The sequence below is a fragment of the Enterobacter sp. J49 genome (assembly GCF_002148625.1).
GTDB classification, from domain to species: Bacteria; Pseudomonadota; Gammaproteobacteria; order Enterobacterales; family Enterobacteriaceae; genus Enterobacter; species Enterobacter ludwigii.
On sequence record NZ_MWPY01000020.1, the window covers coordinates 113,877 to 170,653 of the forward strand.

55 protein-coding genes, 1 tRNA gene and 1 pseudogene (2 of these 57 cut by a window edge) are annotated in these 56,777 nt (G+C 54.5%); 21 read left to right on the forward strand and 36 right to left on the reverse strand.

Annotation, left to right across the window (positions count from 1 at the left end):
* The 3 genes and pseudogenes from BJP35_RS03770 to BJP35_RS24815 form a co-directional block, all read left to right on the forward strand.
* Positions 1–694 carry the 3' portion of an MBL fold metallo-hydrolase gene (locus tag BJP35_RS03770; protein WP_032679308.1) on the forward strand. 86 nt of this gene lie to the left of the window's left edge, so the window shows 694 of its 780 coding nt (coding positions 87–780); its start codon lies beyond the left edge, outside the window; it ends in the stop codon at positions 692–694.
* Positions 695–720: 26 nt separating this feature from the next.
* A complete protein-coding gene (locus BJP35_RS03775; protein ID WP_086462912.1) occupies positions 721–1,674 on the forward strand; it encodes a GlxA family transcriptional regulator in 954 nt (317 codons plus the stop codon).
* 5 nt (positions 1,675–1,679) lie between these two features.
* A pseudogene (locus tag BJP35_RS24815) lies at positions 1,680–1,934 on the forward strand (hypothetical protein); the annotation flags it as partial.
* 340 nt (positions 1,935–2,274) lie between these two features.
* Here the strand turns inward: BJP35_RS24815 and BJP35_RS03785 are convergent.
* From BJP35_RS03785 to BJP35_RS03800, 4 genes are all read right to left on the reverse strand, one after another.
* Positions 2,275–3,363: an AAA family ATPase gene (locus BJP35_RS03785; protein ID WP_047742737.1), complete on the reverse strand. Its 1,089-nt coding sequence runs from the start codon at positions 3,361–3,363 to the stop codon at positions 2,275–2,277.
* A gap of 148 nt (positions 3,364–3,511) precedes the next feature.
* Positions 3,512–4,471: a DUF523 and DUF1722 domain-containing protein gene (locus BJP35_RS03790; protein WP_020882705.1), complete on the reverse strand. Its 960-nt coding sequence runs from the start codon at positions 4,469–4,471 to the stop codon at positions 3,512–3,514.
* Positions 4,472–4,573: 102 nt separating this feature from the next.
* A complete protein-coding gene (uraH, locus tag BJP35_RS03795; RefSeq protein WP_014168029.1) occupies positions 4,574–4,984 on the reverse strand; it encodes a hydroxyisourate hydrolase in 411 nt (136 codons plus the stop codon).
* Positions 4,985–5,083: 99 nt separating this feature from the next.
* On the reverse strand, positions 5,084–5,809 hold the full coding sequence (locus BJP35_RS03800; protein ID WP_047742740.1) for a MerR family transcriptional regulator: 726 nt from the start codon (positions 5,807–5,809) through the stop codon (positions 5,084–5,086).
* A 117-nt stretch (positions 5,810–5,926) separates the two neighbouring features.
* On the opposite strand from BJP35_RS03800, the gene BJP35_RS03805 reads away from it, so the two are divergent.
* The gene (locus BJP35_RS03805; RefSeq protein ID WP_020882704.1) at positions 5,927–6,451 is read left to right on the forward strand and encodes a lipocalin family protein; all 525 of its coding nucleotides are present in this window, start codon (positions 5,927–5,929) and stop codon (positions 6,449–6,451) included.
* Between the two features lie 77 nt (positions 6,452–6,528).
* Positions 6,529–7,575: a hypothetical protein gene (locus BJP35_RS03810; RefSeq protein WP_086462913.1), complete on the forward strand. Its 1,047-nt coding sequence runs from the start codon at positions 6,529–6,531 to the stop codon at positions 7,573–7,575.
* A gap of 76 nt (positions 7,576–7,651) precedes the next feature.
* On the opposite strand, the gene BJP35_RS24415 is transcribed toward BJP35_RS03810, so the two are convergent.
* Entirely contained in the window at positions 7,652–7,807 is a 156-nt protein-coding gene (locus BJP35_RS24415; protein ID WP_153852750.1) for a hypothetical protein, read from the reverse strand.
* 62 nt (positions 7,808–7,869) lie between these two features.
* Here BJP35_RS24415 and BJP35_RS03815 point away from each other — a divergent pair, with 62 nt between their 5' ends.
* Positions 7,870–8,307: a GNAT family N-acetyltransferase gene (locus BJP35_RS03815; protein ID WP_032669531.1), complete on the forward strand. Its 438-nt coding sequence runs from the start codon at positions 7,870–7,872 to the stop codon at positions 8,305–8,307.
* Positions 8,308–8,629: 322 nt separating this feature from the next.
* Here BJP35_RS03815 and BJP35_RS03820 read toward each other — a convergent pair.
* Positions 8,630–8,724, reverse strand: a tRNA-Sec gene (locus BJP35_RS03820).
* Between the two features lie 287 nt (positions 8,725–9,011).
* Between BJP35_RS03820 and BJP35_RS03825 the strand changes: the two genes are divergently transcribed.
* Together BJP35_RS03825 and yicI are read left to right on the forward strand one after the other, a co-directional pair.
* Positions 9,012–10,403 carry a glycoside-pentoside-hexuronide family transporter gene (locus BJP35_RS03825; protein WP_020882700.1) on the forward strand — a complete coding sequence of 464 codons (1,392 nt, stop codon included), beginning with the start codon at positions 9,012–9,014 and terminating at the stop codon, positions 10,401–10,403.
* A gap of 12 nt (positions 10,404–10,415) precedes the next feature.
* Positions 10,416–12,734, forward strand: a complete 2,319-nt coding sequence (gene yicI, locus BJP35_RS03830; protein ID WP_047742742.1) for an alpha-xylosidase — start codon at positions 10,416–10,418, stop codon at positions 12,732–12,734.
* Between the two features lie 60 nt (positions 12,735–12,794).
* Here the strand turns inward: yicI and BJP35_RS03835 are convergent, their stop codons facing one another.
* Complete coding sequence (locus BJP35_RS03835) at positions 12,795–14,498, reverse strand: AsmA family protein (RefSeq protein WP_086462914.1); 1,704 nt, start codon at positions 14,496–14,498, stop codon at positions 12,795–12,797.
* Positions 14,499–14,617: 119 nt separating this feature from the next.
* Positions 14,618–16,009, reverse strand: coding sequence for a xanthine/proton symporter XanP (gene xanP / locus BJP35_RS03840; protein ID WP_047742746.1), 1,392 nt, complete (start codon positions 16,007–16,009; stop codon positions 14,618–14,620).
* Between the two features lie 225 nt (positions 16,010–16,234).
* Here xanP and gltS point away from each other — a divergent pair, with 225 nt between their 5' ends.
* Positions 16,235–17,437 (forward strand): sodium/glutamate symporter, encoded by a 1,203-nt coding sequence (gene gltS, locus BJP35_RS03845; protein WP_014168040.1) that lies wholly within the window; start codon positions 16,235–16,237, stop codon positions 17,435–17,437.
* Positions 17,438–17,439: 2 nt separating this feature from the next.
* Here gltS and recG read toward each other — a convergent pair whose 3' ends face one another.
* From recG to gmk, 5 genes are read right to left on the reverse strand one after another with little or no spacing between them, the layout of a single operon-like run.
* Positions 17,440–19,521, reverse strand: a complete 2,082-nt coding sequence (gene recG / locus BJP35_RS03850; protein WP_020882696.1) for an ATP-dependent DNA helicase RecG — start codon at positions 19,519–19,521, stop codon at positions 17,440–17,442.
* A 3-nt stretch (positions 19,522–19,524) separates the two neighbouring features.
* Positions 19,525–20,214, reverse strand: coding sequence for a tRNA (guanosine(18)-2'-O)-methyltransferase TrmH (gene trmH, locus BJP35_RS03855; RefSeq protein WP_014168042.1), 690 nt, complete (start codon positions 20,212–20,214; stop codon positions 19,525–19,527).
* Positions 20,215–20,218: 4 nt separating this feature from the next.
* A complete protein-coding gene (spoT, locus tag BJP35_RS03860) occupies positions 20,219–22,333 on the reverse strand; it encodes a bifunctional GTP diphosphokinase/guanosine-3',5'-bis pyrophosphate 3'-pyrophosphohydrolase (protein WP_014168043.1) in 2,115 nt (704 codons plus the stop codon).
* 19 nt (positions 22,334–22,352) lie between these two features.
* Entirely contained in the window at positions 22,353–22,628 is a 276-nt protein-coding gene (gene rpoZ, locus BJP35_RS03865) for a DNA-directed RNA polymerase subunit omega (RefSeq protein ID WP_000135058.1), read from the reverse strand.
* A 54-nt stretch (positions 22,629–22,682) separates the two neighbouring features.
* Positions 22,683–23,306, reverse strand: coding sequence for a guanylate kinase (gene gmk, locus BJP35_RS03870; protein ID WP_014168044.1), 624 nt, complete (start codon positions 23,304–23,306; stop codon positions 22,683–22,685).
* Positions 23,307–23,557: 251 nt separating this feature from the next.
* Between gmk and ligB the strand changes: the two genes are divergently transcribed.
* Positions 23,558–25,228 (forward strand): NAD-dependent DNA ligase LigB, encoded by a 1,671-nt coding sequence (gene ligB, locus BJP35_RS03875; RefSeq protein WP_086462915.1) that lies wholly within the window; start codon positions 23,558–23,560, stop codon positions 25,226–25,228.
* A 68-nt stretch (positions 25,229–25,296) separates the two neighbouring features.
* On the opposite strand, the gene BJP35_RS03880 is transcribed toward ligB, so the two are convergent.
* Together BJP35_RS03880 and BJP35_RS03885 are read right to left on the reverse strand one after the other, a co-directional pair.
* A complete protein-coding gene (locus BJP35_RS03880; RefSeq protein ID WP_020882694.1) occupies positions 25,297–25,914 on the reverse strand; it encodes a trimeric intracellular cation channel family protein in 618 nt (205 codons plus the stop codon).
* A 251-nt stretch (positions 25,915–26,165) separates the two neighbouring features.
* A complete protein-coding gene (locus tag BJP35_RS03885) occupies positions 26,166–27,029 on the reverse strand; it encodes a YicC/YloC family endoribonuclease (protein WP_047742751.1) in 864 nt (287 codons plus the stop codon).
* A 125-nt stretch (positions 27,030–27,154) separates the two neighbouring features.
* Between BJP35_RS03885 and rph the strand changes: the two genes are divergently transcribed.
* Positions 27,155–27,871: a ribonuclease PH gene (gene rph, locus BJP35_RS03895; RefSeq protein WP_013094888.1), complete on the forward strand. Its 717-nt coding sequence runs from the start codon at positions 27,155–27,157 to the stop codon at positions 27,869–27,871.
* Between the two features lie 68 nt (positions 27,872–27,939).
* Positions 27,940–28,581, forward strand: coding sequence for an orotate phosphoribosyltransferase (pyrE, locus tag BJP35_RS03900; RefSeq protein ID WP_014168048.1), 642 nt, complete (start codon positions 27,940–27,942; stop codon positions 28,579–28,581).
* Between the two features lie 39 nt (positions 28,582–28,620).
* Here pyrE and slmA read toward each other — a convergent pair whose 3' ends face one another.
* From slmA to coaBC, 3 genes are all read right to left on the reverse strand, one after another.
* Positions 28,621–29,217: a nucleoid occlusion factor SlmA gene (gene slmA, locus BJP35_RS03905; RefSeq protein ID WP_020882692.1), complete on the reverse strand. Its 597-nt coding sequence runs from the start codon at positions 29,215–29,217 to the stop codon at positions 28,621–28,623.
* A 120-nt stretch (positions 29,218–29,337) separates the two neighbouring features.
* A complete protein-coding gene (dut, locus tag BJP35_RS03910) occupies positions 29,338–29,796 on the reverse strand; it encodes a dUTP diphosphatase (RefSeq protein WP_014168052.1) in 459 nt (152 codons plus the stop codon).
* Positions 29,774–30,985 (reverse strand): bifunctional phosphopantothenoylcysteine decarboxylase/phosphopantothenate--cysteine ligase CoaBC, encoded by a 1,212-nt coding sequence (gene coaBC / locus BJP35_RS03915; protein WP_086462925.1) that lies wholly within the window; start codon positions 30,983–30,985, stop codon positions 29,774–29,776. The genes dut and coaBC overlap by 23 nt, the downstream gene beginning before the upstream one ends.
* Positions 30,986–31,157: 172 nt before the next feature.
* Here coaBC and radC point away from each other — a divergent pair, with 172 nt between their 5' ends.
* From radC to mutM, 4 genes are all read left to right on the forward strand, one after another.
* Complete coding sequence (radC, locus tag BJP35_RS03920) at positions 31,158–31,823, forward strand: DNA repair protein RadC (RefSeq protein ID WP_020882690.1); 666 nt, start codon at positions 31,158–31,160, stop codon at positions 31,821–31,823.
* A gap of 217 nt (positions 31,824–32,040) precedes the next feature.
* Complete coding sequence (rpmB, locus tag BJP35_RS03925) at positions 32,041–32,277, forward strand: 50S ribosomal protein L28 (protein ID WP_002436699.1); 237 nt, start codon at positions 32,041–32,043, stop codon at positions 32,275–32,277.
* 22 nt (positions 32,278–32,299) lie between these two features.
* Positions 32,300–32,467: a 50S ribosomal protein L33 gene (rpmG, locus tag BJP35_RS03930; protein ID WP_003024094.1), complete on the forward strand. Its 168-nt coding sequence runs from the start codon at positions 32,300–32,302 to the stop codon at positions 32,465–32,467.
* Between the two features lie 74 nt (positions 32,468–32,541).
* On the forward strand, positions 32,542–33,351 hold the full coding sequence (mutM, locus tag BJP35_RS03935) for a bifunctional DNA-formamidopyrimidine glycosylase/DNA-(apurinic or apyrimidinic site) lyase (protein WP_032679319.1): 810 nt from the start codon (positions 32,542–32,544) through the stop codon (positions 33,349–33,351).
* Between the two features lie 2 nt (positions 33,352–33,353).
* On the opposite strand, the gene coaD is transcribed toward mutM, so the two are convergent.
* The 7 genes from coaD to rfaQ all read right to left on the reverse strand — a co-directional run bounded on the left by coaD (position 33,354) and on the right by rfaQ (position 40,245).
* Positions 33,354–33,833 carry a pantetheine-phosphate adenylyltransferase gene (gene coaD, locus BJP35_RS03940; RefSeq protein ID WP_014168056.1) on the reverse strand — a complete coding sequence of 160 codons (480 nt, stop codon included), beginning with the start codon at positions 33,831–33,833 and terminating at the stop codon, positions 33,354–33,356.
* A gap of 3 nt (positions 33,834–33,836) precedes the next feature.
* Positions 33,837–34,607 carry a glycosyltransferase family 2 protein gene (locus tag BJP35_RS03945; RefSeq protein WP_047742755.1) on the reverse strand — a complete coding sequence of 257 codons (771 nt, stop codon included), beginning with the start codon at positions 34,605–34,607 and terminating at the stop codon, positions 33,837–33,839.
* Positions 34,607–35,881 (reverse strand): lipid IV(A) 3-deoxy-D-manno-octulosonic acid transferase, encoded by a 1,275-nt coding sequence (gene waaA / locus BJP35_RS03950; RefSeq protein ID WP_014168058.1) that lies wholly within the window; start codon positions 35,879–35,881, stop codon positions 34,607–34,609. Before waaA ends, BJP35_RS03945 begins: the two co-directional genes overlap by 1 nt.
* A 65-nt stretch (positions 35,882–35,946) precedes the next feature.
* Positions 35,947–36,936, reverse strand: coding sequence for a glycosyltransferase (locus BJP35_RS03955; protein WP_020882686.1), 990 nt, complete (start codon positions 36,934–36,936; stop codon positions 35,947–35,949).
* Between the two features lie 14 nt (positions 36,937–36,950).
* Complete coding sequence (locus tag BJP35_RS03960) at positions 36,951–38,048, reverse strand: glycosyltransferase (RefSeq protein WP_032679322.1); 1,098 nt, start codon at positions 38,046–38,048, stop codon at positions 36,951–36,953.
* A 2-nt stretch (positions 38,049–38,050) separates the two neighbouring features.
* Positions 38,051–39,178 (reverse strand): glycosyltransferase family 4 protein, encoded by a 1,128-nt coding sequence (locus BJP35_RS03965; RefSeq protein WP_047742758.1) that lies wholly within the window; start codon positions 39,176–39,178, stop codon positions 38,051–38,053.
* On the reverse strand, positions 39,178–40,245 hold the full coding sequence (gene rfaQ / locus BJP35_RS03970) for a putative lipopolysaccharide heptosyltransferase III (protein ID WP_073970974.1): 1,068 nt from the start codon (positions 40,243–40,245) through the stop codon (positions 39,178–39,180). The genes BJP35_RS03965 and rfaQ overlap by 1 nt, the downstream gene beginning before the upstream one ends.
* Positions 40,246–40,395: 150 nt before the next feature.
* Between rfaQ and BJP35_RS03975 the strand changes: the two genes are divergently transcribed.
* Complete coding sequence (locus BJP35_RS03975; RefSeq protein WP_047742760.1) at positions 40,396–41,358, forward strand: polysaccharide deacetylase family protein; 963 nt, start codon at positions 40,396–40,398, stop codon at positions 41,356–41,358.
* Positions 41,359–41,372: 14 nt separating this feature from the next.
* On the opposite strand, the gene BJP35_RS03980 is transcribed toward BJP35_RS03975, so the two are convergent.
* The 6 genes from BJP35_RS03980 to rfaD are packed head-to-tail and all read right to left on the reverse strand — an operon-like array spanning position 41,373 to position 47,496.
* Positions 41,373–42,536 carry an O-antigen ligase gene (locus tag BJP35_RS03980; RefSeq protein ID WP_047742763.1) on the reverse strand — a complete coding sequence of 388 codons (1,164 nt, stop codon included), beginning with the start codon at positions 42,534–42,536 and terminating at the stop codon, positions 41,373–41,375.
* Entirely contained in the window at positions 42,523–43,428 is a 906-nt protein-coding gene (locus BJP35_RS03985) for a sugar glycosyltransferase (RefSeq protein WP_047742765.1), read from the reverse strand. The genes BJP35_RS03980 and BJP35_RS03985 overlap by 14 nt, the downstream gene beginning before the upstream one ends.
* Before the next feature lies 1 nt (position 43,429).
* Entirely contained in the window at positions 43,430–44,524 is a 1,095-nt protein-coding gene (locus BJP35_RS03990) for a glycosyltransferase family 9 protein (protein ID WP_047742767.1), read from the reverse strand.
* 3 nt (positions 44,525–44,527) lie between these two features.
* Entirely contained in the window at positions 44,528–45,511 is a 984-nt protein-coding gene (gene rfaC / locus BJP35_RS03995; protein WP_086462916.1) for a lipopolysaccharide heptosyltransferase RfaC, read from the reverse strand.
* Between the two features lie 3 nt (positions 45,512–45,514).
* Positions 45,515–46,561 carry an ADP-heptose--LPS heptosyltransferase RfaF gene (gene rfaF / locus BJP35_RS04000; protein WP_086462917.1) on the reverse strand — a complete coding sequence of 349 codons (1,047 nt, stop codon included), beginning with the start codon at positions 46,559–46,561 and terminating at the stop codon, positions 45,515–45,517.
* 2 nt (positions 46,562–46,563) lie between these two features.
* The gene (gene rfaD / locus BJP35_RS04005; RefSeq protein ID WP_008502707.1) at positions 46,564–47,496 is read right to left on the reverse strand and encodes an ADP-glyceromanno-heptose 6-epimerase; all 933 of its coding nucleotides are present in this window, start codon (positions 47,494–47,496) and stop codon (positions 46,564–46,566) included.
* 215 nt (positions 47,497–47,711) lie between these two features.
* On the opposite strand from rfaD, the gene kbl reads away from it, so the two are divergent.
* Both kbl and tdh read left to right on the forward strand, forming a co-directional pair.
* Positions 47,712–48,908 carry a glycine C-acetyltransferase gene (kbl, locus tag BJP35_RS04010; RefSeq protein ID WP_020882676.1) on the forward strand — a complete coding sequence of 399 codons (1,197 nt, stop codon included), beginning with the start codon at positions 47,712–47,714 and terminating at the stop codon, positions 48,906–48,908.
* 9 nt (positions 48,909–48,917) lie between these two features.
* A complete protein-coding gene (gene tdh, locus BJP35_RS04015) occupies positions 48,918–49,943 on the forward strand; it encodes an L-threonine 3-dehydrogenase (protein ID WP_020882675.1) in 1,026 nt (341 codons plus the stop codon).
* Positions 49,944–49,973: 30 nt separating this feature from the next.
* On the opposite strand, the gene BJP35_RS04020 is transcribed toward tdh, so the two are convergent.
* From BJP35_RS04020 to gpmM, 5 genes are read right to left on the reverse strand one after another with little or no spacing between them, the layout of a single operon-like run.
* Positions 49,974–50,888, reverse strand: a complete 915-nt coding sequence (locus BJP35_RS04020; RefSeq protein ID WP_020882674.1) for a hypothetical protein — start codon at positions 50,886–50,888, stop codon at positions 49,974–49,976.
* 15 nt (positions 50,889–50,903) lie between these two features.
* Positions 50,904–52,109, reverse strand: a complete 1,206-nt coding sequence (locus BJP35_RS04025; RefSeq protein ID WP_086462918.1) for a glycosyltransferase — start codon at positions 52,107–52,109, stop codon at positions 50,904–50,906.
* Between the two features lie 9 nt (positions 52,110–52,118).
* Entirely contained in the window at positions 52,119–53,072 is a 954-nt protein-coding gene (locus tag BJP35_RS04030; protein ID WP_086462919.1) for a divergent polysaccharide deacetylase family protein, read from the reverse strand.
* 3 nt (positions 53,073–53,075) lie between these two features.
* Positions 53,076–54,335, reverse strand: coding sequence for a murein hydrolase activator EnvC (gene envC / locus BJP35_RS04035; RefSeq protein ID WP_025206449.1), 1,260 nt, complete (start codon positions 54,333–54,335; stop codon positions 53,076–53,078).
* Between the two features lie 33 nt (positions 54,336–54,368).
* Positions 54,369–55,913 (reverse strand): 2,3-bisphosphoglycerate-independent phosphoglycerate mutase, encoded by a 1,545-nt coding sequence (gene gpmM / locus BJP35_RS04040; protein WP_047742777.1) that lies wholly within the window; start codon positions 55,911–55,913, stop codon positions 54,369–54,371.
* A 246-nt stretch (positions 55,914–56,159) separates the two neighbouring features.
* Between gpmM and BJP35_RS04045 the strand changes: the two genes are divergently transcribed.
* Positions 56,160–56,591, forward strand: coding sequence for a rhodanese-like domain-containing protein (locus BJP35_RS04045; RefSeq protein ID WP_014168077.1), 432 nt, complete (start codon positions 56,160–56,162; stop codon positions 56,589–56,591).
* Between the two features lie 11 nt (positions 56,592–56,602).
* Positions 56,603–56,777, forward strand: partial view of a glutaredoxin 3 gene (gene grxC, locus BJP35_RS04050; RefSeq protein ID WP_014168078.1) — the 5' portion only. 77 nt of this gene lie beyond the right edge of the window; 175 of the gene's 252 nt are visible here — the first part of the coding sequence; the start codon lies at positions 56,603–56,605; its stop codon lies off the right edge, out of view.

Genomic DNA, 56,777 nt, shown 5'->3' on the forward strand with positions numbered 1-56,777 from the left:
GGGCGCTTATCCGGGCTTCCCCGGCACGGCGCATGCGGAAATCCGCAACCCGATGGTTGAGCTACCCGTTGACGTCAACACGTTGCTGGAGGCGGATGCGGTGATCGTCACCCATACCCATGACGATCACTGGGATCGCGCCGCAGTGGAACTGATCGGCAAAGATAAACCTGTCTTTGTGCAGAACGACAGCGACGCCGCGCTGCTGCGCAGCCAGGGATTTACCCACCTGACGGTAATGACCGAGGAGACGGCGTTTGGCGATATCCGGATCGCGAAAACCCGCGGCGGCCAGCACGGTACCGATCGTGCTTACGCCGTGCCGGAGCTGGCGGAACGGCTGGGTGAAGCCTGTGGCGTGGTTTTACGTCATCCTGATGAGAAGACGCTCTACATTGTCGGGGATACCATCTGGCGTGATGAAGTGGCAGCCGATCTGCAAAAACATCAGCCGGATGTGGTGGTGCTTAACGCGGGCTATGCTCACGTCATCGGGTTTGGGCCGATTATCATGGGCCAGGAAGATGTGCTCAACGTCCACTTCCTGCTGCCGCAGGCGAAAATTGTGGCGACCCATATGGAGGCCATCAACCACTGCCTGTTGACCCGCCATGCGCTGCGTGAGTACGTTGACGCGAACCTGATTGGGGATGCGGTGAGCATTCCCGAGGATGGTGAAACCGTTATATTCTGAGCATCACCAGGGGAGAGGAGAGATACATGGCGCTAATCAACGTCGCGATTGTTGCGGTAGACGGGTTCAGCCCGTTCCACTACTCCGTTCCCTGCATTTTGTTTGGTGATACGGTATCCGGCGAAAAGCGCTTTAGTGTGTTGATCTGCGCCGAAAAACCGGGATTACTGACATCCACAGACGGGTTTGCGCTTAACGCGACTCACGATTTCTCCGCCATCGGCCAGGCAGATATCGTCGTGGTGCCTTACTGGCAGCATGTCCAGCAACGCCCGCCCCAGACGCTTCTCGACAGCCTGGTCCAGGCCAGAGACAACGGGGCGGAGATCGTCGGGCTTTGTCTGGGGTCGTTTGTGCTGGGTTATGCGGGCATTCTCGACGGTAAACGCGCGGCCACGCACTGGGAATTTGAACATCAGTTTCAGACGCTTTTCCCGGACGTAAAGCTGGATATCAATGCGCTCTACGTCGATGACGGCAATATCATCACCTCTGCGGGTACTGCTGCCGCGCTTGACTGCTGCCTGTACATCATCCGCCAGCGCTTTGGCAGCGTGGTCACTAACCAGATTGCCCGCCGTATGATCGTGCCGCCACACCGCGAGGGGGGGCAGGCACAGTTTATTGCCCAGCCGGTACCAAAAGATACCCGTGACGGACGAATCAACTCCCTGATTGACTATCTCCAGCAGCACATTGCCGAACCGCATAATCTGGACTCGCTGGCAGAGGTGGTATCGATGAGCCGCCGCACGCTTACCCGCCATTTTGTAAAAGCCACCGGAATGAGCGTGGCTGACTGGCTGACCACCGAGCGCCTGCGGCGCAGCCAGATATTGTTAGAAGCCGGGAATATGCCCATTGAAAGCGTGGCAGAGCTGGTAGGGTTTAACTCTGCGGTGACCTGGCGCCAGCAATTTAAGGCGCGTTTTGGCGTGAGTCCGGCAGAGTGGCGTAAGACTTTTCGGCTTCGTCATTAATTTATTACGGCTTCCTCGGCGATGCGGCGTTCGATACCCGCTATGTTTCCAACGTGGTGCTCGACCAGACCGATAACCGCTACCTGAACGGTATCGGCTCCGATCTGGATCGGATGCGCTATCTGATGGATAACGCCGCGGCGGCGCAGCAGTCGCTGGGCCTGCAGTTTGGCGTCTCGCTGACTGAGGATCAGATTGCTGCGCTCGACCACAGCTTACTGTGGTGGGAGAAGGCCACCGTCAACGGCGAAACGGTTCTGGAGTCATTGAGTTCTGAATATTTCGGAAGCAAAGGACAGGCTGCCACTGAGGCTATACAAAACAAATTAAGCGAGAAAAATAATGTTAACTACGAGGATAAAATTATTCCTATTGCTGGTAGCTGTTTGGATCGCTGGCATTTTTGCCACGCTTTTGTGCGGCCGTTTGCTGATAGCCTTTGTTACCTATTTTTTCATCGGGCAATTTGATTTTCCAATGAGTGATCTTGTTGAAGCTGTTAACCTTTCCATTAGTGGTGGGGTAATCATTGGAGGAATACAATGCTTTATGTCGAAAGAAAAGAATCCACCCCGGTGAGTAGGAGATGAGGATATAGAGTTACTCCAGCCTCTCCACCCTCGTCTCTCCCTCCGCCATCGACAGCTCATACAATGAAAACGACCGCTGCTTCTCAATCAACTTCGCCAGTTCCGGCGAGTGGCTGGTGAGCCAAATTTGTGAGTAGCGGCTGGCCTCGGCGATTAAGCTCGCCAGCGCGGGCAGCATCTGCGGGTGCAGGCTGTTTTCCGGTTCGTTCAACGCGATAAAGGCCGGCGGGCGCGGGCTTAACAGCGCTACCGCCAGGCACAGGAAGCGCAGCGTGCCGTCGGAAAACTCCGCCGGTTCCAGCGGCCTGCTCAGCCCCTCGCGCTGCATCATCATGCGAAAGCGGCCGCCGGTGTTGTCGCTGTAAAACTCGCAGCCGGGGAAGGCCTGGTCGAGAATGCGCATCAGCAACATTTCATCACCAATCTCGACAATGGTCTGAAATGCGGCCGCCAGGTTGGCGCCGTCGCTGGCCAGTACCGGGGAGCGGAAACCGACCTGCGGGGCACGCATCGCCGAGCCGGACGAGACGGAAAATTCATGATAAAAGCGCCAGTTACGCAGGGACTCACGCATCTGCGACACTTCCGGGTAGAGATGCGGTTCACCGAGCTGCCCGAACACCGATTCGTTTTCATACAGCGTGCCGCTGTGAGTCACTTTTTCGTGGTGCACGTTGTTGAGAAATACCGCCTGATTCCTGCGCTTCATCAGCTGTGATGAAGGGCGACGGCGCTGACCGGTAAGCCAGATGGACTCTTCTTTAATGACCGGATCGAGCTGAAACTGGGAGGGATAGGGCAGTTGCTCGACAAAGCCCACCTGCAGCTCGTACTCGTAAGTGTCCGTTTCCACCGCGAGGTTCATCCGCCGGAGCTGGTCGCTACGGGTCTTACCTGCCCAGAACACCTTCAGAATACCGCCTTCATTTGCCAGCGCCTGGGAGAACTGCCCCTGCGCCGCGCTGTGCATCAGGTGTATCGCCTTGTAGATATTCGATTTCCCGGTACCGTTGGGGCCGAAGACGATATTGAGCGTTTCCAGCTCCAGCGACATGTCGCGAATCGAGCGGTAGTTTTGGATATGCAGGCTTTTGATCACAGGCAGGCTCCTTTTTCGCACTGTAGGCCTGTATATAATTACAGTCTTTAAGGTTAAATGCAAAAAAAGAGACGACAGTGAGGGTGTCGTCTAAACGGGGTACTGCTTTGGGCCTCTGAGGGTCAATGGGGCCTTCGCATTTTTATGATCACTTGACTGCCAGACGCAGACCCAAATCATCAGGATAGGGATCAAAGTAGTTTTGCGTCATCAGATACCGGTCAGGGTATTCGGCCAGGTAGTGCTTCAGCAGCGTGATCGGCGCGAGGATGGGCAATTGCCCGTTACGGTAGTGCAGGATCACGTCGCGAAGTTCGCCGCGCTGACGGCTGTTGAGCTGGTTACGGAAATACCCCTGAATATGCATCAGCACGTTGGTGTGATTTTTCCGCGAGGCAGGTTTCTTCAGGATGGTCATCAGCTTTTCGCGGTACGCCACAAAGAAGGCGTCCAAATCTTCCCACTCGTGCAGCGTGGCAACGAACGGGCCGATTTCACGATAACCCGCCTGATGGTGCGCCAGCAGCTGAAGTTTGTAGCGGCTGTGGAAATCTAATAGCGCACGGCGCGTCAGACCCTGGGCGCGCAGTGTGTTCAGTTCATGAAGCGCGAAAACACGCTCAACAAAGTTTTCCCGCAGCACCGGATCGTGCAGGCGGCCATCTTCTTCCACGGGTAACCACGGCAGGGTTTCAAGGAGGGTGGCAGTGAACAGCCCGACACCCTCCTTGCGGCCCCGGTTGCCGTTTTCATCATACAGCCGCACGCGTTCCATGCCGCAGCTGGGGGATTTTGCACAGACGATAAAGCCTGCCAGATCGCCGATTTTAGGCAGATAATCTGCCGTAAAGTCAGCCATCTTTTGCGTAACGTCTTCGTGCGGGGCGTGGCTAAAACGCATCTGGGTTTCACCGCTGTCCGTCACGATAAGACGCAGTGCAGGGCGTGGCGTCGGCAAGCCGATGGCCATCTCAGGGCAGACGGGCCTGAAATTCACCCACTGGGCCAGTTCGTCCATGACAAAGCCCATACGCTTATGTCCGCCGTCGAAGCGAACGGCGGAACCGGTCAAACATCCGCTAATACCGATTACAGGTTTCATTGTCATGGTGTGTGTCTCCAGTTCGTATATCTAAAACTTACACAACATGAGTAATTTGTCCAAGTATTGGCGGAGTTATTTTTTATTATCCTTTAAAATCAATGCGACTTAACTGCCCTTGTAGGTCGAGTAGCCGTACTGGCTCAGCAGAAGCGGGATGTGAAGTTTCTCGTTGGTTCGGGTCACGGTAAATAGCACTGGGATCTCCGGGAAGAAGGTGTCCAGCTTTTTGCCGTGGAAGTAATCAGCGGTTTTAAAGGTCACTTTATACACGCCTGGCTGCATGTCCTGATCCTGCGGATAGAGTGATTTGATACGTCCGTCGTGGTCGGTTTTGCCGCTGGCAATCTGGGTCCATGTGTTCTGCTGCTGCTTCTCCAGCGTGACGGTAACGTCAGATGGTGGCATCCCGGTTTGCTGGTCGAGAATATGTACGCTCAGGGTGCCGGCAGGGGCGCTAAACGCGGCAGGGGTAAAGGCCATGGCGGCCAGCATCAGCAGAGGGGTTGTTTTTTTCATTGTGTTTTCCTGTGGGGTTGTCAGTCACAGGAAAACGTTAGCATTTGCGGGACGGAAAAATATTCAACTTTTCGTGAAGTTTACCGCAGGAGAAAATAATCAGAGGATAATCACTTCAAGGGATACCTGCTGCTGCCACTGTGCCACCTGCTTTTTCCGTGCGGCGGTCAGTTTACCGCTGGTCACCAGAAGCCATTTGCGCTCGGGGAAAATCTCAGGCGCCAGTGACGTGGAGGGGGTAGGCAAAATATCGATACGGTGACCTTGTCCGGTACGCATCAGGGCCTCGAGCCAGATTTCACACGGGTCATTCAGGTACCAGCCACTAAGCAGGATGTTATCACCCGGCGCTTTTTTGTCGCCCTCAAGGCAGAACGAGGCATAGGCGATGATAATGCCGTCGAGGATCTCGCGCAGGGTCATGGCGGCAGGGATGTTGGCTGACATCTGGCTGCGCAACGGACGCAGCACATTTGCAACCAGCTCTGGCCTGGGGTATTCGCGGCCGGCGTCGTAAATCATCTGGCGCAGGGACTCAATTTTCCCGTCCTGCAGGCGTTGCAGCATGGTCTCAAGCAACGTTTGCCAGTTGTTGGTCCTGCGCGGGACGGGGCGTTCCAGTAGCGGTTTGACCTGGCCGATGGGCACACCTTTTTTCACCCAGTCGAGGATTTTCAGTGCCTGCTGGACGTCCTCATCACTGTACTGGCGATGGCCGCCCTCCGTGCGCTGTGGCTTGAGTAAACCATAGCGACGTTGCCATGCCCGCAGCGTCGTGGCGGTGATCCCGCTGAGTCTGGCGAATTCGCCGATGGAGTAAGCCATGTCCGTGTCCAGAGTGGAGGAATACTCTCAATATACTACGAATTTTCCCTCACGGGATGAAGCGCCGTAACGGTGCACTACACTTTACTTCCAACCGTGCAAATGAAAGGAATTCTCATGAAACTATGGCCTGTTGTGACGGGTGTCGCCATTGCCCTGACTCTGGTGGCCTGCAAATCCCCTACGCCACCGAAAGGCGTAAAGCCCATTTCAAATTTTGAAGCCAGCCGCTATCTCGGCAAGTGGTATGAAGTTGCCCGCCTGGAAAACCGCTTCGAACGCGGGCTGGAGCAGGTGACCGCCACCTACGGCGAGCGCAGCGACGGTGGCATCAGCGTGCTTAACCGGGGTTTCGACCCGGTTAAAAACAAGTGGAATGAGAGTGAAGGAAAAGCGTACTTTACCGGCGAACCGACGACGGCAGCGCTGAAGGTGTCGTTCTTCGGCCCCTTCTACGGCGGCTATAACGTGATCAAGCTGGACGATAAGTACCAGTATGCGCTGGTGAGCGGGCCGAATCGCGACTATCTGTGGATCCTGTCTCGTACGCCGACGATTCCGGATGCCGTGAAACAGGACTACCTGAATACCGCACGCAGTCTGGGCTTCAAGGTTGATCAGCTGGTGTGGGTTAAGCAGTGAAGATCGTGCTTTCTTCGTAGGGTTTTACTGGCTCGCCTGGATAGACTTCCGTTAAAAGCTCAACGGGAGACGACGACATGAACTGGCAGCCTTTTCGCGGCGACGCACCGGAAAATATGACCATTTTCAGTGCGTCATTTCCGGATATTAGCGACCAGTGGCCGATGAAGGACGACACTGCCCGTGAGATCAATTCGATTAACCGGGCGCTGAAAGCCGACCCGGCGCTTCGTCCTCCGCTGATTGAATACGAAGAGGGGGGACAGGCCGTGCTTGTCCCACAGAACCGTTATTCCGGGCAAGCCTACCGCAATCGTCCGGCGCTCACCGCGTGGCGTACCCGGCTGGTTCCCTCCGCGCTGGCGCTTTTTGTGGTGCAAAACCCGCTGGAGGAGCGTCTGCCAGACGGAACCCGAATGGACAGCGACAGCCGCCAGTGGTTTATCCATGCGAACGATGCCATTGGTGTGCGCTCCCGTGCAAAAGTACTGGCTGCGATGGTGGATAAATACATCCGCAACGGGAACGATAACAATTGGGTGAGCCTGGCAAGCGGGGCTGCAATCCCCGTGCTGGAGGCGCTGCGCGAGGCGAAGCTCGACGGCCAGCAGGTGTATCTGACGCTGGTGGATAAAGACCTTGTGGCGCTCAGTTGGGCCGAAACCATGGCGGCGCAGGAAGGCATTATCGTGGGTGAACAGCTGACCCTGCTCAGGCGCAACTTGCTCCATACGCTGGTGCGTAACGAAGATTTACTGCATGAGCTGGGCGAGCATCAGGCCGAACTGGTGGATGCACTCGGGATTTTCGACTATTTCAACGATGCCGATGCGGTGATTTTTCTCCAGCGTGCGCTGCGGCTGATAAAGCCCGGCGGGGCGGTGATTGTCTCGAATATGCTGGCCAGCAGCCCACAAATCGATTTTATTTTGCGCTGTATCGGCTGGGAGGATATTTACCCGCGGACGCTCCGGCAGCTGCAGGATATTCATATCGCGGCAGGCGTGCCGGTGGAAAATGTCACCGTGGTGGTCCCGAAAGACGGGGTATATGCAGTGATGGAGATTAAGGTGGGGGATAACAAACCGCACGGTCAGTTCCCTCTCCCTGAGGGAGAGGGCTAGGGTGAGGGGGGACAGGGCGCTAGAATATTTACCGTTCCTCAGTTGTTCGGTTTACCCGAACAACTACCATGAAGGATTAGCTGGTTTCTTTATTCTCAATGTCTGTTGGGGATTCTTGCTTTTCATGCTCTATCTGTTGACCAGTCTCCTGAACCAACTTCCGGGCCATTTCCTTGATACGCTCTCGACTTTCACAGGTTCGAGAGTTTATTACTTCATTTAAGGTCTTCATTTTATTGCCTCCATGCTTCTGGATACTTGATTTAATCGCTGCGCTCTATAATGATCCCCCTCATGAAAATCGAAACCGCACACCCCTCACACTTCGAACGTCTCGTCACAGTCTGGGAGTCTTCCGTTCGTGCCACCCACCATTTTTTGCAGGAAAGTGATATTGCGACCCTGCGCCCGTTATTGCTCAATGCCTATCTGCCCAATCTCAAGGTTATGATTGCCCGCGATGAAGCGGGTGTTATTCATGGCTTTTTAGGCGTCGATGAAAACCGCATTGAAATGCTGTTTGTGGATGATGCGAGCCGGGGAAAAGGCGTAGGGAAATTGCTGCTGAACTATGCCATTGCGCATTTTGGTGCGAATGAAGTGGATGTAAACGAGCAAAACCCGCAGGGCGTTGCGTTTTATCAGCATATGGGGTTTGTGCAGGTCGGGCGCTCAGAACGCGACGGACAGGGGAATGCGTTTCCGTTGTTGCATATGCGGTTGGGTGAGTGAATGCTAACTTAACGCAGATATCCTACTCGTTAGATATGAAATGAAACGCGTTTTGCCGTTCAGGAATTATACCTTACGATTAAAGTTTGGCTATTATGATATCCGTAATATAACCGAACAAATCAATATCAACGTAATTAATTAGTTAAAACACATGGGTAAAGTTTAATGCCTGAATATTTGTGGGTGAGAAAACTAAAAAGGATGACTTAAGAATTACTGAAAAGCAGAAGAGTCACATAAAAAATTTTAGTGAATAGATTTAATTATTATTTGGGTTTAATGGTGGAACAAATATGAGAATAATCTCTTCAAAGAATTTTGGCGGAAGATCACAGGAGTCGAACCTGCCCGGGAACGCTGGCGTCCCCAACTGGATTTGAAGTCCAGCCACCTCACCGGAGATGACGATCTTCCGCGCCTGCATTGCTACATGGAGGCGGGGCGCATTATAGCTACTTTCAGGCATTTACCACATACCCCGGCACACTTTTTTCACCTCTCTTTTGACCTTAACACCCCTGTTTCAGTTAATTCCTAAGAAAATCCTCAGGTTAGCATTTCGTGCTCGTCAATATTTACCGCGATCACAAAAAACAAGAAACGTAACCAGCTAACCAGAAAACGCAATACCCGCTCCTGAAACAATGGTTTAAAAATCTGTAACCGGTCTCAGCGCCCCCTACAGCGTGAAGGATAAAAAAATGAGCGACGTATTGTCAGTAAAAGAGAAGATTGGCTACGGCATGGGTGACGCCGCCAGCCACATCATCTTCGATAACGTTATGTTGTACATGATGTTTTTCTATACCGATATCTTCGGCATTCCTGCCGGGTTTGTCGGCACGATGTTCCTGCTGGCACGTGCGCTGGATGCGATTTCGGACCCGTGCATGGGCCTGATCGCCGACCGTACCCGCAGCCGCTGGGGTAAATTCCGGCCGTGGATACTGTTCGGAGCTATCCCGTTCGGCATTGTCTGCGTGCTGGCCTACACCACACCGGACCTTAGCCTCAACGGCAAAATGATCTATGCCGCCATTACCTACACGCTGCTGACGCTGCTCTATACCGTGGTTAACATCCCTTATTGCGCCCTGGGCGGTGTGATCACCAACGACCCGACGCAGCGTATCTCCCTGCAGTCCTGGCGCTTTGTGCTGGCGACCGCGGGCGGCATGCTCTCGACGGTACTGATGATGCCGCTGGTTAACCTGATTGGTGGCGATGACAAAGCGTTCGGTTTCCAGGGCGGGATCGCCGTGCTGTCGGTGGTCGCGTTCCTGATGCTGGCGTTCTGCTTCTTCACCACCAAAGAGCGCATCCAGGTGCCGCCCAGCACCACTTCCATGCGCGAAGACCTGCGAGATATCTGGCACAACGACCAGTGGCGTATTGTTGGTGTGCTGACCATTCTTAATATCCTCGCCGTCTGCGTGCGTGGCGGCGCGATGATGTACTACTGCACCTGGATCATGGGCTCACCGGAAATCTTTGTCGCGTTCCTCACCACCTACTGTGTCGGCAACCTGATTGGCTCTGCGCTGGCGAAACCGCTCACCGACTGGAAATGCAAGGTCAGCATCTTCTGGTGGACCAACGCCGCCCTGGCGGTGGTCAGCGTGGCGATGTTCTTCGTTCCCATGCATGCCACGGTGGTGATGTTCACCTTCATCTTTGTGATTGGGGTGTTGCATCAGCTGGTGACGCCGATCCAGTGGGTCATGATGTCCGATACCGTCGACTACGGCGAATGGACCAACGGCAAGCGTCTTACCGGCATCAGCTTCGCGGGCACGCTGTTTGTGCTGAAACTCGGCCTGGCGCTGGGCGGGGCGATGATCGGCTGGATGCTGGCAGGGGGGGGTTATGACGCTGCAGCTAAAACCCAGAACAGCGCGACCATCAGCATCATTATCGGCCTGTTCACCCTGGCCCCGGCGGTCTGCTACGTGCTGAGCGCCATCATCGCCAAACGCTACTACACCCTGAAAACGCCCTTCCTGACCAAAATCATGAGCGAGCTGGCACACGGCGCGCGCCGCAATCAGCAGGAGTTTGACAACCTGCCGGTGAGTAAAGAATTACAGAACTAAGAGGACGAGAGTATGAAAATCAGTGATGGAAACTGGCTTATTCAACCGGGTCTGAACGTGACGTATCCGGTACAGGTGTTCGACGTGGAGCAGCAGGGCAATGACCTGGTGGTGTACGTGGCGCCGCGCGACGTGCGTGAGCGCACCTGGCAGCTCGATACCCTGATGTTCACCGTCCGTCTTTTCTCCCCGCAGGAAGGGATTGTCGGCGTGCGTATCGAGCACTTCCAGGGCGCGCTGAACAACGGTCCGCACTATCCTCTGAATGTCATCAAAGAGATGAACGTTGAGATTGAAAACAATGACGAATTTGCTGAGCTGAAAAGCGGTCACCTCAGCGTACGCGTCACCAAAGGCGAGTGCTGGGCGCTGGATTTTCTGCGCAACGGACAGCGTATTACCGGCAGTCAGCTGAAAAACAACGGTTACGTGCAGGATACCCGTACCGATCGTAATTATGTTTTTGAGCGTCTGGATCTGGGCGTAGGTGAAACGGTCTACGGCCTCGGCGAGCGCTTTACCGCGCTGGTGCGTAACGGCCAGACGGTCGAGACCTGGAACCGCGACGGCGGCACCAGTACCGAGCAGTCATACAAAAATATCCCGTTCTATCTGACCAACCGCGGCTACGGGGTACTGGTGAACCACCCGGAAAACGTGTCGTTTGAAATTGGCTCCGAGAAGGTCTCCAAAGTGCAGTTCAGCGTGGAAGGTGAATATCTCGAGTACTTTGTGATCGACGGCCCGACGCCAAAAGAGGTCCTGAACCGTTATACGCGCTTCACCGGGCGTCCGGCACTGCCCCCGGCATGGTCCTTCGGCCTGTGGCTCACGACTTCGTTTACCACTAACTACGATGAAGCCACGGTGAACAGCTTTATTGATGGCATGGCGGAGCGCGATCTGCCGCTGCATGTCTTCCACTTCGACTGCTTCTGGATGAAGGCCTTCCAGTGGTGTGATTTTGAGTGGGACCCGGTGACTTTCCCGGATCCGCAGGGGATGATCCGCCGCCTGAAGGAGAAAGGGCTGAAGGTTTGCGTGTGGATTAACCCGTACATCGGCCAGAAGTCGCCGGTATTTCGCGAACTGAAAGAGAAGGGCTACCTGCTCAAGCGTCCGGACGGTTCCCTGTGGCAGTGGGACAAATGGCAGCCCGGCCTGGCGATTTATGACTTCACTAACCCGGACGCGTGTCGGTGGTATGCCGACAAGCTGAAGGGCCTGGTGGATATTGGCGTCGACTGCTTTAAGACCGACTTTGGCGAGCGCATCCCGACGGACGTCCAGTGGTTTGACGGTTCCGATCCGCAGAAGATGCACAACCACTACGCATACCTATATAACGAACTGGTGTGGAACGTACTGAAAGAAACGGTGGGCGCGGATGAGGCGGTGCTGTTTGCCCGCTCGGCGTCGGTAGGTGCGCAACAGTTCCCGGTGCACTGGGGTGGCGACTGTTACGCCAACTACGAGTCGATGGCGGAAAGCCTGCGCGGCGGGCTGTCGATTGGTCTGTCCGGCTTTGGCTTCTGGAGCCATGACATCGGTGGATTTGAGAATACCGCGCCGGCACACGTCTACAAACGCTGGTGCGCGTTTGGGCTGTTATCCAGCCACAGCCGCCTGCATGGCAGCAAATCTTACCGCGTACCGTGGGCGTACGATGATGAGTCCTGTGATGTGGTGCGTCACTTCACTCAGCTGAAATGTCAGATGATGCCGTATCTCTATCGCCAGGCTGCCCTGGCTCGCGAGTATGGCACACCGATGCTGCGGGCGATGATGCTGGAGTTCCCGGACGATCCGGCATGCGATTACCTCGACCGTCAGTACATGCTGGGGGAGACGGTGATGGTAGCCCCGGTGTTTTCTGAGGCCGGTGACGTGCAGTTTTACCTGCCGGAAGGGCGCTGGACCCATCTCTGGCATAACGATGAAATCGAGGGGAGCCGCTGGCATAAACAGCAGCATGATTTCCGCAGCCTGCCGGTCTATGTGCGCGATAACACCCTTCTGGCGTTGGGCAACAATCAACAGAAACCGGACTACGCCTGGAACGAAGGGACAGCTTTCCAGCTGTTTAACCTGGGCGATGGCGCGATGGCGGTGAGCGAAGTGCCCGCGGCGGACGGTTCTGTGGCATTTACGCTGAAAGCCACACGCAGCGGCGACACCGTGACCATTACCGGCACAGGTGACGCACGAAACTGGTCGGTCTGCTTGCGCAACGTGCAGAAACTGAGTGGCGTAAAAGGCGGCTCAGAGGCCGGGAGCGAGTGGGGCGTGGTGGTGAAAGCGGAGGGTAATGAGGTGGTGGTACACCTTTAATTTTCCTCACCCTGACCTTCTCCCCAACGGGGGGAGGGAAGGGTTTGCTTCTTCTTCCTTTCAGGGAGAGGGCTGGGGCGAGGATAGTGTCGACACCTCTCCCACCGTCATCGTCTGTTGCACCTGCTGTTTATCCATATTTACCGCGTTCAGTTTCCCGTTAACCGTCGGCTTCAGCGGTGCGTTGGCCTGCACGCTGCCGCTGGCGGTTAGCTGGATATTGCCATCACCGCCAATGGGCAGCGCCGGCCAGCCCCACGCCTGCAGCACGTTGAGCGGCACGCCGCGTCCGTTCAGGCTGATTGTGGTCTGCCGTGGCGGAAGCTGTGAAACCGTCGCCGTGGCTTCCAGAATGCCTTTTTCGGTGAAAGCGCTCAGGTCGGTAATGTTTACCGTTGAGGCGTTAGCGTTCAGCGCCAGCGACGGACGACGCACGTCCACGCGGTTAAAGGTCGCCGCCGCGCCGTTCAGCGTTGCGCTGCCACCCCATACGCCCCACTGGCGATCTTTCGCCAGCTGCAGGTTCGCACCATAGCCATCAAGAGAGGTGATTTGCCACGGGAAGGCCGGGTCGATATCGATAACCAGGTTGCGGCTCAGGCCGAATTTTTTCAGTGTCAGGCTGTTCAGCCATTCCGGTAACGGCTCCATCCACAGCGTTTTCCAGTTCTGCGGCAGAGTGTATTCCAGCCCGGCGATGGCGACATCGTCCAGCACCAGCGCGTTACCCTCGCGCAGCCAGTTGCCGGAAGCACGTACCATGCCGCCCTCCCAGCGGGAGGTAAACTGGCGCAGCGCCACGCCTTGCGGGGAGAACTCCGCATTCATGATCGGGTCGAACAGATGCAGAGAGCCATAAATAAACTCGCTGGCGTTCATGGACAAACGCCCCTCCTGACTTTGCCAGTCGCCTTTGCTGAGTGTCAGGTTGCGCAGGCTTAAATCGAGATCGGTCACCGCCCAGTCCGGCCCCTGCAGGCGTGCGTCAGTCACTTCCAGACGGCCAATCTGCAGCGAGGGAATGGTGGTCAGAGGCGCGAAGAAATCCACCGGTGACTTATCGCTTTGCAGGCGGATCTCATTCAGACGCATGGTGTCGATAATCCAGCTGCCGTCAGCGTTGCGCAGGGCGGACCCGGTGAGCGAACCGCGCGCCATATCGGCACCAATGGTGTTCAGCACCACCTCTTTGCCGTTGAGTTGTCCCTGGATCAGCACGTTGGTGGCCGGCACGCCGTTCAGGGTAAGCGAGCCTGCGCTCACCTGGATCTGTGCGTTTTTACCCAGCACATTGCCTGCTTCTGGCTGCCACGGGCTGACGCCGCCCGTCACTTTCTGTGCGCTGAGATCCCATTCCGTATTGGGGCTGTTAAAGGCCATGTTATCCAACTGCAAACGGTCCGCCTGGAACGGGAGCGGTGCCGTCTGAGGAGAAAGATTAAGCGTGCCATCGAACAGGGTAATGGTGTCCATGTGCAGCGGATCGGTGACCTGTCGGCTACTCAGACCAATATCGACTTTCCTGGCCACCAGCGTGGCGGGTTTACCGTCGCGGCCAAACGTGACGTTTTCCAGAATGATGTGGGAAGGTGACGAAAAGCGGTGATCCATCAGGTCGAAATTGAGTTCGTAATCGGTATTCACCGTTATCCAGTTGCTGGCCTGAGATGCTCCCCAGCGGGTCTGGAGCAGAATATAGAGCGCCAGCACCACAATGAGCAGGGCCACCAGAAGATAGACGAGTACCTTTCCAATAAATTTCATGGTCTTCCATCCCGCGAAACGCACATAAGGGAGTTATGCACGATTTATGCGCAATGCTCAAGGCGGGAATGGTGTAAAGAGATGTCACGGCAGGCGTTGACAGCCTGCCGTGAGGGCGATCAATTTTTCTCAGGCGGGAAAACGAGGTTCAGAACAATCGCGGTGATACCGCCTGCCGCAATGCCGGAAGAGAGCAGGTTTTTCACCCAGTCCGGGGCAAACTGCAGGATCAGCGGTTGCTGTGAAACACCCAGACCCACGGCCAGCGACAGGGCAATGATCATGATGGCGCGGCGGTTCAGCGGTTCGCGAGAGACGATACGTACACCAGAAGCCGCGATGGTCCCGAACATCACCAGCGTTGCGCCGCCTAGCACCGGTTCAGGTATATGCTGCACAAAACCGCTTACCGCCGGGAACAGGCCGAGGACGATCAGCATCAGTGCCACCACAAAACCGACGTAGCGGCTGGCAACACCAGTCAGCTGGATCACGCCGTTGTTCTGGCCGAAGCAGGAGTTCGGGAAGGTGTTGAAGACCGCAGAGACAAACGAGTTCAGGCCGTTCGCCAGCACGCCGCCTTTCAGGCGTTTCATATACAGCGGGCCGGAGACCGGCTGCTCGGAGACATCAGACGTGGCGGTGATATCGCCAATCGTCTCCAGCGAGGTGATCATAAAGACCAGCATCAGCGGCAGCAGCAGACCCCAGTCTATGCCCAGGCCGTAGTACAGCGGCGTTGGAATGGTGATCAGCGCACTGTTGGTCTGCGGGGTGTTCTCCGGCAGCATACCCAGCGTCCAGGCCAGCAGATAACCGGCCGCCATGGCGATCACCAGCGATGCCACACGCAGATACGGGTTACGCTGACGGTTAAGCAGAATAATGATTGCCAGTACCACGCCGGCCAGTAGCAGGTTTTTCGGTGCACCAAAAGTGTGGTCGCTCATTGCCGCATAACCGCCACCGATGGAGGTCAGGCCAACCTGAATCAGCGACAGGCCAATGATCATCACCACCACGCCGGATACCAGCGGCGTGATCACGCGACGCGCCAGGTGCAGTACCCGGGAGATCACCATCTCGGTGCAGCTGGCCAGCATCAGCGTGCCAAACAGCGCCGCCATCATGGTCGGAACATCCGCGCCGCCGGTTTTGAGGGCTGTACCGCCCATGATCAGCGGTGCGACGAAGTTAAAACTGGTGCCCTGGATCGACAACAATCCAGACCCCACCGGCCCCCACGCTTTAATTTGAATAATGGACGCCACGCCGGAGGCAAAGAGGGACATACTGATGATGTGCTGTGTATCCTGAGCCGGTAAACCAAGCGCCTGGCAGATCAGCAGCGCCGGGGTGATCACCGCAACGAACATAGCCAGCAGGTGTTGGCAGGCGGCAAAGAGCGTCTGAGGAAGAGGCGGACGGTCTTCAAGGCGGTAAATCAGTTCGCTATTTTGCTTCTGCGCAATCGGTTGCGCATCGGGAGACTCAAGGGTGTTAACGGACATCGGCGGCAATCCCACGGTGGAAAAGCGGGCATTTTATCTGACCACCTGGTAAAAGCAAACGATTGCCAACAAAAAAAGACAAGAAAATCTGCCGCTGTGAGCAGGTTTTCTACAACCCATGGAGAAAAAAAATTACACTTTTTGCGCCGGCGGCTCATGACGAGCGCAAGCCGGCCCAGGATAACGCCGCGTGTGTATGGAACACGCGCATAACAGGAGCCTTTTATGATTCATCTCGATACGTTGTCGACCCTTGTTGCCGCAACGCTGGTCTTACTGCTTGGCCGTAAGCTCGTACACAGCGTTTCCCTTCTGAAGAAATACACCATTCCTGAACCTGTTGCCGGCGGACTGCTGGTGGCGCTGGCCCTGCTGGTGCTGAAGAAAAGCATGGGCTGGGAAATTGATTTTGATATGTCCCTGAAAGATCCGCTGATGCTGGCCTTCTTTGCCACCATTGGCCTGAATGCCAACCTTGCGAGCCTGCGGACGGGTGGCAAAGTGCTCGGCGTATTTCTGATCGTGGTGGTAGGGCTGCTAGTGATGCAAAACGCCATTGGTATCGGGATGGCTACGCTGCTGGGGCTGGATCCGCTGATGGGGCTGCTGGCCGGATCAATCACCCTCTCTGGTGGCCACGGTACCGGGGCGGCGTGGAGCAAGCTGTTTACTGAGCGCTACGGCTTTGAAAACGCCACCGAAGTGGCGATGGCTTGCGCCACCTTCGGTCTGGTGCTGGGCGGCCTGATCGGCGGGCCGGTGGCGCGGTATCTGGTGAAGCACTCTGGTACGCCAGACGGAAGACCGGACGATGAGCTGGTGCCCACTGCCTTTGAAAAACCCGACGTCGGACGCACCATCACTTCGCTGGTGTTGATTGAAACTATCGCGATGATTGCCATCTGCCTGACGGTGGGCAAAGTGGTTGCGCAATGGCTGGCAGGTTCAGCGTTCGAGCTCCCGACGTTTGTGTGCGTGCTGTTTGTTGGGGTGCTGCTGAGTAACGGTCTGGCGCTGATGGGCTTCTACCGCGTATTTGAACGTGCCGTATCGGTGCTTGGTAACGTCTGCCTGTCGCTGTTCCTGGCGATGGCCCTGATGAGCCTCAAGCTCTGGGAGCTGGCCTCACTGGCGCTGCCGATGGTGGCTATTCTGGCCGTTCAGGCGCTGTTTATGGCGTTCTACGCCATGTTTGTAACCTGGCGCATGATGGGCAAAAACTACGATGCAGCAGTGCTGGCGGCCGGGCATTGTGGGTTTGGTCTGGGGGCAACGCCGACGGCTATCGCCAACATGCAGGCGATCACCGAACGTTTTGGGCCTTCGCATATGGCGTTTCTGGTGGTCCCGATGGTCGGGGCGTTCTTCATTGATATCGTCAACGCGCTGGTGATCAAGCTTTACCTGATGCTGCCGATGTTTGCCTGAGATCAGGCGTTGGAATAGCGTTCGGTTTCCGGCATCCAGCGCTCAATTAATGCTGCCGCCTGTTCGGGGTAGCGCTCATGAATATGGCGTGCGAGGCGCTGCACTTCGGGGATCATGGCCTGATCGCGCAGTAAATCTGCTACTTTAAATTCGGCGTTACCCGTCTGACGCGTGCCCAGCAGTTCGCCTGGGCCGCGGATCTCCAGGTCTTTTTGTGCAATCACAAAACCGTCGTTACTGTCGCGCAGCACCTGCAAACGCATCTGTGCGGTTTTCGAGAGCGGTGCTTTGTAGAGCAGCACGCAGTGAGAGGCGACAGCACCGCGGCCAACGCGGCCGCGCAGCTGATGGAGTTGCGCAAGGCCAAGACGCTCCGGGTTTTCGATGATCATCAGGCTGGAATTGGGCACGTCTACGCCGACTTCAATCACCGTTGTGGCAACCAGCAAATGCAGTTCACCCTGTTTGAACGACTGCATCACCGCCTGTTTCTCAGTAGGCTTCATCCGCCCGTGAACCAGACCCACGTTCAGCTCGGGCAGCGCCAGCTTCAGCTCTTCCCACGTCGCTTCCGCAGCCTGCGCTTCAAGCAGTTCAGACTCTTCAATTAACGTGCAGACCCAGTAGGCCTGACGGCCTTCGTGAGTGCAGGCGTTGCGCACGCGGTCGATGATATCGCTGCGGCGTGTGTCCGGAATGGCGACCGTGGTGACCGGTGTACGGCCCGGCGGCAGTTCGTCGATGGTCGATGTATCGAGATCGGCGTAGGCGGTCATTGCCAGGGTGCGCGGGATAGGTGTGGCAGTCATGATCAGCTGATGCGGGTGGAAGCCCTGCTGCAGCCCTTTCTCCCACAGCGCCAGACGCTGGTGTACACCGAAGCGGTGTTGTTCGTCGATAATCACCAGGGCAAGACCATTAAACTGTACCTGCTCCTGGAAAATCGCGTGCGTGCCGACAATCATCTGTACCTGACCGCTGGCAATGGCGTCCTGTTGTGCCTGACGCGCTTTACCTTTTTGCTTCCCGGCAAGCCAGCCCACTTCAATCCCAAGCGGGGCAAACCACGCGCGGAAGTTATTAGCGTGCTGTTCAGCCAGCAGTTCGGTGGGGGCCATTAGCGCCACCTGCCTGCCGTGGGCAATTGCGCGCAGGGCAGCCAGGGCTGCAACCAGCGTTTTACCGGAACCCACATCCCCCTGAACCAGGCGCATCATGGGCACATCAAGCGCCATATCGCGTTCAATCTCGGCCGTGACGCGTGCCTGTGCACCGGTGGGTTTAAACGGCAGTGAGGCCAGCAGCTTATCTTTGAGTTCATCTCGCGGGCTTAAGGGCTGGGCATGAAAACGCTGCGCGCCCGCCCGTACCGCCAGCATGCTCAGGTTATGAGCCAGTAATTCCTCAAGGATAAGACGCCGTTGAGCGGGGTGTTTGCCGCTTTCCAGGTCGCTAAGCTGCAGGGTTGGCGGCGGGCGGTGCAGGGTGCGCAGCGCCTCGGGCAGACTCATCATGCCCTGAGCCAGCTCAGGCGGCAGTAGCTCGGTAATGGCGCAGGTATCCAGCAGTTCCAGTGCCTGGTCGGTGAGTTTACGCAGCGTTGCCTGCTTGATGCCTTCGGTCGTCGGATAAACCGGGGTCAGGGTCTCCTGCAGCTCCGGCGTGCTTAGATCTCCCTGAACGCGATACTCCGGGTGGATCATCTCTGCGCCGTATTTCCCGCGTTTGGCTTCACCATAGGCCAGCACCCTGCGACCGGTCGCAAGGCTGTTTTTCATGGCCGCATTGAAGTTGAAAAAGCGCATGGTGAGAATGCCGGTGCCGTCGCTGATCTGACAGGTCATCATCCGGCGTCCGCCAAAGGTGATATTGCAGTTCAGTACTTCGCCTTCAACGGTGGCGTAAATGGCAGGCAGCAGATCGCCAATCTTATAGAGTTGGGTGCGGTCTTCATAACGCAGGGGGAGATGGAGCAGGAGATCCTGCACGGTATGCAGGCCAATTTTTGCCAGTTTACTGCTTTGCGCCGCACCTACGCCCGTCAGGCTATTGAGCGGTATGGCATCCAGCAGACGGCCTTTCATCGGTTATCCTGCGTACTGCATGGTGGCCCACCACTCGGCATCGGCTTCAATTTCGCCCTGCGCGTTGACGTGGGGGTAAGGCAGTTTTTTCTGTTTCGCGACGCGAGCCAGCACCGGGTAACCACCTTCGAACAGCAGGCGCTGCTGCTCCTCTTCCGGCAGCATGCTGTTGCTGCGCTTGTACATGCCCGCGTTCTGACGCTGGCGCTGCGCTTCATAGAGAATGAGCGCAGAGGCCACGGAGACATTGAGAGACTGCACCATGCCGATCATGGGGATGATGATATCCTGATCCGCCAGATCCAGCGCTTCCTGGGTGATCCCGGTTTTCTCCTGACCCATCAAAATACAGGTCGGGCGGGTGTAGTCGATCTCACGAAAATCGACGGCTTTTGCGGACAGGTTAGTGGCCAGGACCTGCATACCGCGACCTTTCAGGTGCGATACGGCTTCGCCAATAGTCTGGTGGGTTTTGACGGACACCCAGCTGTTACTGCCTGCGGCAGTTGAAGCCATGGTTCGCATGCGGGCACCCGGCCAGACGGCGTGCACTTCATGCACGCCTACGGCGTCTGCGGTACGGACAATTGCAGAGACGTTATGAGGTTTGTGGACCTGCTCCATGCAGACCGTCAGGTCAGGCTGACGCCTGGCGAGCATTTCGCAGATACGCTCGTAACGTTTTGAATTCATAAGTCTAGTTTCGGTTACGGGTGACTTTAATCACGTCCGGCATCACGCGGATCTTGCGCATAATGTTCGCCAGATGCACGCGGTCACGGGCGGTCAGACGAATAAAGGCGCTGTAGACGCGGCCATCTTTCTCTTCCGTGTTCAGGCTCTGAATGTTGGAAGAGGCCGTATTGATTGCTGCCGTCAGGTTCGCCAGGGCACCCTGGTGGTTGAACATATCCACCTTAATTTCGGTGATAAATTCCTGTGCCGTCTCTTTATCCCACTCGACTGCCATGAACTTCTCCGCCTCTTTTTGATAGCCGCGGATGTTACGACAGGATTCGTGGTGGATAACCAGACCTTTACCCGGACTGACGTGCGCAATAATCGGGTCACCCGGGATAGGACGGCAACATTTCGCGAAGGTGATAAGTACGCCGTCCGCGCCTTTGATCGGCAGATGACCGTGGCTTTGCGTCGTCGTCGGGATCGCCGTGGTATCACCCTGCTGCAGGTTCTTCGCCACGACCACGCTCATGGCGTTGCCGAGGCCGATTTCTGCCAGCAGGTCATCAAGCGAGGCGAGCTTCATGCGCTCCAGCTCACGCTGAATGTTCTCTTTCGGGATCTCAGCCAGCTTACGGCTACCACCCAACGCATGGTTGAGCAGACGACGCCCCAGGCTGACAGAATCATCGCGCTTGAGGTTTTTCAGCAACTGGCGGATTTTGGCGCGAGCTTTGGAACTCACGACAAAGTTCAGCCAGGCCGCGTTCGGGCGTGCGCCCGGTGCGGTAATAATTTCCACCGTCTGGCCGCTGGAAAGCGGCTGAGAGAGCGGATAAGGCTGCCTGTCGACGCGCGCGCCCACGCAGGCGTGGCCGATATCGGTATGCACGGCGTAAGCAAAGTCGACCGGCGTAGCGCCTGCAGGTAGTTCGACAATGCGGCCTTCTGGGGTGAAAACGTAAATCTCATCCGGGAAGAGATCGGATTTAACGCTCTCGATAAATTCAAACGAGCTACCCGCACTCTGCTGCAGCTCCAGCAGGCTTTGCATCCAGCGCTGGGCGCGGATTTGTGCGGTTGTACTGCTTTCACCACCGTGCTCTTTATAAGCCCAGTGTGCAGCCACACCCATCTCCGCCATCTGGTCCATGTCTTCGGTGCGGATCTGCACTTCAACAGGCACGCCGTGTGGACCGATCATCGAGGTGTGCAAAGATTGATAGCCGTTCGCTTTTGGAATGGCGATGTAATCTTTCATGCGCCCTGGACGCGGTTTGTACAGGCTGTGCATCTGGCCCAGCACGCGATAGCAGGTATCAGAGTCGTGGACGATCACGCGGAACGCGTAGATATCCATGATCGAATGAAAACGCTGCTCTTTGAGCACCATTTTGCAGTAGATGGAGTACAGATGTTTTTCGCGACCGCTGACGCGGCACGGAATTCCCGCTTCCTGTAAACGACCTTCAATTTCAGAGAGGATCTTTTGAATCATCTCTTTACGGTTGCCGCGTGCGGCTTTCACCACCTCTTTAATCACGCGATAGCGGTTCGGGTACAACGCTTCAAAACCCAGCTCTTCCAGCTCGGTTTTAATGTGGTGGATACCTAAACGGTGCGCCAGCGGACTGTAGATTTCGAGGGTTTCACGGGCAATGCGGCGACGTTTGTCCGGGCGAAGTGAGCCCAGCGTGCGCATATTGTGGGTACGGTCAGCAAGTTTGATAAGAATGACGCGGATATCCTGCACCATCGCCATAATCATCTTGCGAAAGTTTTCGGCTTGCGCCTCTTTCTTGTCGCGGAATTTCAGCTTATCAAGCTTAGAGACCCCTTCCACCAGCTCGGCAACGCTTTTGCCAAACAGCTGTTCCATATCCTGGTAGGTGGCAGGGGTATCTTCGATCACATCATGCAGCAGGGCGGCCATCAGCGTTTCGTAGTCGAGTTTCATCTCGGCCAGAATACAGGCCACCGCTACCGGGTGCGTGATATAGGGTTCACCGCTTGAACGTGCCTGGCCCTCGTGAGCGTCACGTGCAACGAGATACGCCTGCTGAAGACGCTTAATCTGGTCTTCAGGCAGGTAAGTTTGAATCAGTTGATTCAGGCTTTCAAACAGATACAAGGGCGACCCGCAGGTTTAATTAACGACGACCTTCAGCAATGGCGGTTACGGCCTGCAGTTCTGCGGCTTCCTGCTCTTGCTGCTCCTGGCGCTCACGTACGTCGAGGATCTGATTGTTGATCAGACCTTCTTCGATTTCGCGAAGTGCAATAACGGTAGTTTTATCGTTTTCTTCCGGTACCAGCGGATCTTTACCGCCTACCTGCATCTGACGAGCGCGACGCGCGGCGACCAGCACCAGGTCAAAACGGTTACCAATTTTCTCTACAGCGTCCTGAACAGTTACGCGTGCCATACTTAAAATGCTCCACAGGTGAAGAAATGACTGGGCATGATACTGAAAGTGGGTTCAGTCTGCCAACAGTTTGGTGATTAATGCGTCATGTCGCTGCTTCTGGCGGCTCATACGCAAGCGTTCTGCGCGAAGAATGGTTTTGAGATCGCTCAGCGCGGCATCAAAATCATCATTCACAATAAGGTAATCATATTCCGCGTAATGGCTCATTTCTGCAACTGCCTGCTCCATACGCCGGGCGATCACTTCCTCGCTGTCCTGACCGCGGCCACGCAGTCGGCGATCCAGCTCATCTTTCGATGGCGGTAAAATAAAGATACTGCGTGAATCAGGCATTTTCTTGCGAATCTGCTGTGCGCCCTGCCAGTCGATATCCAGGAACACATTTACGCCCGTGGCCAGAACCTGCTCAATGGTTTCACGCGAAGTGCCGTAGTAGTTACCGAAAACTTCTGCGTGTTCAAGAAACGCGTCTCTGCCAATCATCGCTCTGAATTCATCGTGATCAACAAAGAAATAGTGTTCTCCGTGCACTTCACCCGGACGCGGTTTACGCGTGGTGTGAGAAACAGAAACCTGTGTGTCGTACAGCGGTTGGGTTTTTAACAGTGCCTGAATAAGGCTGGATTTACCCGCGCCACTAGGGGCAGAAACAATATAAAGCGTGCCTTGAGCCATGAGAGTCTTTTGTATGTGTTAACGAAGAAGTCCTACATACGGGCTTATTATACACGTCGCCGCTGTGTGACGTAGCCTTTGTCACACTTTTTCCCCTGCATTATTGAATTTTGCGCGCCGTTTTCAGGTTTTACAGCTGTTTTGCAGCAATAAAAATAAACGTCTGACAACGCCTCGCAGAGTGAAAGATTGCCATTAGCACGGTTTTCCGCGTCGGGTTATACCTCCACCAACGCAAAGGAGGGGTGGCGATGTGGCGATGGATGAGCGGATTAATGCTGTTGTGGTGCGGCTACGGTGCAGCGGTGTGTCCCGTGTGGTCTCAGGCAAAAGCAGAGAAAGAGATTGCGACATTGAGTGCGCAAGTTAAACGTTGGGATGACGCCTACTGGAAGCAGGGCGTGAGCGAGGTGAATGACGACGTCTATGACCAGCTCAATGGCCGTTTAAAGCAGTGGCAGCGCTGCTTCGGCGATATACCTTCTGAGGAGGCCTTACCGGTTCTAACGGGGAGCGTAAGACATCCTGTTGCCCATACGGGAGTGCATAAAGCGGCCAGTAAAGAAGAGCTACGCCAGTGGATGCGTGGTCGTGACACTCTCTGGATGCAGCCAAAAGTCGACGGGGTGGCAGTGACGCTGGTGTATCGCGACGGAAAGTTAACCCAGGCTATCAGTCGTGGTGATGGGCTTAAAGGTGAAGACTGGACTGCACAAGTGTATTTAATTCCCGCAGTGCCCAAAAAAGTGACCGGAGCGCTGGCCAACAGCGTCTTACAGGGGGAGCTTTTTTGGTTACGCGACAACCATCTTCAGCGACAGATGGGGGGAATGAACGCACGGGCAAAAGTGGCGGGCGCGATGATGCGGCAAAAGGACAGTCCGCTTCTGAGCCAGACAGGGATATTTATCTGGGCCTGGCCGGATGGGCCGAAAGTGATGTCGAGTGCGCTGTCTGAGTTATCTAAAGCCGGCTTTTCCCTGACGGCGCGTTATACCCTGCCTGTAAAGACTGTTGATGCTGTCGAGAAACAGCGCTCGACGTGGCACGACATGGCATTACCCTTTGCCACGGACGGCATTGTGGTGCGGTCCGCGGATGCTCCTCCCGGCGAAAACTGGTTGCCCGGAGAAGGCAGCTGGGTCGTCGCATGGAAATACCCCCCGGTCGCACAGATCGCCGAAGTAAGAGATATTCATTTTGCCGTGGGGCGCACGGGAAAAATCTCGGTCGTGGCGGCGCTGGTCCCTGTCCTGCTGGATGATAAGCAGGTACAACGGGTCAGTCTCGGGTCCGTTGAACGCTGGCAAAGGCTGGATATTGCGACGGGTGATCAGATACAGGTCAGTCTGGCCGGGCAGGGTATCCCGCGGTTCGATAAGGTGGTCTGGCGGGGGGAAGAGAGACAAAAGCCCACACCCCCGGCCTCGCATTATCATGCGCAGAGCTGTTTTTACGCCTCGCCGGCGTGTATGGAGCAGTTCTTTGCTCGCCTGACGTGGCTTGGTTCAAAGCACGTGCTGAATATTGAAGGAGTCGGTGAGTCAGGCTGGCGGGCGCTGCATCAGGCGCATCATTTTGAACATATCTTCTCATGGCTGACATTAACGCAGGCGCAGCTGCAGTCTACCCCGGGGTTTTCCGCAGCACGCGGGCAGGCGCTCTGGCATCGCTTTAATCTGGTACGGGAGCGACCCTTTATTCGTTGGATCATGGCATTGGGTGTTCCGCTGACGCAGGCCTCGCTAAACGCTCTGGGAGACCTGACGTGGCAGAAAATGCGTGAGCGTAACGCAGCAGACTGGCAGGCACTTCCCGGCACAGGAAAGGAGAAAGCCCGGCAGCTTGTTGCGTTTATTCATGATCCTGGCATTGCCGGCCTGGTTGCCTGGCTCGGCAAGCAGGGAGTGCAAGGATTCTGACGTGAGCTTGCTGTCGCTTATCGCTGATAAACGCCGCTATCTTGTTGGGGAGAATAGATAGCGGCCAGTCAGTGGGTGTCCTGAGTGTAATGAAACACGGGCAGTCCCAGTTTCAAGCGCAGCGCAAGCAAGCGAGCCGTGAAGCCAAATAACAAGGTGGCGATGACCACGACGTCATGGCTGGAAACATAATGCTGTAAAGCGATATACAGAACGGCTGATGCAAAGGATATCCCGGCGTAGAGCTCTTTTTGAAAGACCAGGGGAATGCGTTTGCAGAACATATCGCGCAGTACGCCGCCAAATACGCCCGTCACGACTGCGGCAATAGTGGCAATCACCGGGCTTTCCCCCATATCCAGCGCAATTTGTGCCCCGATGATGGAGAACACGACCAGGCCCAGAGCATCAAGCACTAAAAACAGACGTCGAAGATGGGGCATTACAGGAGCAAGGATAGTGGTCAGCACTGCGGCGACAGCCACAATGATGATGTACTCGGGGTGCTTAACCCAGCCGAGAGGGTAATGCCCCAGCAGGATATCACGTACCGATCCGCCTCCCAGTGCGGTGGCGGTAGCAATAATGATGACCCCAAACGTATCCATACGACGGCGTCCGGCAGCGAGTGCACCGGTCATGGCTTCGGCAGTGATCCCGACGAGATAAAGGATATGTAGCAGCATGTGTTCCCCCGATATTGAGGGCAACAGGGTAGCGTTTTGTGCGGTCTGTCACGATTTAGTTTTTCTTGTGTGAGGGCGTTAGCCTTATTTTTGATAATGACTGAACGTTGTTTGGCTGGGTGTAATGGCGTTAAACGGTAATTTTCACATTACAATTATTCATGTTATAGGCGTTTGCCGCCGATAGCCTGTTCCGATAAAAAAATGGCCCCTGAACGGGGCCATGATGAGAAAGCGGCTTGAATAAAGCGTTACTCGATATTCTGGATCTGCTCGCGCATCTGCTCAATCAGCACTTTCAGTTCAATGGCGGAGTTGGTCACTTCAGCATTGATCGACTTAGAGGCCAGGGTGTTCGACTCGCGGTTGAACTCCTGCATCATAAAGTCGAGGCGACGCCCTACAGCTTCTTTCTTCTTCAGGATGTTGTAAGTCTCTTTAACGTGCGCTTCCAGACGATCCAGCTCTTCGGCGACGTCAATGCGCTGTGCCATTAGCACCAGCTCTTGTTCCAGACGGGTATTTTCCAGCTGAACTTCCGCTTCTTCCAGTTTGGCCACCAGGCGCTCACGCTGCCATTGCAGGACCGCAGGCATGTGGGTGCGGACTTTAGCCACTTCGGTGGTCACGCCTTCCAGACGCTGCTCAATCATCGCTTTGAGGGCCTGGCCTTCAGTTTCGCGGGCAATGATAAAGTCATCCAGCGTGCTGTCGAGGGCACTGAGAATTTCTGCGGCAATCGTGTCCAGATCCTGCTCACCGGCGGCCATGACGCCAGGCCAGCGCAGAATATCGACCGGGTTGATTTCCCCTTCATCGCTTTGCATCTTGACCCAGTTCGCTGCAGTAACGAGCTGTTTCGCCAGTTTTTCGTTGAGGATCAGCTCACCCTGGGCGCTGGCATCAGGCTCAAAACGCAGGTTACATTCCACTTTACCGCGCGTCAGACGAGCACGGATACGCTCGCGCACAACAGGTTCAAGGCTGCGGAACTGCTCCGGCATACGGAAATACGTTTCCAGGTAGCGCTGGTTTACCGAGCGCATTTCCCATGTAGCGCTACCCCAGTTACCCTTGATTTCACGCCGGGCGTAGGCGGTCATACTGCGGATCATAGACATTCCCGTTTTTAAAGGAGAGATGGGGGGATTATAGCTTTCGGGGGCTTCTCAGGATAGGAATAAGCGTCCTTTATCCGTATAATGCGCAGCCACATTCGTTTCAAGCCGGAGATTTCATTATGCGTCCAGCAGGTCGTAGCGCCAATCAGGTGCGTCCCGTCACCCTGACCCGTAACTATACAAAACACGCAGAAGGCTCCGTACTGGTTGAGTTTGGTGACACCAAAGTGCTGTGCACCGCGTCCATCGAAGAGGGCGTTCCACGCTTCCTGAAAGGTCAGGGCCAGGGCTGGATCACTGCGGAATATGGCATGTTGCCGCGTGCAACCCATACCCGTAACGCCCGCGAAGCGGCAAAAGGCAAGCAGGGCGGCCGTACCATGGAAATCCAGCGTCTGATCGCACGTGCGCTGCGCGCCGCCGTTGATCTGAAAACTCTGGGTGAATTTACCATTACTCTGGACTGCGACGTCATTCAGGCAGACGGTGGTACGCGTACGGCGTCGATTACCGGTGCATGTGTAGCGCTGGCTGATGCCCTGAATAAGCTGGTTGCAGCCGGTAAGCTGAAAACGAATCCGATGAAAGGGATGGTCGCGGCTGTTTCCGTGGGTATCGTTAACGGTGAAGCGCTTTGCGATCTGGAATACGTCGAAGATTCCGCTGCCGAGACTGACATGAACGTGGTGATGACTGAAGACGGTCGCATCATTGAGGTGCAGGGCACGGCAGAAGGTGAGCCGTTCACCCATGAAGAACTTCTTACCTTGCTGGCGTTGGCCCGAGGGGGAATTGAATCTATCGTAACGACGCAGAAGGCGGCGTTAGAAAATTGATTTTAAAGGCGACTGATGAGTCGCCTTTTTTTTGTTCGTACAAAAGCAAAAGTCGGAGGAGTAAGCCCATGAAATCCTGGCAGCGTGAGTTTATTGAGTTTGCGCTTAACAAGCAGGTCCTGAAATTTGGCGAGTTTACGCTGAAATCCGGGCGTAAGAGCCCCTATTTCTTCAACGCCGGACTGTTTAATACCGGGCGCGATCTGGCATTGTTAGGCCGTTTCTATGCCGAAGCGCTGGTGGACTCCGGCATTGATTTTGACCTGCTGTTTGGCCCGGCCTATAAAGGCATTCCGATTGCCACTACCACTGCGGTTGCGCTGGCGGAACACCACGACCGCGACGTACCGTACTGCTTTAACCGTAAAGAGGCTAAAACCCACGGTGAAGGCGGTAATCTGGTAGGCAGCGCGCTGCAGGGTCGCGTTATGCTGGTGGACGATGTGATCACCGCCGGTACCGCTATTCGCGAATCGATGGAGATTATTCAGGCCAACGGCGCTACGCTTGCTGGCGTGCTGATCTCTTTGGATCGTCAGGAACGCGGGCGTGGCGAAATCTCTGCTATTCAGGAAGTTGAGCGCGATTACGGCTGTAAAGTGACGTCGATCATCACCCTGAAAGACCTGATTGCGTATCTGGAAGAGAAGCCTGAGATGGCGGATCATCTGGCTGCGGTACGTGGGTATCGCGAAGCTTTCGGCGTGTAATCTCAAGCCCGGTGGCGTTCTGCTTACCGGGCCTGAAGACTATTGCAGCTGTGCCGCCACTAACGGCCAACGGGCGTCAAAATCGTCCGTTGGACGGTATTTAAACTCGCTGCGAACAAAGCGGGAGAGCATGCCTTCGCAAAACGACAGGATCTGACTTGCCAGCAGCGTTTCATCGGTGCTGTAACCTTCACCCTCACGCATTTTTTTCTCGCGCAGTACCTGGCGCAGTTGTGCTTCAATACGCTCGAAGAGCTGGTTAATACGGCCCTGCAATCGGTCCTGCTCGAACATCAGCGCGTGGCCAGTCAGGATACGGGTTAAGCCCGGATTGCGTTCACCAAAGCCCAGAATGAGCTGCACAATCAGACGCAAACGCGCAGTCGTGTCTTTTTCGTCTTTCAGAATCAGGTTGATGCGAGTGATCAGACTGTCTTCGATAAATTCGATCAGACTGTCAAACATCCGGGTTTTGCTCGGAAAATGACGATACAACGCCGCTTCAGACACGCCCACGGAGGCGGCCAGTTTTGCGGTGGTGATGCGTTGACTACCATCGCTGGATTCAAGCATCAGCGCCAGAGATTGAAGTATTTCTTCGCGACGGTTCCTTTTCGCGGTTTGTTTTTCTGCCATGTTACAAAATACCCCTGAAAATAAGCACTTGCCAGGCTGGCATCCACACAGCGACCGCAAACTGACGTTTGCGGTTTGTTATTGCATTATGGCGCTGTGAGATACGTGTCGGTCGGGCGGTTATTTGCGCCCGGAATGGCCGAAGCCGCCTTCGCCACGGTCGGTGGCGTCAAAGTCTTCCACCAGGTTAAATTCTGCCTGAACCACCGGTACAAAGACCATCTGTGCGATACGCTCGCCCGGTTCAATGGTGAAGCTGTCCTGACCACGGTTCCAGACGGAAACCATCAGTTGACCCTGGTAGTCAGAGTCGATCAGGCCGACCAGGTTACCCAGTACCACTCCATGCTTATGACCCAGACCAGAACGCGGCAGGATCACCGCTGCCAGCGACGGGTCAGCAATGTGGATTGCCAGGCCGGTTGGGATCAGGGTGGTTGCACCCGGAGCCAGCTCTACGGCGTCATCGAGACAGGCGCGCAGGTCAAGACCGGCAGAGCCGGAGGTGGCATAGGTTGGCAGCGCAAATTGCTTACCAACACGCGGGTCCAGAATCTTAACGTCGATTTTTTTCATCATAACGGGTAACGATCTCGTCCAGTAATTGTTGGCCCAGGAGTTCCTTGCGCTCAAGCGGTAAGACTTTATCTCCATCCTGCCAGAAAAGGTGCAGTGCGTTGCTGTCGCTGTTAAATCCTTGCGTGGCCAGCGATACGTCGTTCGCGCAAATCAAATCGAGGTTTTTGCGGGTACGTTTTTGCCGGGCATATTCTTCCACATTATTTGTTTCTGCGGCAAACCCAACAACGTAAGGACGATGGTTTTTCAGTGCGGCGACACCCGCAACAATGTCCGGATTTTTCACCATTTTTAGTGTTAATTCATCGCCTTGCTTTTTAATTTTTGACCCGGAAATGGTTTCGGCACGGTAATCTGCAACAGCCGCACAGCCAATAAAAATCTGCTGGTTCTGCGCATGCGCCTGTACGGCGGCGTCCATCTCCAGGGCGGTGGTGACATCAATACGCTGCACAAATGGCGGTGTCGGTAACGAGACCGGGCCGCTCACCAGCGTGACCTTTGCACCGCGTTTTGCCGCCGCGGCAGCAATGGCAAAGCCCATTTTACCGGAGCTATGGTTGGTAATGTAACGCACCGGGTCCAGCGGCTCGCGCGTTGGACCCGCGGTAATCATGATGTTGAGATGTTGCAGATCGTTGACAGGCGAAAAATGGCCGGCGGCCAGCTCAACGATGGTCAGCGGGTCAAGCATACGACCAGGACCCACATCACCACACGCCTGGCTACCGCTGTCCGGCCCCCAGATGAGCAGGCCGCGTGAGGCCAGCGTCGTCAGATTATGCTGGGTGGCGGCGTTGCGGTACATCTGCTGGTTCATCGCGGGGACGACGGCAACAGGTGCGGGCGTGGCCAGGCAAATGGTCGAGACCAGATCGTTTGCCATGCCGGCTGCTACGCGGGCAATTAAATCTGCTGTGGCGGGGGCAAGGATAACCAGGTCTGCCCATTTTCCCAGCTCAATATGGCCCATCGCGGCTTCGGCGGCCGGATCAAGGAGGCTGTCAGAGACGGGGTACCCTGAAACGGCCTGCAGGCTCAGAGGCGTGATAAAGGCTTTGCCGCCTTCCGTTATCGCGACCCGCACATCCGCCCCGCGCTCGCGCAAACGACGCACCAGCTCCGGCGCTTTATAGGCAGCAATACCGCCGCTCACGCCAAGAACGATTTTTTTACCGGCCAGGCTCATCATGATTCTTTCCTGTTGGGTTTCACCAGAGAGCGGGCATTTTATCACAATCCCAAAAAGGGGGTGATTTTGTCCTTCGGCCAGTTTGCGAGGCGTTACGCAGGAATGAAAAGTGGGCGTCGAGCGCCGGGGGTGGCTGTGGCAGCATGATGGCAAACCGAAGGAGACAGGCATGGAAGAGACTGAACTGCTGCTACCGCGTGAAAAAATGCTGCGCTATGGCGTCACGTTGTTAAAGGACGACGAGTTGCTGGCACTCTTTTTACGCACCGGAACGCCCGGCAAAACGGTATTTACGCTGGCAAAGGAGCTCATCGACCATTTTGGTTCGCTGTATGGCTTATTGACGGCGGATCTGACGGAATTCAGGCACGTCGAAGGAATTGGCGTGGCGAAGTTCGCCCAACTGAGGGGGATTGCTGAACTGGCCCGCCGTTTTTACGACGTCCGTATGGAAGAGGAAGATCCCATACTCACCCCGGATATGACACGCGTATTTCTCCAGAGCCAGCTATCAGATTTGGAGCGCGAGATCTTTATGGTGATCTTTCTTGATAACAGGAACCGGGTACTAAAACATAGCCGTCTTTTTTCCGGAACACTGAGCCACGTTGAGGTTCATCCGCGAGAAATTGTGCGGGAAGCGATAAAAGTGAATGCAGCCGGCGTGATACTCGCGCATAATCACCCCTCTGGCTGTGCAGAACCAAGCAGAGCTGACAAAGAGATGACCGAACGCATTATCAAATGCTGTCAATTCATGGACATTCGTGTGCTCGACCATCTGATAATTGGTCGCGGCGAGTACATTTCTTTTGCAGAACATGGCTGGATTTAGGCTATTTCTCGCGATCCATCGGGATCTTTGTCTGTTCGGGACTTGAGCACACCGCCGAGTCAGCGTATACTACGCCACCTTTGAGAATCTCGGGTTTGGCATTTGGGCCTGGCAATCGAGAGTTCAATAGAACTATGCGATGACCGGGCTGTAAAGCCTGACGAGGCGCCGATACCCCATACGAAGCTCGAGCTAATTTGATTTTTGGAGAATAGACATGTCCCGAGTCTGCCAAGTTACTGGCAAGCGTCCGGTGACCGGTAACAACCGTTCCCACGCACTGAACGCGACTAAACGCCGTTTCCTGCCGAACCTGCACTCTCACCGTTTCTGGGTTGAGAGCGAGAAGCGTTTTGTCACCCTGCGCGTATCTGCTAAAGGTATGCGTGTAATCGATAAGAAAGGCATTGATACAGTTCTGTCCGAACTGCGTGCCCGTGGCGAAAAGTACTAAGTACTTAAAGAGGAAATAAATCATGGCTAAAGGTATTCGCGAGAAAATCAAGCTGGTTTCTTCTGCTGGTACAGGTCACTTCTACACCACCACGAAGAACAAACGTACTAAGCCGGAAAAACTGGAACTGAAAAAATTCGATCCAGTTGTACGCCAGCACGTACTGTACAAAGAAGCTAAAATCAAATAATTTTAGCCTCCTTGTATTGAAAAACCCCGCAACTGCGGGGTTTTTTGCATTCTGCATCTTACTCCGGAGGAACCATGCCTGAATTACCTGAGGTAGAGACCAGCCGCCGCGGTATTGAGCCGCATCTGGTCGGCGCGACTATTCTTCATGCTATCGTTCGCAACGGTCGCCTGCGTTGGCCGGTATCCGATGAAATCCATGCGTTAAGCGATAAACCGATTCTCAGCGTCCAGCGTCGCGCCAAATATCTGCTGCTGGAGCTGCCCGACGGCTGGATTATCATCCATCTCGGTATGTCCGGTAGTCTGCGCATCCTTACCGAAGAACTGCCCGCGGAAAAGCATGACCATGTCGATCTGGTGATGAGCAACGGTAAAGTGCTGCGTTACACCGACCCACGACGCTTTGGCGCATGGCTGTGGACCAAAGAGCTTGAAGGACACAGCGTTCTGGCGCATCTGGGGCCAGAGCCGCTCTCAGAGGCGTTTAACGCGGAATACCTGAAAGCGAAGTGTGCAAAGAAGAAAACACCGATCAAACCGTGGCTGATGGACAATAAGCTGGTGGTGGGAGTAGGGAATATTTATGCCAGCGAATCGCTGTTTGCCGCCGGGATCCATCCCGATCGGCTGGCCTCATCGCTGTCATCCCAGGAGTGTGAACTGCTGGTCCGGGTGATTAAAGCGGTGCTGCTGCGTTCTATTGAGCAAGGGGGGACCACCCTGAAGGACTTCCTGCAGAGCGACGGTAAACCGGGCTATTTTGCTCAGGAGCTGCAGGTATATGGCCGTAAGGGTGAGCCGTGCAGAGTCTGTGGGACACCGATTATTGCAACGAAGCACGCTCAGCGCGCCACGTTCTATTGCCGTCAGTGCCAGAAATAGGGCTACTTTAATTTTTCCATCAACGCCTGATGGACGTTAGCCGGCAGGAAATGGGTCACGTCACCGTGATGACGCGCCACCTCTTTGACCAGCGAGGAAGAGATAAACGACCACTCTTTTGAGGGCATCAGGAACACGCTCTCCAGCTCTGGCATCAGGTGGCGATTCATGTGCGCCAGCTGCATTTCGTATTCGAAGTCAGCCACCGCGCGTAACCCACGGATCAAAATGTTAGCCTGCCGGGCACGGGCGAAGTTGGCCATCAGATCGCTGAAGCCCACCACCTCAACGTTTGGCAGATGTGAGATAGCGTCAGTGGCAAGTGCAACGCGCTCATTGAGGTCGAACATGGGTTTCTTACTGGGGCTGGCGGCGATCGCCAGAATCACCTTATCAAACATGCATGCCGCACGGGTGATGATGTCAAGATGACCGTTGGTGATGGGATCAAAGGTACCCGGATAAATCGCTTTTGTGCTCATGGCTCACGTTTTCTCTGAGTAGCCGCGGCAAAGCGCCCACAGCTCGGTGTATTTGTTGAAAGTATACTGGGCATTCACCACCGCCAGTAACCACCCTTGTTTACCGTCCAGCACGCCGCCTCGCAGCAGCAGTGTTTTCAGAAATGCCCCCAGCGTGTGGGTGAAAATTCCGGTCAGCGTGGCCTTCTTGCCGCGCAGGTGGCGCTCCTGTGCCCATGCGGTGGCATAGTTAAGCTGTTTGCGCTGGAAGCTGGCGAAATCCCGGCAGGTCAGATGCAGCAGATCGCCCGTCAGAGGAATGACGGGGGCACTGTCGCATGCCAGGGATTCATGGACCAGATTATCGTTGTACTGATATCGCTCACGCTCGTAGAGGCGCATTACGCGGTCTGGATACCAGCCGCTGTGGCGCATAAAACGGCCAAGGAAATAGTTGCGACGTGCAATGTTGTATACCGCGCCAGGCTGAGGTGCTGCCAGCACCGCCTGAATGGCCTGGCGGAGCTCTGGTGTAATGCGCTCGTCAGTGTCCAGCATCAGCACGTAATTGCCAGTAGCATAGCGCTGCGCGCGCTGTCGCTGGATGCCGTAGCCTTGCCAGTCGGTATCGATAAAGACCTTTGCACCCGCGGCACGGGCGACATCCACCGTGTTGTCCTCACTGCCGGAGTCGAGAAGGACAATTTCGTCAGCCCAGGCGACGGAGGCCAGGCAGTCCGGAAGCAGGTCGGCGGCGTTTTTGGCGATCATCACGACCGACAGACGCGTTGACATTAGTGGCTCCGCTGAGGCAGATAAGGTTGCAGAAGTTGCAGCAGACGAGTGAGTGCGCCCTGATTCTGATGCAGCACTTCGACAGCATGGCGACCATACCAGAGGCGGTAGTCTTCGTCGGTCAGAAGGGTTGAGACCTCTTTGACCACCGAGTCCGCGTCGGTCACGGTAATTAACCCGTCGGCTTGCTGCAATTTAGCGCAGATATCTTTGAAGTTAAACGTGTGTGGACCCATCAGCACCGGAATGGCGTGTGCGGCCGGCTCAAGCGGATTATGGCCGCCGCGCTCCACAAGGCTGCCGCCGACAAAAGCCAGATCGGCAATGCCGTAAAGCAGCATCAGCTCGCCCATTGTATCGCCAATCACCACCTGAGTGCTGCCGGAGGGGATCTCACCGCTGCTGCGCAGGGTAAAGCTGAAGCCGCCTTTCTGCACCATCTCACGCGCATCTTTAAAACGTTCGGGGTGACGGGGAACCAGAATCAGCAGCAAATCGGGGAATTTTTCCAGTAGCTTACGATGGGCCTGCAGGATAATGGCTTCTTCGCCGTCATGGGTGCTGGTTGCAATCCACACCTGGCGACGCGGTGCCCACTGGCGACGCAGCGTAATCGCACGGGCGGCGAGTTCAGGCGTGACGGAGATATCGAACTTCAGGCTACCCGTCACCGCAAGCTGGTTGCGCTTCAGGCCCAGAGCGAGAAAGCGCGCCGCGTCTTCTTCGTTCTGCGCGGCAATCAGCGTTATTCGGCTGAGCAGGCGGCGCATAAATTTACCTAACTTGCCGTAACCTTTCGCCGAGCGCTCTGAAAGGCGCGCGTTGGCAATCACCAGCGGAATTTTACGGGCATGCAGGGCGGAAATCATATTTGGCCACAGCTCGGTTTCCATGACGATCACCAGTTTCGGGCGAACGGTATTCAGGAAGCGGTTCATGGCGCAAGGCAGGTCGTAAGGCAAATAGACGTGTTGAACGTCTTTACCGAACGCCGATAATGCGCGTTCAGACCCCGTCGGCGTCATGGTCGTGACCGTGATCGGCAGTGACGGATAGCGGTGACGAAGGGCGCGAACCAGCGGGATCGCCGCCAGCGTTTCGCCCACAGAAACGGAATGCAGCAAAATACCGTCCGGCACGACTTTATTGCGGCAGTAACCATAGCGTTCAGCCCAGCGTTTACGATACGCAGGCGCTTTACGGCTACGAAGCAACAGTCGCAGCCACACCAGTGGCTGGATGATGTAGAGCAGGGCGGTATACAACAATTCCAAGCGATTATCCGTTTTTTAGTTTCGGCGGGGAAATTCTAAGCATTTAAGCCGGGTAAAGCTATCTCTTATGCCAGATACCGTTTTAAACGGAAGTAGCGTCGGCCCAGGCGCCAGCGCAAACGGGGGCTTTTGGCACTTTTCCAGATAAGCCTCCAGATACCCGTGTCGAAGAACTCTTTTATTATCATCGACTTCTTCTGCACATCCTTCATATTGTCGAAGGTATGAATGATCCCAAGCCCCTCTTTGGCGATTTGCCAGTGGCAGGCGGGGATATCTTTCACTTTTTCCGGGTAACGCTGGTTGATGGCATCCAGCATCTGCAGAATTTTCATGTAATGGCGCGCCGAGCGAATCAGCGTGTCATCATTGTCCGGCATATGGGAAACCGATGCGGAGTGAATGTAATAGTCGTAAAAACGTTCACTGGTGTACTGCACGCGGTCAGCTGCGAGCAAGACTTCGGTAGTCCACGGGATATCCTGATGGCGCAGGCCGGGCTCAAAACGAAAACCGTTCTGACGAATAAAGTCATGGCGATAGATATTCAGCCAGGTCACATGCAGAAACTTGCGTGAGTCGAGCGCTTTTTTTAACCAGGCCGCACCGGTCATGACGCCTGTCGAGGCCAGCTTGTCTTCCGGGAAAATCGGCCGTGAAGGCTTCTTATTGTTTTCCCAGACGTAGTTTCCGTTGCAGGTGGCGACATCCAGATTCTGCGTGACGGCCATATCAAGCAAGCGCTGATACATGCCGGGCTTAAAGACATCATCAATATCCGGGAAAGAGAGATATTGGCCGGTAGCGACGGCCAGACCGGTATTGCGCGCAATGGATACACCCTGATTTTCCTGTTCAATAACCTGCATTTGCGGCAGTTTTTCACGCCAGGTTTCGACTATCTGCATCGAACTGTCCGTGGAGCCATCATTGACGATGATGACTTCCATACTGTCGATCTGTTGATTCGCAAGGCAGGTAAAGAACTGATCCAGGAAAGCTTCGCCGTTATAAACGGCAACCACTACGCTTAATAATGGCGCTGAATTTTGCATAAGAAACCTGATTATTATTGATTGTCTACCAACGCAACATATTGCTGGCAAATGGCATTTATCCCGAACGACGCGATCGTTGCGCTATCAACGACAGGCGGGGAGGTATAGAGATCGGCCAGTGTTTTCGCCAGTGATTCGTCATTCATCTCCGACAGCCCGCGCGCCAACGTACCCGTGAGGATTTCAGCGGGCCCGCCAGGACAGTTCGTACTGACAGGCGGCGTCTGGCAGATGATGGATTCTACCAGTACGTTACCAAAACCTTCACAGTCAGAACTTAACACTAAAAGCCGTGCGCCTTTAATCCACGGATAAGGGTTGGACTCGAAGGGGCGGAAAATAACCTTGTCTTCGATCCCGAGTTCTTTCGCTAACTGTTTAAGCTGTTGAATTTTGGTGTCAGAACCGTTGCCCATCATCACCAGCGATGCGTCTATTTTGCTCTGCGCATAGGCACGCAGAAGGCGGTCGTGGCGTTTATGTTCATGAAAACGACCCACGTGAATAATATAATCCTGCCCCTGCATCTCAAAAGGCGCATCCGCCAGACGCTGGATTTCAGGAATATCAAAGGGATTATGGATAACCGCTTTGCGACGAAGGTCGATGGACAGCGTCTCTGAGAGATCTTTCAGCACGGCGGCGGAGACGGCGACAACGTTTCGGTTTTCGTAGGTATGACGAATTTTGTAATGCTTAAACCAGCGTGAAAGGCCGTGGCGATGACGCAGGTAGGAGAATGAGAACATGCCATGCACGCAGAACCAGACCTTATCGCGATCCAGCGCACGACTGTGCGCCACAATACGATCGGTTTTATGCAGGTGCGAGAATATGACGTCGAACTTCCCGCTGCGCTCAGCCTGTTCAATGGCATTGTCCAGCAGCTGCGCCCGGCGCGGGATCTCGGTGAGCTTTCTCCAGGGCTTTTTACACGTATCCTGAATGACCTGATAATCAATGCCTGCCGGGATGGCGTAGTCGCACACCTTTCGCAGGGAGAAAAGGGAGACCTGATGCCCCATTTCTATCAATCCGCTGGAGAGGGTGAGAACCGTTTTTTCGGCTCCTCCACCGGGCAAACCATCAATAATCATTAGGATGCGCATTTTTAATCCAGTAATTTTTGATAAAGCGAAATAAGCTGACTTGATAATTTTTCTGGGGTCGCTTCTTTTACGCGCTCACGCGCTGCCCGCCCCATATCGTTATTCTTATCCAAAGATGGAAGGGTCATGACTGCCTCCTTCAATCTGCTGATATCAAGTGCATCACAGTAAAAGCCATTCTGACCTTGCTCAATAAACTCTGCACCACCGCAACTCACTGAAGTAATGACGGGCAAACCGCAGGCCATCGCTTCAAGAATGACGTTTGGAAAAGGATCATACAGCGTTGGCAGCAGTAATCCATCGGATACCTGGTAAAATGGCAGTGTCTCTTTTTGCATCCCCAGGAAGCGAATTTGCCCCTCACAGCCCAATGAACGGGCGAGGTCACGGTAACGACTTTCTGCTTTATCCTGTCCAACCACAATCAGCCACGCGGGTGTGCCCGCAATAGCGCGGATAGCGCTGGCCAGTCCCTTACGTTCAAAACCTGACCCGACGAAACACAACACCACGGCATCGACAGGCAATCCGAGCTGCTGACGCAGTGCAGCGCGCAGTCCTTCGGTTGCCGGAACGAAGCGGCTGGAATCTATTGAATTATAAATCACATGTATCTTTTTTGCGTCAATATCAAAGTCTTCGATGATTTCGCGTTTGATCATCTCCGCATTGCAGATAACGGCTTTCAATTCAGGAGCCTGATACATTTCACGTTCAGCGTGCATGACGTAGCGATGGTAGCGATCGTGCATCAAAAGTTGTGCACGCCAGGCAGGTAGAATGCGCGCACGCTGCAGCAGCCAACGCCGGTGCACGCCATCCCCTGCGCGGTAAATATCGCAGCCAGGAATACGCTCGTGGCTCTGCACAATGTCAAACTGCTGCTGTTCCCACAGCGCACGCGCGGCATGTGCAAACCCGCGTTCGCGACTGATTCGGCCCCATTTACGCGGGTCGCAAATATGGATATGCCAGTCGTCCTGCTTCTCCCCCTGCCACTCACGCGTGATGACGTTGAGCTCCAGGTTTTGGTTGCTCAGTGCGGTAAGTGCCCGGGAAACGAAGCGTTCCGCCCCGCCATCAGGTCGGTATTTTTGGCGAACAATCGCTAAACGATGGTGTTTCATTACAGGTATCTCCTGGCGGCGGAGACCACGACATCAACGGGAATGGCGTCGAGATAGCGTTCAGTTGTTTTGGTATCAATGGCGTCCGGGTCGGGAAGTGGGCCAAAATCGCCAGCCCAGATGACTTCACCGTTGACCTGCCATGGCGACCAGAACACCCGTTTTGACGGGCCGAAGAGAGCAATGCACGGCGTCTGAAGCGCGGCGGCCATGTGCATCGGAACAGAATCGACGCCAATAAAGAGGCGCGCATGATCGATAAGTGATGCCAGCTGGCGCAACGTGAGTTGACCGGCCAGAGAGACTACGCCCGTTTTTGGCGCCGCGGCGAGAATGCGGTCTATCATCGCCAGCTCTTTTTTATCCGGGCCTGCGGTGAGAACCACAGTGTGGCCATCCTTCTGGAGTGCCGTGATGGTTTGCGCCATCTTGCCTTCGTCCCAGCACTTAAAGAACCAGCGTGACGTTGGCTGGATCACCACGTAGTTATCAGCCACACCCTGTTGCGTCAGTAGCTGGCGCGCACGATCCCAGTCCTCTGCGCGATAGGCCATAGTGACGGCTGGCTGAGTCGGGACGGGCAACGGTGAAAGAATAGAAAGATTTTGCTCAACGGTATGGAGAGACGGGTGATTGGCGACGGAAACCAAATCGGTATGGCAAAAACGCCAGAACGCGTTTTTTCGCTTGTTAAACGCGAACCCGAGGCGTACTGGCGCGCCGGTGAAACGGGTGACAATGGCGCTGCGCCACTGATCGGCAAGGTTTATCACCAGATGATAACGCTGCGCTCTTAAGGCACAGAGTAACTGCCACTCTTTTTGCAGATGTTTCAGGGTGCCGAGCTGCTTCCATTTACGATCTATACCGTAGATGGTGCCGATCGCCGGATGCGCGGCGAGCATATCGCGTGTCTCTTCATAAAGAAGAACATCGATTTGCGCCGTGGGCCATTTTTGACGTAACGAATTAATGACCGGAGTTGTGAGTAACATGTCGCCATGATGTCGAAGTTTGATAAGTAAAATACGTAAATCAGGCGTGTCGAGTAGGTTAATCATCATCATCTTATCAGCGGTATACTGTCAGCAATTCTAATAGACCTGATGGCGACTTGCACTCTTTCTCCATAATGTCAGGAATTTCCCTGGAAGGGTTTACTCCTGCTTCGCAGAGTGCGTAACATAGCCCTCACTCTTACGTCTTACGGACTCATTATGAAAAAACCAGCGTTTATCATCACCATTGATACAGAAGGCGATAATCTCTGGCAAAACCACCGTGTTATCAAAACGGAAAACGCACGCTACCTGGCACGATTTCAGGCGCTATGCGAGCGTTTTGGTTTTAAGCCGGTCTGGCTGACCAACTATGAGATGGCGATCGAACCGGTTTTCATTGAGTTCGCAAAAGATGTGATTGCCCGCGGCCAGGGCGAGGTTGGCATGCATCTTCATGCGTGGAACAGCCCACCTGAACATGACCTCACCGGTGATGACTGGCGCTGGCAACCTTATCTGATTGAGTTTTCAGATGAAATTATGCGCGAGAAAGTGCTTTTTATGACGCACTTACTGGAAGAGACCTTCCAGACCAAAATGCTGAGCCACCGTGCCGGGCGTTGGGCGTTTGATCGTCGCTACGCAAACTTGCTGATAGAGCTGGGTTATCAGGTTGACTGTTCCGTCACCCCACGGGTGAACTGGCGAAATGCCAAAGGGGCGCCGCAGGGTCACGGAGGAACGAATTATCAGCATTTCCCTGACCATGCCTACTTTATCGATACAGAGGATATTTCCCGCCCGGGAAAGAGCCCTTTGCTCGAAGTGCCGATGAGTATTCAGTATAAACACCCGGCCTGGCTAAACACCGTTAAACAGGGCTACGATCGGCTGCGTGGGAAATACCGTTCCCCGTCAGTTAACTGGTTGCGGCCGTCCGGTGGAAATGCGTCTGAGATGATTAAGGTCGCACAACAGTGCTTGTCGCAGGGCAATGATTATGTGGAGTTTATGCTCCATTCATCAGAATTTATGCCCGGCGGAAGTCCTACGTTCAAAGATGATGCGGCCATTGAAGGGTTGTACCAGGATTTGGACCAGTTGTTTACATGGCTGTCGGACAAGACGGTGGGGATGACGCTGGCGGAGTTTTATCGGAGTAAAAGAAGCGCCGGTTAACCGGCGCCTAAAGATTATCTCTGAACGGTTTTTTTCACGGGTGTACTAAATATGATGGCTAATGGTATCCAGAATAACACCCAGTATTCTCGAGGATTACTGATAACGAACATCCCCTGAGTGGAATAAAATACGAGCGCGAAAATCAGTACCGCAACCTCGGCTTTGTGGTCTACAGCAAGGTGTCTCAGGCATTGCCTGAATGCGTAGGCAATCATCGCTAAAAACAGCGTTAGCCCTACGATTCCGCCCTTAAGAAAGGCTCCGAAGTAGAGGCTGTGTGTAGTCGTCACATGTTGTTCATAACCATTCATGAATGACAGTTCTTTATTAAATCCCCAGCCAAATACTAATCTTTCTTTTGTTACTTCAAAAGCATGCTGCCAGATGCCAAAACGAACGGAGCCAGCCTGGTTAGAATCTTCAAACCGCTTTATAAGCAGGTCGTAAAAACCGCTGTAATAAAGTGTAATGCCCAGTATAAGCAGAGAGGCCAGGGACAAGAACACAAGTTTGTTGTTCCATTTTGGTTTAATACAGAATACGGCAGCTGTTGCTATGATTAACGCCAATAATGGTCCACGGCTTTGCGTCAGTAATAAGCCACTCAACAACAACGGAACCGGAACATAATACCAAAGGCTGCGGGTTTCTCGAACGAGAATTGCACTTAAAATAATCCCCAATGCCATATAGCCACCCAGATCAATGACGTTGTCGGGTGCATAAGGAAAAGCGTTCATTAAACGCCCAACGAACAGGTGAGGCTTGTTAACATAAATAAATGTCATCAACGTCAGTACGATAATGCCAAAATAGGCCGCGCCTACAAGGTATGTCTTCTTGTTTTCAAGCTCACATTGCCGGTACAGGCAGAAGAAAATAAGGATGTAAAATGAATGGGTAAGAGCAGAACTTAAGTGTGATGTCTCGGCCCAAAGGTTCGAGAGGGAAAAATAAAGGACAAAGAGAGTTAGCAGCCCAAGTGCTGGAAGAAATTCTTTGTCATGTATAAACCGCACTCTGGCACTTTTTACCAGCATTATGGTGATAAGAAAAAGGGCCAGGGAAACGTGGAAAAGAATATTTACCTTAGACACCCCACAGAATATCATGCTTAAAAACATAAATGCTACAAAAGGGTAAAAGGTAATACGCGGCAGTCTATTCAAATACATCCGTAAAATCCTTTCTGACAAAAACAGAAGAAGGTATAGCACTTTGAGGGGAAAGATTAATCACCTCTTTGTTTGCAGAAGCAAAAATCTTACTTGCAAGAGAGAGTGCAGGAAGAACAATATCCTGTACCTTATCTTCAAGAAACGAAGGCAGCATGGTTTCGGTTTTCTCATAAAATCGCGGTTGAGAGAAGTGTGTCATATCCAGCCCAGCAATATAGATTTTTGAGAACCCCATGTAATATAAGACCTGCAATGCCCAGTAAACCACTGTACCGGCATCAACGATACCCTGACAAATATCGAGGCTAAAAGCGCTATTTGGCGTATTTTCAGAAAAAACAATCCCAGGACGTTCCTTGAGGGTATCAAAAAGCGCTTCGCGTTTGATTGAGGGTTTATACGTTTCGTAGCAAATATCTTCGATTATGGCTATCTGGCAGTGGATATTTTCGTATGAAAAACGGTCAATAAGCTTAACCACCCCCATAGCCGTTGTAAACAGAAGCAAATTTTTATTGGCCACGATACGCTTTAACAACGCTGTTTGCCGGTCAATAAAAGTCATGTCAACAATAAAGTAATGGCTAAAATTAAGCTGGTTATGAAGATGCCATGCCCCATTTACCCCCGTACGAATGACATCTACGGGTAATGTTGAAAAATCTATTTTTTTGACTGAGGGGCCAGTGGCGGTAATTAACACTTCTCCGCTAAATGCATTTTTGAGAGAAGTAAGGGCTGTAAGTTGAACGGGCTGACCACGATACACAAAATCAGAAATCTCGCCGCTTTCATTACGCGCAATCTTCACATACGGCCACAAATTTTCATTGTGACGCATGTTTCGTTTATGAGTATAACGATAAAACTGCTTAGTCAGAGAGCCCATCTTAAGCCTTCTCGATTTCACTATTTTTATGCGCAACAGTAGACAACAAATGACTGATTTTTGCCAAATCTTCGTCTGTTACCTCAAAGAGCTCTTCTTTAGACTGACTGAAGTAGTAACGCGTTTCAAAGACGTAAGAGTTTATATTTTCATCATTCCCAATCAGCAATACCTTGCCAAGCGGACGTTGTTCATAATGGCAGCAAGGGCCAAACAGCAACACCACCGGGACGCCCACCGCATCGGCAATGTAGATATTCCCTGAATCTGACGCAATATAACAATCCATTTTGGATATCGCCCACGGCAGCTCTTCGAGCGATATTTTGCCAATGAGGTTGATAAAATTGGGAATTTCACCGTAAGCGCGGGTGATGTCATCCATCCACGGTTGCTCGTTCGGTGCGCCAAATACATAAAACTCGCAGGGCAGGTCGGCAAGATGATCGACAATACGTTTCCAGATTGCCGGGGGAACCGTCTTTGCTTTGTTACCGGCAGAAATGCTGATACCAATTCGGATAACCCCGGGTTTATCGAGAATTTGCGGGTAAACCGCAGGCTTGAACAGGGGCTTTGTGGCGTGCTTGGGTGAATCCTGCCAGGTGAGCGCGCGATCGGCGAGCTTGAGATAGTTAGTGACGGACAGCGTCTTTTTGCCATGCTCAACGGTACCATCAGCCGTGGCATAAAAAATTCCGTGATACCACCTGCGCGTATAAGTGCTTAAAAATTGTTTGTTTTTTGCATTACAGGCTGAGGCGAAAAAGAGATTCACACTGTTGGGCTGCAGCAGATAGACATTGTCGTAGCGATTCATGATCCGGCAGGCGAAGCAGAGCTTACGCCACAGGTTGCGCTTTTGCTGCTCCACAAAAAAGATCTCTTCGATACTGTCGTCATGCTGAGCCAATGCGTTAACGCTGCGGCTGATCAGCACATCGCTTTTTTGCAGATACGCCAGTAGAGGCGTTGCATTGATAAAGTCACCGATTTTGGCTGTCTGAATGACAAGGTTTCTGCCCGTGTCTTTGCGAAACAGCTTCCGGATGAGTTTCACCGGAAAAAGTAAAATCAGCAGAAATACATAACTCATGGGTTAAATATCCCTGTTAGAAAGCCGATGGCTGCCCTGTAAAAACGAAAAAATCGCATCTGCGGTAATGTCTCTCATCTGCTGCGTCGGACTCACCATTTGATGCTGGTTTTTACCGTACCCACCGATCAGTCCCGGGTCGGTCGGACCGAAAAGGGTGATATTGGGGCGGTCCAGCGCTGCGGTTAAATGGCTTAATCCGGTATCCACGGATACGACGGCGTTGGCGCCTGCCAGTTGCGCGGCAACCTGAGCCAGCGTGAGTTTAGGTAACACTTCCACATTTGAAAAACCCGCGGCCAAACGCTCTGCGCGTTGCCTTTCGTGTTCTGCGCCCCACGGGAGTTTAATATGGATGCCGGTCGGTTGCATTAGCTCAATGAGTCTTCGCCAGTGTGATTCCGGCCAGTGCTTATCATCGCGCGTTGTGGCATGCAGAAAGACCAGATAGGGCGGCGTGTGCGTCTTCGCATCGCGCAAAAAATGCTGCGCAATAGCGTAATCACCCTGCGTGTCCGGTTTTGCATAGCCGAGGCTTTTCGCAAACAGCTCGCGGGTGCGCTCCACGGCGTGCTGCTGTTTCGCGATATGGTGGCGGCGATTATAGAACAGGCTCGCCAGCGGCTCGCGGGCGGTTTGCCAGTCCATACCGTGCTTTACGCCATGTGCCAGACGCGTGACCAGCGCGGCGCTTTTGACCAGACCCTGTGCGTCAATGATGGCATCGTAACGCTGCGCTTGCACCGCATCACGGAAGGCTTGACGTTCAGCCTTAATCGGTGCTGAGAACCACGCTTTACGCCAGCGGCGGATAGCAACCGGGATCACGCGGTCTACTGCTTTATGCCAGGTGGGGATCTGTGCGAAGCCCTCCTCCACCACCCAGTCAAAACGAATGCCGGGAATGGCCTGCATGGCGTCGGTGAGCGACGGCAGAGTATGCAGGACATCGCCCATGGAAGAGGTTTTAACGATCAATACCCGCATCCGTTATCCTTCTTCACTCAACAGCAGCTCGTTGAGCTCTTCAAGGACACGCTCGGGCGTGATGTCGATCAGGCTCTGGTGATAGCCTTCAGCCGCATCGCCTTTTCGCACCTTGTGATAACCGCTGATCAGACGTATGACGCGCGCTTTATGAGAAAGCGGTGGCGTAAAGTCAGGGCTGCTGGGGCCATACAGAGCAACCAGCGGCCGGTTGAGCGCAGCGGCGACGTGCATCAGGCCTGAGTCGTTGGTGACGACGGCTTTACAGGCGGCAAGTAAAACTACCGCCTGTTCCAGCTGGGTTTCCCCTGCCAGATTACGGCACCATGCCTGCTGTTCTGTATTCAGCGAAGCCAGAATTTCGTTACCCGCCTCGTGGTCTTTCGCCGAGCCAAACAACACGACCTGATTACCTTCATCGATCAGCTGTTTTGCCAGCTCAGCGTAATGATAATGCGGCCAGCGTTTTGCCGGGCCGAACTCTGCTCCCGGGCAGAAACCGATCATAGGGCGTTCTGATGAAATTCCAAACGCGTTGCAGGTGTGGGATTTCTCGCCGTCGTTGACCTGGAGCTGGGGCCAGAGCAGCGGTTGCGGCAGATCTTTTGCGCTGCGCATCACGCCTTTGTCATAGGCCAGCGAGACGTAGCGCTCGACCATGAGTGGCCAGGCGTCTTTATCAAGCACGCGCGCGTCGTTCAGCAGACCGTAGCGCATTTCTCCACGCCAGCCGGTGCGATGGGGGACGCCCGCAAAGAAGGGTACCAGGGCGGATTTAAAGGAGTTAGGCAGGACATAGGCGCGGTCATAGCGCTTTTCGCGCAGGCTATGGCCGAGCTTGCGACGTTCACCAATTTCCAGCGCGCCGTGGCCGAGCGGCATTGGGATCGCCTCGTTAACTTCCGGCATACGCGATAACAACGGACGGCACCAGGCAGGTGCCATCACGTCAATTATCGCCTGGGGATAACGCGCCTTGAGCGTGCGATAGAGACTTTGCGACATCATCATGTCGCCCACCCATGACGGGCCGATCACCAGAATTTTCATACTTACGCGTCGCGGTTCAGCCAGGCCATATATTCCGTTACGCCTTCGGCAACGGTCTTGAACGGTTTGTCGTAACCCGCCGCACGCAGGTTGGTCAAATCCGCCTGCGTGAAGGCCTGGTAACGACCTTTCAGTTTGTCCGGGAACGGAATGTATTCAATGCTGCCTTTTTTGTGGTACGCCAGGGTGGCGTCCGCCACGGCCTGGAAGGATTCCGCACGGCCTGTCCCCAGGTTAAAGATACCGGAGACGCCGTTTTCCCAGAACCACAGGTTCACTGCCGCCACGTCGCCTACGTAGACGAAGTCACGCTTGAAGCCGTCACTGCCTTCAAACAGTTTCGGGCTTTCGCCATTGTTCAGCTGCGTGTTCAGGTGGAACGCGACGCTCGCCATGCTCCCTTTGTGGCCTTCGCGCGGTCCGTACACGTTGAAGTAACGGAAACCCACAATCTGGGAATTGGCTTCAGGCAGAACCTGACGCACGTATTCATCGAACAGGAATTTGGAGTAGCCATAGACGTTCAGCGGCTGCTCATATTCGCGGGATTCGATGAAGTCTGACGTACGGCCACCGTAGGTTGCTGCAGAAGAGGCGTACAGGAACGGAATTTCACGCTCCAGGCAGTAATGCAGGATCTCTTTAGAGTACTGATAGTTATTGTCCATCATGTACTTGCCGTCCCACTCGGTGGTCGAAGAGCATGCACCTTCGTGGAAGATGGCTTCGATCTCGCCGAACTCTTCACCTGCCATAATCTGGATAAGGAAGTCTTCTTTATCCATATAGTCAGCGATGTTCAGATCCACCAGGTTTACAAACTTGGTGCCGTCTTTCAGGTTGTCCACCACCAGAATGTCGGTGATGCCTTTGTCATTGAGGGCCTTAACAATGTTGCTGCCGATAAAGCCCGCGCCGCCGGTAACGATGATCATAACTGTAACCTTTGAAGTGTGGAGTCCGGGGACAATCCCGGACGCTAATGTTCTTATCATATCATTAGTATGGCTGCCCTTCAGCCATTCACCGACATAGCGCAAGGGTACACGTGATTTATGCTGCAAAAACGAGAAGAGATAATGTGTCATCTCGTCATGGCGGCCAGGGTTGGGTAATATGTGCCAAAATTTGCCGAGTCTGGAGAATTGCAATGCGTGGTGATTTTTACAAACAGTTAAACAGCGACCTCGACACCGCACGTGCGGAAGGGTTGTTCAAAGAAGAGCGTATTATTACGTCTGCTCAGCAGGCGGACATCACCGTTGCCGATGGCAGCCATGTGATCAACTTTTGTGCGAACAACTACTTAGGTCTTGCGAATCACCCTGAGCTGATTGCCGCGGCAAAACAAGGCATGGACACCCACGGTTTCGGTATGGCCTCCGTACGCTTTATCTGCGGTACGCAGGACAGCCATAAGCAGCTTGAGAAAAAGCTGGCGGACTTCCTGGGGATGGAAGATGCGATCCTGTACTCCTCGTGCTTCGACGCCAACGGTGGTCTGTTTGAGACGCTGCTCGGCGCAGAAGATGCCATTATCTCCGACGCCCTGAACCACGCTTCTATCATTGACGGTGTGCGCCTGTGTAAAGCGAAGCGCTTCCGCTACGCCAACAACGACATGGTTGAACTGGAAGCGCGCCTGAAAGAAGCACGTGAAGCAGGTGCCCGCCATGTGCTGATCGCCACAGACGGCGTGTTCTCGATGGATGGCGTGATTGCCAACCTGAAGGGCGTGTGCGACCTGGCAGACAAATACGATGCGCTGGTGATGGTTGATGATTCACACGCCGTCGGTTTTGTTGGTGAGAACGGCCGTGGATCTCACGAATACTGTGACGTAATGGGTCGCGTGGACATTATCACCGGTACGCTGGGTAAAGCGCTCGGCGGCGCGTCAGGGGGTTATACTGCTGCGCGTAAAGAGGTGGTTGAGTGGCTGCGCCAGCGTTCCCGTCCATACCTGTTCTCCAACTCGCTGGCGCCGGCGATCGTTGCCGCATCCATTAAAGTCCTGGAAATGGTGGAGTCTGGCGCTGAGCTGCGCGACCGTCTGTGGTCAAACGCCCGCCTGTTCCGTGAAAAAATGGGTGCCGCAGGGTTTACGCTCGCCGGTGCCGATCACGCCATTATTCCGGTGATGCTGGGCGATGCGGTTGTGGCGCAGAATTTTGCCCGCGAGCTGCAGAAAGAAGGAATTTACGTTACCGGGTTCTTCTTCCCGGTGGTACCAAAAGGCCAGGCGCGTATCCGCACCCAGATGTCTGCGGCGCATTCGCCTGAACAAATTGAACGTGCGGTGGAAGCCTTTACCCGCATCGGCAAACAGCTGGGCGTAATTGCCTGAGGACGTGTGATGAAAGCGTTATCCAAACTGAAAGCGGAAGAAGGGATTTGGATGACCGACGTGCCGGAGCCGGAAGTCGGTCATAACGATCTGCTGATCAAAATTCGTAAAACCGCCATTTGCGGCACTGACGTTCATATCTACAACTGGGACCAGTGGTCGCAGAAAACCATTCCGGTACCGATGGTCGTGGGCCACGAATATGTCGGCGAAGTGGTGGGCATGGGTCAGGAAGTGAAGGGCTTCAACATTGGCGACCGCGTCTCGGGTGAAGGTCATATTACCTGTGGTCACTGCCGTAACTGCCGCGGTGGACGCACGCACCTGTGCCGTAACACAATCGGCGTGGGCGTGAACCGTCCGGGCTGCTTCGCAGAATACCTGGTGATCCCGGCGTTTAACGCGTTCAAAATCCCGGACAACATTTCTGACGATCTGGCCTCTATTTTTGATCCCTTCGGCAACGCGGTACACACGGCGCTCTCTTTCGACCTGGTCGGCGAAGATGTGCTGGTTTCCGGCGCGGGTCCCATCGGAATTATGGCGGCTGCGGTGGCGAAGCACGTTGGTGCCCGCAATGTGGTGATTACCGATGTGAACGAGTATCGCCTGTCCCTGGCGCGCAAAATGGGTGTGACCCGCGCGGTGGATGTCTCAAAAGAGAGCCTGAGCGACGTGATGGAAGAGCTGGGCATGACCGAAGGTTTTGACGTGGGTCTTGAGATGTCCGGCGCACCACCGGCGTTTCGCACCATGCTGGACACCATGAACCACGGCGGGCGTATTGCGATGCTGGGCATTCCACCGTCTGATATGTCTATCGACTGGAACAAGGTTATCTTCAAGGGGCTGTTCATCAAAGGTATCTACGGCCGCGAGATGTTCGAAACCTGGTACAAGATGGCGGCACTGATCCAGTCTGGTCTGGACCTGTCTCCGATTATCACCCATCGCTTCTCCATCGATGAGTTCCAGGAAGGCTTTGACGCGATGCGCTCTGGCCAGTCCGGAAAGGTTATCCTGAGCTGGGATTAGTCATAAAAAAAGGGGCCTCAGGCCCCTTTTTTACTGATTCTTCTTCTCTTCGTCTGTCAGGTAACGCACCTTTCGCGTGTAATCCTGACCTTTGAACTGCAGCTTATTGTCTGGTGACTCAAGATACTTCTGCCATTCGGACAGCGGGAAACCGCCGTGTGCGCCAATGACCTCTTTCGGTACCACAGCCTCTTGTCCGCCAATTTTCTTAGAGACCGGCCAGTTCATCCAGTCACCCAGATTGACCGTTTTCACATCCAGCATATCCAGAAGTGCGGCGAGCGGAAGCTGATCGGTTGGGGGCTGATTATCTTCCATTAGCTCCCAGGTATCCTGGAACAGGGTCAACCACAGCGGGCAAATGCGTCGCCACGTCTTTTGGGTTGCTGCGAGGAAAGCGCCGTTAACGTGATCGACAAGATAAGGGCGCACCGTCTCTTTGTAATAGGCGGGCACTTTCTCCGCGGGAGCGCCATCGAGTTTGGCGATCATCTTACCCTGACGGAAGCTGGAGTAGATGTGCATATCGGCCATGTTGATCTCAGGCATTTTGAGCAGATTGAGATCGGAGTCGATCATCAAAACGCCTTCACCCCGGGCCTGTAGCGGCGCATTGAGCTTCACCAGACGGCTAAGATAGATCTGCTTGTAGCGGTAACTCTCTTCTCGTTTAGGAAGCGTGAGTGTCACTACGCGAGTTTTAGGGGGAAGCACCCCGAAAGCAGATTCTGGCTGATCGCTGACAATCACGATCTCGCTGACGCCGGTGGCATAACGCTCAGCAAAGGTTGCCGACAGCAATGCCTCTTCAACAAAATCAGCGCCGGTGCAAGGAATGACGATGGAGTCAACGGCAACAAGATTGCCTGTTACCGGCAGGGAACGGTACGGAATGTTATGTCGTCCGGTAATATGACGATAGCGAGCGTTAAGGAATTTAAACATGTTCATCTCGTGTGATTATTTTGCGCCAAGTACCGCTTCGACGCCGCTAACATACTGTTCAATGGCATAGGTTCGGCAGACATTCTGACGGGCAGCCAAAGCCAGGCGTGCGCGCAGATCGGCATCTTTCCAGATGCTCTCAAGATGCGCGGCAAGCTGTAAAACGTCGCCCCAGGGGAACAAGAGTCCCGTCGACCCTGGGTCAATTAATTCCGCTGTCCCGGTCACCTGCGAGCCAATGACAGGGATATTAAGCAACATGGCTTCCAGCACGACGCGAGGTAATCCTTCGCTCTGTGAGGCTAAAATAAAAGCGTCAAATGTCGCAAGGTAATCAAAGGGGGTATTCTGAAACCCCGTGAAGATGACCTGCTTCTCAATACCCAATGCGGTGGCCTGAGCAATTAATGCGTCGCGTTCGCCACCTTCACCGACTAACACCATCTTCCATTTTGCGTCAGGGTTCTTCTGACTGAACTGCGCCAGCGCCTCCAGAGTATGATGGTTTGCTTTGCGGGGGATCAGTGACCCCACGCTACCGAAAACGAAAGTATCGTCATCAATGTTCAGCCGCTGGCGCATTGCACGTCGGTCTGGCAGGGGCTGGTGGATGTCGATTGCATTGTTTACGGTTGTGCAGAGCTCAGGGCGAACCCCATTCTGAAGTAAAACACGCTCAACGCCGTGGGAGACCGCGATGATTTTTGTGGCATGGTCATTAACCAGCCTGACCAGCGGCGGCGTCATGACAGGTTCGATGCGGCAGTGCTGAATTAACCGCACATGCTGTTTTGCACCGGCTAAATACCCTTCTTCATTTGAGCCAGGCTGATTGTTCATATACAGCGTATCGAATCCGCCTTCACTGAGCAGCGTTGCAATTCTGCGAACATTGGGCCGAATACGCCAGAGCGTATCGATATGGCGCGTAAAGGCCTTACGCCCCCGGCGCGAGAAGAAAAGGAGACTGCGGCCCAGCTCTTTCGCAAGTTTCGCCCATACGGGCTGCCGTGGCTGAGGGATCACAATTAAGGGAATGCCGATACTGTCCAGCACCTGGCCGATTGTTTGCCCTTCGGCACGGCTGTAATCACTGTAAAAACAGCAGGTGATATCGAACTTCTCGCGGTCAATCCGCTTCAGAAGTTCGAGCATGCTGTTGGTGCCACCGCCCCACTCTTTGCCGGTATCGAGGAGCAGTATTTTGTGTCGTTGCAGCATCGTTCTACCTTAATCGCCTCTCACAGTCTGTTGCCGGGTAATATTCCAGCCCTGCCACTGGTGCTGGAAATATTGCACCAGTGTACTCTGGCTCACGCTCTCACTAAGCACGGCAAAGAACCGCGTCGCGTAGACGGGTTCCGGCGGGCGTTTCGTTTTACACAGCGTCACACCCCTGAATGGATTGCGCGGCTGCGTTACCGGTGGCTGTGCATTGCCAGGACGCGACGTATCAACCTGTGGCTCATTCAGCAGATCGCCAGGACGAACCAGCGTAATATCAGAGGGCAATGTCGGCAGCATCTGCTGCAGAACGCGAACGGTAGACGGGTGTGGGTGGCCGATAGCAATAGCCGAGCCATTGCGTCGGGCTAGCTGTACGGCGCGATTGAACTGTCCGCGGATATCCGCGTCGTTCTGGGTGTCATCGAGGAACACCTTGCGCTTTATTACCTTCACGCCTGTACCCTGCGCGGCACGCATCGCCTGGCTGTTGCCGATGGTCATGCTGTCGAGGAAATAGAGGTTATAGCGCTCCAGCGACTGCATTACTTTGAGCATCCCGTACAGGCTGGAGGTCATCGCGCTGCCCATGTGGTTGTTCAGCCCGACGGCGTACGGCACTTTATTGTAAGCATCGCGAATGATGCGATCGATCTCATCGCTGCTCATATCAGGGCGCAAAGTATCTTTTTCCAGCGGCTGCTTGCTGAGCGGTGCCATCGGCAGATGGATGAGAACCTGATGGCCGCTGTTATGCGCTTTGACCGCCATTTCACGCGCGTGCGGCGCATTCGGGAGGACGGCGACAGAGATGGCGGCCGGCATCGCCAGTACCTGATTCTCGGTGTGCGGACGATAACCGAAGTCATCAATCACTATCGCGAGTTTGCCAGCGTAGACCGGTGCTGCCAGCGCCAGTGCACTGGCGAAGGAGAGAATAATTCGACGAAATTGAAGCAAAACTTATCTTCCCAACCACGGCTGTGGATTGACCGCCTGACCCTGGCGACGAATTTCGAAATAGAGTGACGGGCGGCCCTGACCGCCACTGCTGCCCACGAGGGCGATGGGTTGGCCGGCGCGCACCTGAGTACCGACGCTGACCAGTGCGCTCTGGTTGTAGCCGTATAGGCTCATATCGCCTTTACCGTGTTCCACCACTACCACAAGCCCGTAACCCTGCAGCCAGTCGGCCAGAATCACACGGCCATCGGCGATGGCTTTTACTTCGCTACCTTCAGACGCACCGATAACTATCCCTTTCCAACGTAGTTCACCCTGCAGCTGTTCGCCATAGCGATGCAGAATTGTACCGCGCACGGGCCAGTAAGCCTGACCACGAGGGGAGCCTAAACCGCCGGTACGTGACATCAGGGAGCGTTCACTTTCGCTTGGCTTGTAGGTCGTACCTTTGCGTGAGGCTTCCTGCTGCTTGTCGCGTACGGCCTGCGCTTCGCGGGCCTCTTTTTCGGCGCGCGCTTTCGCCGCCGCTTCCGCGCGGGCGATACTGTTACGCAGTTTCGATTCGTTGGCGCGCATTTCGCTCAGCTGGCTTTGGCCTTGCTGAATAGAGGATTCGAGACCGGAAAGGGTTTTCTTGCGCTCGTTGCGGGCCTGCTCGAGCTTCGCTTGTTGCGCCTGCTGTTCGTAGAGCAGCGTCTGTTGCTGGCTCTGCTTCTCTTCGAGCTCGGCTTTTTGCGTGGTGACCTCTTCGCGCGTCTGTTTCAGCTGCGCGATAGTCTCCTGACGCGCCTGGTTCAGATAACCAAAGTAGGCCTGCAGACGCTGACCGCGCTGGCTCTCTTCACCGCTGAGGATCAACTGAAGGCCCGTATGCTCACCCTGGCGAAAAGCAGCATCAAGCTGTGCGGCAAGGTTGCGTTCCTGGGCATCACGCTGGCGTTCCAGTTTGGCAATCGACGCGTTCATTTCGTCGATCTGTTTATTCAACTGGGCGAGGGTGTTTTGCGTTTCACGTAATTTACGTGCGGCAGCGGAGATGGCTTCTTCCTGCTGCTTAAGCTGAGCGAGCAGAGCAGAGCGTTGCTGCTGTTGCTGGCGTACCGCACGCTCTTTCGCGGCGATATCGGCCTGAATGGATTTCAGCTGGTCACGGTCATCCGCGTGGGCGGATGCGGCGCACAGCAATACGCCAGCGCTGAGTGCGCTGGCGCAAAGCAGAGGTCTGACTGATAACCTAAGCGGCTTCACGACCCATGTGATTGAAAAAATCGCCTTTCCCCTCATGGGGAGCGATTATTCCACGATGAACAGCGGCTTACCAGTCATCTCTTCAGGGATCTCCATGCCCATCAGCGACAACATGGTTGGCGCGATGTCGGAAAGCTTGCCGCCTTCCACTGCTTTCAGTGATTTATCACCCACATAAATCAGCGGAACAGGCAGGTTGGTGTGAGCCGTGTGCGCCTGGCCGGTTGCCGGGTCGCGCATCTGTTCTGCGTTACCGTGGTCAGCGGTGATGAGCAGCTGGCCGCCAACGGATTCAACCGCTTTCGCGACCTGCTCAACACAGTGATCCAGCGCTTCAACCGCTTTTACGGCGGCTTCCATCACGCCGGTATGACCCACCATGTCGCCGTTCGGGTAGTTACAGATGATGGTGTCGTATTTGCCGCTTTCGATTGCCGCAACCAGTTTTTCAGTCAGCTCGGCAGAGCTCATTTCTGGCTGCAGATCGTAGGTGGCCACTTTGGGTGAGTTAATCAGAATGCGATCTTCGCCTTTGAACGGCTCTTCAACACCGCCGTTAAAGAAGAAGGTGACGTGGGCATATTTCTCGGTTTCGGAGATACGCAGCTGTGTCTTGTCGTTCTTCGCCATCCACTCACCGAAGGTATTGGCCAGTGATGCGGGTGGATAAGCGCATGGCGCATTGATGTCAGCGGCGTATTCGGTCAGCTGAATAAAGTCGATCTTCACCACTTTCTTACGGGTGAAACCGTCGAAATCACTGTTCACGAACGCACGGGTGATTTCACGCGCGCGGTCAGCACGGAAGTTCATGAAGATCAGCGCATCGCCGTCTTCCATGGCGGCATCAGCCTGGCCTTCAGCACGAATGACGGTTGCTTTCACGAATTCATCGTTTTCATCACGCGCGTAAGCGGCTTCCAGACCTTCCACCGCGGTCGCGAACTGGAATTCACCTTTTGCCAGCGTCATCAGGTCATAGGCCTGTTCAACGCGATCCCAACGGTTGTCGCGGTCCATTGCGTAGTAGCGCCCGATGATAGAGGCCACACGTCCTTTGCCAAGCGCGGCGAATTTGTTTTCGAAGGAGGCCAGTGAACCTTTTGCGCTGCGTGGTGGCGTATCACGACCGTCCAGGAAAGCGTGCAGATAGATTTTTTCTGCGCCGCGCTCAGCCGCCAGTTCAACCATCGCCATGATGTGATCTTCGTGGCTGTGTACGCCACCGGCGGAGAGCAGACCCATGATATGAACTGCTTTACCGGCCGCCACGGCTCTGTCCACCGCGCCGTAAAGTACTGGGTTGTTGAAGAAGGTACGTTCTTTGATTTCAACGTCCAGACGCGTCAGGTCCTGATACACGATACGACCTGCACCCAGGTTTACGTGGCCAACTTCGGAGTTGCCCATCTGACGATCTGGCAGACCCACTTCCAGCCCGGACGCATCAATCAGGGTGTGGGGACGTTTTGCCCACAGCGCGTCCATCACCGGCGTTTTGGCGTTGAAAATGGCGTTATCCTGTTGATCTTCACGGTAGCCATAGCCATCCAGAATCACCAGTACCATAGGTTTTTTAGAAACCGACATTGCGACAACCTCATGCTCAAGAGTCAAAATTTGCGTAATTTTACTACAGCTGAATCGATCAAATAGCCGCAGAAGATCAAAGAAAGCGCAGGGGCAAGGTGCTTAGCGGACGCTTTTGAGGCAATTTTTTAGGTGGCAGGCCTCAGAAAATGGATTAGGTTATGGTCGCTGGCTGTATTTGCCACAACGCACAGGTATACTCCTGTCCTGGTTTTTTTAATCACTAAGTCGGAGTAGTTACCCTCCATGCAAGAAATTATGCAATTCGTTAGCCGCCATCCGGTTCTGAGCATCGCGTGGATTGGCCTGCTGGCTGCTGTGCTGTTCACCACATTTAAAGGCCTGACGTCTAAGATTAAGGTTATCACCCGTGGTGAAGCGACGCGTCTGATTAACAAAGAAGATGCCGTCGTGGTCGATCTGCGTCAGCGTGACGATTTCCGTAAAGGTCACATTGCTGGTGCTATCAACCTGTTACCTGCTGAAATCAAAGCGAACAACGTTGGCGAGCTTGAGAAACATAAAGCCCAGCCGATTATCGTTGTTGACGCGACCGGTATGCAGGCGCAGGAATCTGCCAGCGCGCTGCATAAAGCAGGCTTCGAAAACGTAACGGTTCTGAAAGAAGGTATTTCCGGCTGGAGCGGGGAAAATCTTCCTTTGGTTCGCGGTAAATAAGGAGTTCAGTAATGGCCAATATCGAGATCTACACCAAAGCAACGTGCCCGTTCTGCCACCGTGCAAAAGCGCTTCTGAACAGCAAAGGCGTAGCGTTCAAAGAACTGCCGATTGACGGTGACGCGATTAAACGCGAAGAGATGATCCAACGTAGTGGTCGTACGACGGTTCCGCAGATTTTTATTG

Bases quoted from the DNA above. Each gene is read 5' to 3' on its own strand.
- coaD (WP_014168056.1), bottom strand. From the start codon at position 33,833: ATGAGCACAAAAGCGATTTATCCGGGTACCTTTGATCCCATCACCAAC.
- BJP35_RS03985 (WP_047742765.1), bottom strand. From the start codon at position 43,428: ATGGGCTCTCTGACTAAGCAGTTTTATCGTTATACTCATAAACGAAAC.
- BJP35_RS03965 (WP_047742758.1), bottom strand. From the start codon at position 39,178: ATGAAACACCATCGTTTAGCGATTGTTCGCCAAAAATACCGACCTGAT.
- rfaF (WP_086462917.1), bottom strand. From the start codon at position 46,561: ATGAAAATTCTGGTGATCGGCCCGTCATGGGTGGGCGACATGATGATG.
- yicI (WP_047742742.1), top strand. From the start codon at position 10,416: ATGAAAATCAGTGATGGAAACTGGCTTATTCAACCGGGTCTGAACGTG.
- tdh (WP_020882675.1), top strand. From the start codon at position 48,918: ATGAAAGCGTTATCCAAACTGAAAGCGGAAGAAGGGATTTGGATGACC.
- BJP35_RS03815 (WP_032669531.1), top strand. From the start codon at position 7,870: ATGAAAATCGAAACCGCACACCCCTCACACTTCGAACGTCTCGTCACA.
- mutM (WP_032679319.1), top strand. From the start codon at position 32,542: ATGCCTGAATTACCTGAGGTAGAGACCAGCCGCCGCGGTATTGAGCCG.
- BJP35_RS03880 (WP_020882694.1), bottom strand. From the start codon at position 25,914: ATGCTGCTACATATCCTTTATCTCGTCGGGATCACTGCCGAAGCCATG.
- BJP35_RS03975 (WP_047742760.1), top strand. From the start codon at position 40,396: ATGAAAAAACCAGCGTTTATCATCACCATTGATACAGAAGGCGATAAT.
- rpmB (WP_002436699.1), top strand. From the start codon at position 32,041: ATGTCCCGAGTCTGCCAAGTTACTGGCAAGCGTCCGGTGACCGGTAAC.
- uraH (WP_014168029.1), bottom strand. From the start codon at position 4,984: ATGAAAAAAACAACCCCTCTGCTGATGCTGGCCGCCATGGCCTTTACC.
- recG (WP_020882696.1), bottom strand. From the start codon at position 19,521: ATGAAAGGCCGTCTGCTGGATGCCATACCGCTCAATAGCCTGACGGGC.
- BJP35_RS03800 (WP_047742740.1), bottom strand. From the start codon at position 5,809: ATGGCTTACTCCATCGGCGAATTCGCCAGACTCAGCGGGATCACCGCC.
- BJP35_RS03955 (WP_020882686.1), bottom strand. From the start codon at position 36,936: ATGCAAAATTCAGCGCCATTATTAAGCGTAGTGGTTGCCGTTTATAAC.
- dut (WP_014168052.1), bottom strand. From the start codon at position 29,796: ATGATGAAAAAAATCGACGTTAAGATTCTGGACCCGCGTGTTGGTAAG.
- BJP35_RS03835 (WP_086462914.1), bottom strand. From the start codon at position 14,498: ATGAAATTTATTGGAAAGGTACTCGTCTATCTTCTGGTGGCCCTGCTC.
- BJP35_RS03790 (WP_020882705.1), bottom strand. From the start codon at position 4,471: ATGACAATGAAACCTGTAATCGGTATTAGCGGATGTTTGACCGGTTCC.
- BJP35_RS03960 (WP_032679322.1), bottom strand. From the start codon at position 38,048: ATGCGCATCCTAATGATTATTGATGGTTTGCCCGGTGGAGGAGCCGAA.
- BJP35_RS03990 (WP_047742767.1), bottom strand. From the start codon at position 44,524: ATGAGTTATGTATTTCTGCTGATTTTACTTTTTCCGGTGAAACTCATC.
- gpmM (WP_047742777.1), bottom strand. From the start codon at position 55,913: ATGTCGGTTTCTAAAAAACCTATGGTACTGGTGATTCTGGATGGCTAT.
- rph (WP_013094888.1), top strand. From the start codon at position 27,155: ATGCGTCCAGCAGGTCGTAGCGCCAATCAGGTGCGTCCCGTCACCCTG.
- BJP35_RS04020 (WP_020882674.1), bottom strand. From the start codon at position 50,888: ATGTTTAAATTCCTTAACGCTCGCTATCGTCATATTACCGGACGACAT.
- BJP35_RS03825 (WP_020882700.1), top strand. From the start codon at position 9,012: ATGAGCGACGTATTGTCAGTAAAAGAGAAGATTGGCTACGGCATGGGT.
- ligB (WP_086462915.1), top strand. From the start codon at position 23,558: ATGTGGCGATGGATGAGCGGATTAATGCTGTTGTGGTGCGGCTACGGT.
- rfaC (WP_086462916.1), bottom strand. From the start codon at position 45,511: ATGCGGGTATTGATCGTTAAAACCTCTTCCATGGGCGATGTCCTGCAT.
- BJP35_RS24415 (WP_153852750.1), bottom strand. From the start codon at position 7,807: ATGAAGACCTTAAATGAAGTAATAAACTCTCGAACCTGTGAAAGTCGA.
- gltS (WP_014168040.1), top strand. From the start codon at position 16,235: ATGATTCATCTCGATACGTTGTCGACCCTTGTTGCCGCAACGCTGGTC.
- rpoZ (WP_000135058.1), bottom strand. From the start codon at position 22,628: ATGGCACGCGTAACTGTTCAGGACGCTGTAGAGAAAATTGGTAACCGT.
- coaBC (WP_086462925.1), bottom strand. From the start codon at position 30,985: ATGAGCCTGGCCGGTAAAAAAATCGTTCTTGGCGTGAGCGGCGGTATT.
- xanP (WP_047742746.1), bottom strand. From the start codon at position 16,009: ATGTCCGTTAACACCCTTGAGTCTCCCGATGCGCAACCGATTGCGCAG.
- pyrE (WP_014168048.1), top strand. From the start codon at position 27,940: ATGAAATCCTGGCAGCGTGAGTTTATTGAGTTTGCGCTTAACAAGCAG.
- BJP35_RS04045 (WP_014168077.1), top strand. From the start codon at position 56,160: ATGCAAGAAATTATGCAATTCGTTAGCCGCCATCCGGTTCTGAGCATC.
- BJP35_RS04025 (WP_086462918.1), bottom strand. From the start codon at position 52,109: ATGCTGCAACGACACAAAATACTGCTCCTCGATACCGGCAAAGAGTGG.
- BJP35_RS03885 (WP_047742751.1), bottom strand. From the start codon at position 27,029: ATGATCCGCAGTATGACCGCCTACGCCCGGCGTGAAATCAAGGGTAAC.
- trmH (WP_014168042.1), bottom strand. From the start codon at position 20,214: ATGAATTCAAAACGTTACGAGCGTATCTGCGAAATGCTCGCCAGGCGT.
- rfaD (WP_008502707.1), bottom strand. From the start codon at position 47,496: ATGATCATCGTTACCGGCGGCGCGGGCTTTATCGGCAGCAACATTGTT.
- gmk (WP_014168044.1), bottom strand. From the start codon at position 23,306: ATGGCTCAAGGCACGCTTTATATTGTTTCTGCCCCTAGTGGCGCGGGT.
- radC (WP_020882690.1), top strand. From the start codon at position 31,158: ATGGAAGAGACTGAACTGCTGCTACCGCGTGAAAAAATGCTGCGCTAT.
- BJP35_RS03810 (WP_086462913.1), top strand. From the start codon at position 6,529: ATGAACTGGCAGCCTTTTCGCGGCGACGCACCGGAAAATATGACCATT.
- BJP35_RS03805 (WP_020882704.1), top strand. From the start codon at position 5,927: ATGAAACTATGGCCTGTTGTGACGGGTGTCGCCATTGCCCTGACTCTG.
- rfaQ (WP_073970974.1), bottom strand. From the start codon at position 40,245: ATGATGATGATTAACCTACTCGACACGCCTGATTTACGTATTTTACTT.
- BJP35_RS03980 (WP_047742763.1), bottom strand. From the start codon at position 42,536: ATGTATTTGAATAGACTGCCGCGTATTACCTTTTACCCTTTTGTAGCA.
- BJP35_RS03945 (WP_047742755.1), bottom strand. From the start codon at position 34,607: ATGTCAACGCGTCTGTCGGTCGTGATGATCGCCAAAAACGCCGCCGAC.
- BJP35_RS03775 (WP_086462912.1), top strand. From the start codon at position 721: ATGGCGCTAATCAACGTCGCGATTGTTGCGGTAGACGGGTTCAGCCCG.
- rpmG (WP_003024094.1), top strand. From the start codon at position 32,300: ATGGCTAAAGGTATTCGCGAGAAAATCAAGCTGGTTTCTTCTGCTGGT.
- slmA (WP_020882692.1), bottom strand. From the start codon at position 29,217: ATGGCAGAAAAACAAACCGCGAAAAGGAACCGTCGCGAAGAAATACTT.
- kbl (WP_020882676.1), top strand. From the start codon at position 47,712: ATGCGTGGTGATTTTTACAAACAGTTAAACAGCGACCTCGACACCGCA.